Source organism: Novosphingobium sp. HII-3 (genome assembly GCF_002916655.1).
Lineage (GTDB): Bacteria > Pseudomonadota > Alphaproteobacteria > Sphingomonadales > Sphingomonadaceae > Novosphingobium > Novosphingobium panipatense.
In genome coordinates, this window is record NZ_PPSM01000047.1 from 1 (window position 1) to 56,584 (window position 56,584).

The 56,584-nt window shown below is 65.2% G+C and carries 49 protein-coding genes (1 of these 49 cut by a window edge); 25 read left to right on the forward strand and 24 right to left on the reverse strand.

The features are described 5' to 3' along the window. Nucleotides 1–177 precede the first annotated feature (177 nt). The gene (locus C2R25_RS15185; RefSeq protein WP_233204049.1) at nt 178–621 is read left to right on the forward strand and encodes an FCD domain-containing protein; all 444 of its coding nucleotides are present in this window, start codon (nt 178–180) and stop codon (nt 619–621) included. Here the strand turns inward: C2R25_RS15185 and C2R25_RS15190 are convergent. After that, entirely contained in the window at nt 598–1,911 is a 1,314-nt protein-coding gene (locus tag C2R25_RS15190) for a dicarboxylate/amino acid:cation symporter (protein WP_103730015.1), read from the reverse strand. The genes C2R25_RS15185 and C2R25_RS15190 overlap by 24 nt on opposite strands. Nucleotides 1,912–2,341: 430 nt before the next feature. On the opposite strand from C2R25_RS15190, the gene C2R25_RS15195 reads away from it, so the two are divergent. Both C2R25_RS15195 and C2R25_RS15200 read left to right on the forward strand, forming a co-directional pair. After that, entirely contained in the window at nt 2,342–3,511 is a 1,170-nt protein-coding gene (locus C2R25_RS15195; protein WP_103730016.1) for a hybrid sensor histidine kinase/response regulator, read from the forward strand. A 114-nt stretch (nt 3,512–3,625) separates the two neighbouring features. After that, nucleotides 3,626–5,791, forward strand: coding sequence for a hypothetical protein (locus tag C2R25_RS15200; RefSeq protein ID WP_103730017.1), 2,166 nt, complete (start codon nt 3,626–3,628; stop codon nt 5,789–5,791). Between the two features lie 18 nt (nt 5,792–5,809). Here C2R25_RS15200 and C2R25_RS15205 read toward each other — a convergent pair whose 3' ends face one another. The 6 genes from C2R25_RS15205 to C2R25_RS15230 are packed head-to-tail and all read right to left on the reverse strand — an operon-like array spanning nt 5,810 to nt 10,664. Further along, the gene (locus C2R25_RS15205; RefSeq protein WP_103730156.1) at nt 5,810–6,931 is read right to left on the reverse strand and encodes an alpha-hydroxy acid oxidase; all 1,122 of its coding nucleotides are present in this window, start codon (nt 6,929–6,931) and stop codon (nt 5,810–5,812) included. After that, nucleotides 6,928–7,608 carry a Fe2+-dependent dioxygenase gene (locus C2R25_RS15210; protein ID WP_103730018.1) on the reverse strand — a complete coding sequence of 227 codons (681 nt, stop codon included), beginning with the start codon at nt 7,606–7,608 and terminating at the stop codon, nt 6,928–6,930. Before C2R25_RS15210 ends, C2R25_RS15205 begins: the two co-directional genes overlap by 4 nt. Before the next feature lie 57 nt (nt 7,609–7,665). Then, nucleotides 7,666–8,658 (reverse strand): FAD:protein FMN transferase, encoded by a 993-nt coding sequence (locus tag C2R25_RS15215; RefSeq protein WP_199183852.1) that lies wholly within the window; start codon nt 8,656–8,658, stop codon nt 7,666–7,668. 10 nt (nt 8,659–8,668) lie between these two features. After that, entirely contained in the window at nt 8,669–9,493 is an 825-nt protein-coding gene (locus C2R25_RS15220; protein ID WP_103730019.1) for a DUF4198 domain-containing protein, read from the reverse strand. Nucleotides 9,494–9,522: 29 nt separating this feature from the next. Then, complete coding sequence (locus C2R25_RS15225; protein ID WP_103730020.1) at nt 9,523–10,008, reverse strand: DUF2271 domain-containing protein; 486 nt, start codon at nt 10,006–10,008, stop codon at nt 9,523–9,525. 11 nt (nt 10,009–10,019) lie between these two features. After that, the gene (locus C2R25_RS15230; RefSeq protein WP_369825715.1) at nt 10,020–10,664 is read right to left on the reverse strand and encodes a PepSY-associated TM helix domain-containing protein; all 645 of its coding nucleotides are present in this window, start codon (nt 10,662–10,664) and stop codon (nt 10,020–10,022) included. Nucleotides 10,665–10,882: 218 nt separating this feature from the next. Here C2R25_RS15230 and C2R25_RS15235 point away from each other — a divergent pair, with 218 nt between their 5' ends. Next, entirely contained in the window at nt 10,883–11,698 is an 816-nt protein-coding gene (locus tag C2R25_RS15235; RefSeq protein ID WP_233204051.1) for an energy transducer TonB, read from the forward strand. 55 nt (nt 11,699–11,753) lie between these two features. Here the strand turns inward: C2R25_RS15235 and C2R25_RS15240 are convergent, their stop codons facing one another. After that, a complete protein-coding gene (locus C2R25_RS15240; RefSeq protein WP_233204053.1) occupies nt 11,754–12,134 on the reverse strand; it encodes a response regulator in 381 nt (126 codons plus the stop codon). A gap of 84 nt (nt 12,135–12,218) precedes the next feature. Continuing rightward, nucleotides 12,219–15,830 (reverse strand): PAS domain S-box protein, encoded by a 3,612-nt coding sequence (locus tag C2R25_RS15245; protein WP_233204055.1) that lies wholly within the window; start codon nt 15,828–15,830, stop codon nt 12,219–12,221. A 342-nt stretch (nt 15,831–16,172) separates the two neighbouring features. Here C2R25_RS15245 and C2R25_RS15250 point away from each other — a divergent pair, with 342 nt between their 5' ends. From C2R25_RS15250 to C2R25_RS15260, 3 genes are all read left to right on the forward strand, one after another. Further along, entirely contained in the window at nt 16,173–17,288 is a 1,116-nt protein-coding gene (locus C2R25_RS15250) for a BON domain-containing protein (RefSeq protein WP_103730023.1), read from the forward strand. 339 nt (nt 17,289–17,627) lie between these two features. Continuing rightward, nucleotides 17,628–19,007, forward strand: coding sequence for a RimK family alpha-L-glutamate ligase (locus tag C2R25_RS15255; RefSeq protein ID WP_233204056.1), 1,380 nt, complete (start codon nt 17,628–17,630; stop codon nt 19,005–19,007). Continuing rightward, nucleotides 19,004–19,792: a sulfite exporter TauE/SafE family protein gene (locus tag C2R25_RS15260; protein WP_103730024.1), complete on the forward strand. Its 789-nt coding sequence runs from the start codon at nt 19,004–19,006 to the stop codon at nt 19,790–19,792. Before C2R25_RS15255 ends, C2R25_RS15260 begins: the two co-directional genes overlap by 4 nt. On the opposite strand, the gene C2R25_RS15265 is transcribed toward C2R25_RS15260, so the two are convergent. Beyond that, on the reverse strand, nt 19,731–20,855 hold the full coding sequence (locus C2R25_RS15265) for an acyltransferase (RefSeq protein WP_103730161.1): 1,125 nt from the start codon (nt 20,853–20,855) through the stop codon (nt 19,731–19,733). The genes C2R25_RS15260 and C2R25_RS15265 overlap by 62 nt on opposite strands. Before the next feature lie 512 nt (nt 20,856–21,367). Here C2R25_RS15265 and C2R25_RS15270 point away from each other — a divergent pair. After that, nucleotides 21,368–22,093, forward strand: coding sequence for a Crp/Fnr family transcriptional regulator (locus C2R25_RS15270; protein ID WP_199183854.1), 726 nt, complete (start codon nt 21,368–21,370; stop codon nt 22,091–22,093). A 28-nt stretch (nt 22,094–22,121) separates the two neighbouring features. Here C2R25_RS15270 and C2R25_RS15275 read toward each other — a convergent pair whose 3' ends face one another. From C2R25_RS15275 to C2R25_RS15295, 5 genes are read right to left on the reverse strand one after another with little or no spacing between them, the layout of a single operon-like run. Continuing rightward, a complete protein-coding gene (locus C2R25_RS15275) occupies nt 22,122–23,000 on the reverse strand; it encodes an acyl-CoA thioesterase II (protein WP_103730026.1) in 879 nt (292 codons plus the stop codon). Beyond that, nucleotides 22,993–23,379 carry a MerR family DNA-binding transcriptional regulator gene (locus C2R25_RS15280; protein WP_103730162.1) on the reverse strand — a complete coding sequence of 129 codons (387 nt, stop codon included), beginning with the start codon at nt 23,377–23,379 and terminating at the stop codon, nt 22,993–22,995. Before C2R25_RS15280 ends, C2R25_RS15275 begins: the two co-directional genes overlap by 8 nt. 29 nt (nt 23,380–23,408) lie before the next feature. Then, a complete protein-coding gene (locus C2R25_RS15285) occupies nt 23,409–25,103 on the reverse strand; it encodes a long-chain fatty acid--CoA ligase (protein ID WP_103730027.1) in 1,695 nt (564 codons plus the stop codon). Beyond that, entirely contained in the window at nt 25,103–26,401 is a 1,299-nt protein-coding gene (locus tag C2R25_RS15290; RefSeq protein ID WP_103730028.1) for an OmpP1/FadL family transporter, read from the reverse strand. The genes C2R25_RS15285 and C2R25_RS15290 overlap by 1 nt, the downstream gene beginning before the upstream one ends. Before the next feature lie 54 nt (nt 26,402–26,455). Next, complete coding sequence (locus C2R25_RS15295; protein WP_103730163.1) at nt 26,456–26,890, reverse strand: DUF2147 domain-containing protein; 435 nt, start codon at nt 26,888–26,890, stop codon at nt 26,456–26,458. A gap of 230 nt (nt 26,891–27,120) precedes the next feature. On the opposite strand from C2R25_RS15295, the gene C2R25_RS15300 reads away from it, so the two are divergent. From C2R25_RS15300 to C2R25_RS15310, 3 genes are read left to right on the forward strand one after another with little or no spacing between them, the layout of a single operon-like run. Continuing rightward, nucleotides 27,121–28,257, forward strand: a complete 1,137-nt coding sequence (locus C2R25_RS15300) for a thiolase family protein (protein ID WP_103730029.1) — start codon at nt 27,121–27,123, stop codon at nt 28,255–28,257. Next, the gene (locus C2R25_RS15305; protein ID WP_103730030.1) at nt 28,254–30,578 is read left to right on the forward strand and encodes a 3-hydroxyacyl-CoA dehydrogenase/enoyl-CoA hydratase family protein; all 2,325 of its coding nucleotides are present in this window, start codon (nt 28,254–28,256) and stop codon (nt 30,576–30,578) included. Before C2R25_RS15300 ends, C2R25_RS15305 begins: the two co-directional genes overlap by 4 nt. Before the next feature lie 51 nt (nt 30,579–30,629). Further along, complete coding sequence (locus C2R25_RS15310; RefSeq protein ID WP_103730031.1) at nt 30,630–32,435, forward strand: acyl-CoA dehydrogenase C-terminal domain-containing protein; 1,806 nt, start codon at nt 30,630–30,632, stop codon at nt 32,433–32,435. A gap of 100 nt (nt 32,436–32,535) precedes the next feature. Here C2R25_RS15310 and C2R25_RS15315 read toward each other — a convergent pair whose 3' ends face one another. Next, entirely contained in the window at nt 32,536–33,588 is a 1,053-nt protein-coding gene (locus C2R25_RS15315) for a Glu/Leu/Phe/Val dehydrogenase dimerization domain-containing protein (protein ID WP_103730032.1), read from the reverse strand. Between the two features lie 131 nt (nt 33,589–33,719). Here C2R25_RS15315 and C2R25_RS15320 point away from each other — a divergent pair, with 131 nt between their 5' ends. The 6 genes from C2R25_RS15320 to C2R25_RS15345 all read left to right on the forward strand — a co-directional run bounded on the left by C2R25_RS15320 (nt 33,720) and on the right by C2R25_RS15345 (nt 40,611). Continuing rightward, nucleotides 33,720–34,181: an Lrp/AsnC family transcriptional regulator gene (locus C2R25_RS15320; RefSeq protein ID WP_103730033.1), complete on the forward strand. Its 462-nt coding sequence runs from the start codon at nt 33,720–33,722 to the stop codon at nt 34,179–34,181. Between the two features lie 94 nt (nt 34,182–34,275). Further along, nucleotides 34,276–35,595, forward strand: coding sequence for an MFS transporter (locus C2R25_RS15325; protein WP_103730164.1), 1,320 nt, complete (start codon nt 34,276–34,278; stop codon nt 35,593–35,595). 178 nt (nt 35,596–35,773) lie between these two features. Further along, nucleotides 35,774–36,412 carry an aldehyde dehydrogenase iron-sulfur subunit PaoA gene (gene paoA, locus C2R25_RS15330; RefSeq protein WP_103730165.1) on the forward strand — a complete coding sequence of 213 codons (639 nt, stop codon included), beginning with the start codon at nt 35,774–35,776 and terminating at the stop codon, nt 36,410–36,412. Beyond that, nucleotides 36,409–37,359: a xanthine dehydrogenase family protein subunit M gene (locus C2R25_RS15335; RefSeq protein WP_103730034.1), complete on the forward strand. Its 951-nt coding sequence runs from the start codon at nt 36,409–36,411 to the stop codon at nt 37,357–37,359. Before paoA ends, C2R25_RS15335 begins: the two co-directional genes overlap by 4 nt. Continuing rightward, nucleotides 37,356–39,551, forward strand: coding sequence for an aldehyde oxidoreductase molybdenum-binding subunit PaoC (gene paoC, locus C2R25_RS15340; RefSeq protein WP_103730035.1), 2,196 nt, complete (start codon nt 37,356–37,358; stop codon nt 39,549–39,551). The genes C2R25_RS15335 and paoC overlap by 4 nt, the downstream gene beginning before the upstream one ends. A gap of 154 nt (nt 39,552–39,705) precedes the next feature. Beyond that, nucleotides 39,706–40,611, forward strand: a complete 906-nt coding sequence (locus tag C2R25_RS15345) for a LysR family transcriptional regulator (RefSeq protein ID WP_103730036.1) — start codon at nt 39,706–39,708, stop codon at nt 40,609–40,611. Between the two features lie 3 nt (nt 40,612–40,614). Here the strand turns inward: C2R25_RS15345 and C2R25_RS15350 are convergent, their stop codons facing one another. Continuing rightward, the gene (locus C2R25_RS15350; protein WP_103730037.1) at nt 40,615–41,601 is read right to left on the reverse strand and encodes an aldo/keto reductase; all 987 of its coding nucleotides are present in this window, start codon (nt 41,599–41,601) and stop codon (nt 40,615–40,617) included. Between the two features lie 188 nt (nt 41,602–41,789). Between C2R25_RS15350 and fumC the strand changes: the two genes are divergently transcribed. From fumC to C2R25_RS15370, 4 genes are all read left to right on the forward strand, one after another. Beyond that, a complete protein-coding gene (gene fumC / locus C2R25_RS15355) occupies nt 41,790–43,172 on the forward strand; it encodes a class II fumarate hydratase (protein ID WP_103730166.1) in 1,383 nt (460 codons plus the stop codon). A gap of 209 nt (nt 43,173–43,381) precedes the next feature. Further along, nucleotides 43,382–44,749: an NCS2 family permease gene (locus tag C2R25_RS15360; RefSeq protein ID WP_103730038.1), complete on the forward strand. Its 1,368-nt coding sequence runs from the start codon at nt 43,382–43,384 to the stop codon at nt 44,747–44,749. A gap of 22 nt (nt 44,750–44,771) precedes the next feature. Then, nucleotides 44,772–46,022: a guanine deaminase gene (guaD, locus tag C2R25_RS15365; RefSeq protein ID WP_103730039.1), complete on the forward strand. Its 1,251-nt coding sequence runs from the start codon at nt 44,772–44,774 to the stop codon at nt 46,020–46,022. A 32-nt stretch (nt 46,023–46,054) separates the two neighbouring features. After that, on the forward strand, nt 46,055–47,065 hold the full coding sequence (locus tag C2R25_RS15370) for an adenosine deaminase (RefSeq protein WP_103730040.1): 1,011 nt from the start codon (nt 46,055–46,057) through the stop codon (nt 47,063–47,065). Between the two features lie 53 nt (nt 47,066–47,118). Here C2R25_RS15370 and C2R25_RS15375 read toward each other — a convergent pair whose 3' ends face one another. The 5 genes from C2R25_RS15375 to accD all read right to left on the reverse strand — a co-directional run bounded on the left by C2R25_RS15375 (nt 47,119) and on the right by accD (nt 51,557). After that, entirely contained in the window at nt 47,119–47,652 is a 534-nt protein-coding gene (locus C2R25_RS15375) for a phosphoribosyltransferase (RefSeq protein ID WP_103730041.1), read from the reverse strand. 195 nt (nt 47,653–47,847) lie between these two features. Further along, complete coding sequence (locus C2R25_RS15380; protein WP_103730167.1) at nt 47,848–48,795, reverse strand: acetyl-CoA carboxylase carboxyltransferase subunit alpha; 948 nt, start codon at nt 48,793–48,795, stop codon at nt 47,848–47,850. 101 nt (nt 48,796–48,896) lie between these two features. Continuing rightward, complete coding sequence (gene accC, locus C2R25_RS15385) at nt 48,897–50,246, reverse strand: acetyl-CoA carboxylase biotin carboxylase subunit (RefSeq protein ID WP_103730042.1); 1,350 nt, start codon at nt 50,244–50,246, stop codon at nt 48,897–48,899. Between the two features lie 13 nt (nt 50,247–50,259). Next, nucleotides 50,260–50,712 (reverse strand): acetyl-CoA carboxylase biotin carboxyl carrier protein, encoded by a 453-nt coding sequence (gene accB, locus C2R25_RS15390; protein WP_103730043.1) that lies wholly within the window; start codon nt 50,710–50,712, stop codon nt 50,260–50,262. After that, nucleotides 50,709–51,557: an acetyl-CoA carboxylase, carboxyltransferase subunit beta gene (accD, locus tag C2R25_RS15395; protein ID WP_103730168.1), complete on the reverse strand. Its 849-nt coding sequence runs from the start codon at nt 51,555–51,557 to the stop codon at nt 50,709–50,711. The genes accB and accD overlap by 4 nt, the downstream gene beginning before the upstream one ends. Nucleotides 51,558–51,991: 434 nt before the next feature. On the opposite strand from accD, the gene fdhD reads away from it, so the two are divergent. The 4 genes from fdhD (at nt 51,992) to C2R25_RS15415 (ending at nt 55,249) form a co-directional block, all read left to right on the forward strand. After that, nucleotides 51,992–52,807: a formate dehydrogenase accessory sulfurtransferase FdhD gene (fdhD, locus tag C2R25_RS15400; protein ID WP_103730044.1), complete on the forward strand. Its 816-nt coding sequence runs from the start codon at nt 51,992–51,994 to the stop codon at nt 52,805–52,807. A gap of 89 nt (nt 52,808–52,896) precedes the next feature. Then, entirely contained in the window at nt 52,897–54,108 is a 1,212-nt protein-coding gene (locus C2R25_RS15405) for a toxic anion resistance protein (protein WP_103730045.1), read from the forward strand. Nucleotides 54,109–54,114: 6 nt separating this feature from the next. After that, a complete protein-coding gene (locus tag C2R25_RS15410; protein ID WP_103730046.1) occupies nt 54,115–54,813 on the forward strand; it encodes a hypothetical protein in 699 nt (232 codons plus the stop codon). Between the two features lie 76 nt (nt 54,814–54,889). Further along, nucleotides 54,890–55,249 (forward strand): EthD domain-containing protein, encoded by a 360-nt coding sequence (locus tag C2R25_RS15415; RefSeq protein ID WP_103730047.1) that lies wholly within the window; start codon nt 54,890–54,892, stop codon nt 55,247–55,249. An 18-nt stretch (nt 55,250–55,267) separates the two neighbouring features. On the opposite strand, the gene C2R25_RS15420 is transcribed toward C2R25_RS15415, so the two are convergent. Together C2R25_RS15420 and C2R25_RS15425 are read right to left on the reverse strand one after the other, a co-directional pair. Then, the gene (locus C2R25_RS15420) at nt 55,268–55,810 is read right to left on the reverse strand and encodes a nuclear transport factor 2 family protein (protein WP_103730048.1); all 543 of its coding nucleotides are present in this window, start codon (nt 55,808–55,810) and stop codon (nt 55,268–55,270) included. Then, nucleotides 55,807–56,584: the 3' portion of an SDR family NAD(P)-dependent oxidoreductase gene (locus C2R25_RS15425; RefSeq protein ID WP_103730049.1), read on the reverse strand. Its footprint extends 32 nt past the window's final position; the window shows 778 of its 810 coding nt (coding positions 33–810); the start codon falls outside the window, past its right edge; the stop codon is at nt 55,807–55,809. The genes C2R25_RS15420 and C2R25_RS15425 overlap by 4 nt, the downstream gene beginning before the upstream one ends.

A 56,584-nucleotide genomic window follows, 5' to 3' on the forward strand; every position in this document is an offset into this window, starting at 1 on the left:
ACAACCAACATCCCTGTACCCGCCGTCCGGAACCCAAACGGCGGCGCTTCTCATGATGAGATGAAGGGGGTCAATTTTAGACGCCGATCACCCCGCTAAGGGGGTCAATTTTGCACGCCGCTCCACACCCGCCCCGATGCGGCGTCTCTGGAGCGGGGGCTTCACGCCTACATGCGGATGAACCCCGCCTCGTACGAGGAGGCGCTCGACGTCACGTCATTGCTGTTCAACGAACTGGCCACGGCTGCTGCCCGTTGCACGGAACCGCGCCTGCGCGCCCAGTTGTCGGTTCTGGCGGAGCGGTTGCCGGAGTGTTCGACGATGAGCGATTGCGGGCGCTTCGAAGTCGAATTCCAGGAGCTTCTCTTCCGTATGGTGCGCCGCCCGCTGTTCGAGATGCTGACCCGCGTGACGCTTCAGTACTCGACCGGGCACGCCGCACCGCAGATCTCCGTCTTCGACGAAGACGGCCCCTCGTGGCGGGATGGGCGCAAGCGGATCATTGCGGCGATCCTCGCCAATGATGCGGAACTGACGCGCTTCGAGGCGAACCGGCAGAATCGCGCCGTCATTATCGCTTACCTCAACGGGCGCGGTTCAGGTGCTGGCGGCATCGGGTAGCGGATCGCCACGCAAGGCAGCGGCGAGCTTTTCCCGGTCAAGCCTTCCCTCCCACCGCGAAACCACGATTGTCGCCATGGCATTGCCCACGAAGTTGGTGAGGCTGCGGCACTCCGACATGAAGCGATCGACGCCCAGGATCAGCGCCATGCCGGCGACCGGAACGGACGGCACGATCGAAAGGGTCGCCGCCAGCGTGATGAAGCCGGCACCCGTCACGCCGGCCGCGCCCTTGGACGAGAGCATGGCGACGCCGAGAAGCAGCAGTTGCTGCCCGAGTGTCAGTTCCACGTTGCAGGCCTGGGCGATGAACAGGGCGGCCAGGGTCATGTAGATGTTGGTGCCATCGAGGTTGAATGAATATCCCGTCGGTACGACGAGACCCACGACGGCTTTCGCGCAGCCCGCCCGCTCCATCTTTTCGATCAGCGCCGGCAGCGCGCTTTCGGAGGAGGACGTGCCCAGAACCAGCAGCAGTTCGCCCTTGAGGTAGGCGATCAGCTTCAGGATGGAGAAGCCGCACAGTCGGGCCACCGCGCCCAGGATGATGAGAACGAAAAGGAGTGACGTCGCATAGAAAGTGGCGACCAGCTGCAGCAGGTTTGCAAGGCTGCCCACGCCGTACCGACCGATGGTGAAAGCCATGGCGCCGAAGGCTCCGACCGGTGCCAGCCTCATCACGATCGCTACCAGCTTGAAGATGACGACCGATATGTCTTCCAGCAGCGACAGGGCCGGCGCGCCGCGATCGCCGATGGAGGCGAGCGAAATGCCGAACAGGATCGCCACCACCAGAACCTGCAAAATGTTGTCCTGCGCGAGGGAGGATACCAGCGTATCCGGGATCATGGCGTCGACGAAACCGGCGAGTGTGCTCTCGTGCGCCTTTTGGGAATACTGAGCCACCCTGCTGGCATCGAGGGAGGCCGGATCGATGTTCAGCCCGGCCCCCGGCTGAACGAGATTGGCGACGATCAAGCCCAAGATCAGCGCCAGCGTCGAGAAAAAGAGGAAGTAGGCGAACGCCTTGGCGGCCACACGGCCGACGGTGCCGAGGTCGCGCATGCCGGCGATACCGGTGACGATCGTGAGGAAGATGACCGGTGCGATCACCATCTTCACCAGCTTGATGAACATGTCGCCAAGCGGCTTCAGCGCTTCCCCGGTGGCGGGTTGGAAGTGGCCGAGCAACACGCCCGCCGTGATGGCGATGAGCACCTGGACATAGAGATGCGTGTACCAACGCCCCGGTGCGACAGGGGAAGAAGGGGCGGTCGAAACGGAGTGCATGGGTCGGACGTGATCCTGTCTGGCAAACGCAAGGGGCGAGACGCTTACCGGGCAAGGGAGTTCCTGTCTAATTCCACTTTCGAAAAGAAAATTTCTGCTCAAGTGCAAAGACTATCCGGATACGGATGGAGTCCATATCGCCCTGCGTTATTGGTTATAGATCAAGGTGATTCTTAAAAGATGAGCGCAGCGGCGCCCGTTTACATGATGCGGTCGCCACCCGGCATGGTTGTGAAGGAGCGATGAGCCCTTGATCTCTCGCCCGATAAGAAGCACCTTTCGACATGCGGGATCACTGAAGGCAGGAAATCGCTGTCGACACTTGCGGGGTGGCTGTGATGGGCGTGCTGATGATACCGGGCGAATATGGCACAAGACAGTGTGAACGGCCCGCCTCTACCGGGGTCGCGGGCTTGCAGGTGACTTTGCGATGTTGCCGCTGAAGGTGGACCTGGCTTCGAGCAGCCATGAGCTCGTTCGTGTCATGCTCGTGGCTGACAGACCGGCCAGCCTGCGCAGTCTTGAAGGCATATTGTCGCTTGATGACGTGGCGCTCATCACCGCGTCCTCGCCACAAGAGGCGCTGCACCTGCTGAAGGAGCATGAAATCGCCGTGGCTGTGCTGGACGTGGAGGAGCAGGGCACGGGCAGCTTTGAAATAGCCGAGCGGATGCGGGCCGATGACGGCCTTGGCCGCGTACCCATCATCTTCATAACACACGGCGATGCGGACAACTTCCGGCGCTTCCGCGGCTACGAAGCCGGGGCGGTGGATTACATCCAGAAGCCGGTGGTAGCCGATGCCCTGCGCGTAAAAACTGAAGTTTTCTGCGATCTGCATCGCCAACGCTGCCAGATTGAGGCGCAGCGGGCGGAACTTGCCGCCACCGCCAAGGCGCTGCACGAGGCCGACGCGCGCAAGGACCGCTTCCTTGCCGTGCTCGCCCATGAACTGCGCAATCCCGTGGCGGCCCTGATGAGCGGTCTGGATCTGCTGGGCCGCCCTCGGGGCATCGAGAGGGCCGACGAAATCCGCGCCCAGATGAGCCGGTTGCTGTTCCACCTGTCGCGGATGGTGGAAGATCTGCTCGACGTGGCGCGTGTCAGCGAAGGCAAGCTCTCGCTCAGGCTCGAGCGCATGGATCTGCGCCTGATCCTGACTTCGGCGGTAGAAGGAAGTCAGCACAACATTCAGGCCGCCGGACATACCCTTGCCGTCGACTTTCCCGCCGAGCCGATCATGATCGAGGCGGATCATACGCGGCTGGCGCAAGTGGTCGCCAACCTTCTTAACAACGCCGCCAAATACACACCCTCGGGTGGGAAGATCACCCTGTCGACGCAAGTGACCGGCAGGGACGTGGAAATCCGCGTCAGCGACAACGGCGTCGGCATCCCGGAGGCCATGCTGCCTCACATTTTCGGCATGTTCATCCAGGTCGACGGGCATCAGGCGCGGGCACAAGGAGGGTTGGGCATCGGCCTTGCGCTTGTTCGCCAGCTCGTTGCCCTGCATGGCGGCACGATCCGGGTCGAAAGTGAGGGTGAGGGGAAGGGTAGCACCTTTATCGTGACCCTTGCGCTGTCTCGCGTGGTGTAGCCGATCCGGCCGCGAGGGTTGATGCAGCAAAGCCGAAGAGGCTAAGGCCCATTGCGGGGCGTCTTGGTCAGGCAACAACGACAGGATCTCGGTTTGCTGCGGAAGAAATGGTCAATGCGCCGCTCGGCAGGATTGCGCAGGCGAGTGGCGGGAACGCTGACCCTGGGCGCATGGATGGCTGCCGGCACCTCTCTGGCCCAGTCGGCACCGTTCGAGCTTTCCGGCCCCGAACTCAAGGTTCAAGTCACCCGCAAGGGGCAGACTCTGCCTATCGGGAGGGTACCGAGCCTGGCGCCCGGTGACACCATCATCGTAAGGGGGGCGCTGCCCGAGAACCAGAGCACGAACTTCATGCTCATGTCCGCCTTCCTGCGCGGCGCCACCAATCCTCCGCCCGAAGAGTGGATCGACATCGCGCGGATCTGGAAGTCGAAGGAGAAGGACAACACCCTCACGCTTACCGTGCCGCCCGATGCGCGGCAGCTGGTGCTGCTCATGGTGCCTGAGACCGGTGGCGCTGAAGGCGTGCTCGAGGACGCAGTTCGCGGCAAGCCGGGCGAGTTCGTGCGCGCCAGCCAGGATCTCAACCAGGCCTCGCTCGATCACTCCCGGCTGACCGCATTCATGGCGGCCATTCGCGCGCAGGACGACAGCGGACCGGAATACCTGCGCACGGTGGCGCCGGTGCTGGCGCGCAGCCTTTCGATCAAGCTGCAGGAGGATTGTCTTCTCAAGGTGATCGAGCTTCAGGCATCGTGCCTGGTCCAGAACCGCGAGACGCTGGTGCTGAACGATGTTCACACAAGTTCCCTTGCCGATACCCTGACGGGCACGCCCACGGATCTGGCGCTTCGGCTCAGCGCGACCAAGGAGGCCGGCGGCGGGTATTACAGCCCCTACATCGCGGTCGCACGCGACGTGGCGCGCATCTTCGGGGCTTTCAGCAACCCGCAGTTCAATTATCTGGCCAGCCTGACGATGCGGCAGGACGACAGGCTGTCCCTTCTGCTGAACGCCGCGCCCTCGTTCCAGAAGCCCAAGTCCGTCATGGTCGCGGCCATGCCCGCGATCGAGGCTGACATACCGCCTCAACTGCGCAGCGCGGCCAAGGGTCCGATCTGCCTGTCTGCCGGGGCGGTGCTGCCCATCGAAGGCGCGCCGCTCATCTATTCGACGGATTTCGCGCACGCGATGAAGGTCACGCTGACGGCATCCTCCGGGCAGACGGTGGAGGTGCCGGTGACCCCGCGCGCGGACAAGGGCGGCTACGTGCTTTCCGGAGACCCGTTGCCGGAATCTTTCTCGGACGATCTGCGTGCACGGCTGCATGGGTCCTGGGGGTTCATACCCTTCGACGGGCCTGACTTCATCCTGCAGCGCCCCGGGGGCAAGGCCTGGCAGCCGGTGAGCGGTGCAGGCGCTCTTGTCGCCGGACGCAGCAACGAACTGCTGCTTGAAGGTCCCGCTCCGGCCTGTGTCGAAGGGGTGATGCTGCGGCGCGCCGATGGCTCGATGACGCCGCTTACGTGGAAGAACCAGGATGGGCGGCGCCTCAGTGTCACTGTACCGCTCGACGAAACGGCGTCTGGCGAGCTGAGCGTGGAGGTGCGGCAGCGTGGCCGCGCTACGGCGGAAATGGTGCCTGTCCAGGTGCAGAAGCGCAACGCGCCTGCCCGGCCCGAGGCCGAGGTTCTGGCCCGCACGATCTATCCGGGCTCGCCGTCGCAGGGCGCGCGTAGCCTGACGCTTACCGGCAAGGACCTGCTTCCCGACAATGGCGAGGTGGTGTTTTCACTAAGAGGCAAGGCGGGGCTGACGTTCGCGCGCGGCGATGTGGTGGAAATTGCGTCCGCCCAGGAGGAGGGCATCGCCCGGCTCACCCTGGGCAAGGGCTTGAAGCTGGAAAGCGCCGATGTTGCCGTTGCATCGCTGAGAGCAGCGGATCTTCCAGCGGGCACGTTCGGTCCGCTCCGCTTCAGGATCGTCCGCGAAGGCAAGGGTGCACCGGGCGAGTGGCATCCCCTTGTCACGCTCGTCCGCTTGCCGCGTCTTGAGGGCGTAACCTGCGATGCGCAGAAGGGCCAATGCACGGTTGCCGGCCGGGATCTGTTTCTCGTCGCTGCCGTTGCCGCCGACGATGCCTTCGCTCGGGGGATCGTCGTTCAACCAGGCTATACCGGACGGACCCTGACGGTGCCGCATCAGCCAACCGATGGTTCCCTGCGCTTGCGGCTGCGCGATGATCCGGCATCTGTCATCCGCCTGCCCCTCGACCGGTGAGAAACGGGCGGGGCGCTGCTATCGGTTAAGGGCGATCAGCCAATCGGGGCTCAACCCGCCCGGCGTGCGGCATCCCAGTTGGCCGAGAGCGGCTTCGAGTTCGGCGCGCAGAATCTGCAGCATATGCGCGACGCCCGGCAGCCCGGCGACCGCCAGGGCATGCATCTGCGGCCGCCCCACGAGCACGGCCTGTGCGCCCAGCGCCAGCGCCTTGATGATGTCGGTGCCTTGCCGCACGCCGCCGTCAAGCAGCAGCGGCACCTCTCCTCGCGTTGCGTCGATGACATCTGGAAGCATGTCCAGCGCACTGGGAAGACCGTCCAGCACACGCCCGCCATGATTGGAGAGGATGATGCCGTCCACGCCTTCGTCCACCGCCCGCGCGGCGTTCGCCCCCAGCAGCAAGCCCTTCAACAGCAGCGGGAGGCGTGTATTCCGCCGGAGCCACGCAAGATCGTCCCAGCCGGGGGCGGCGTCGGCCAGAGGTGTGCCGAAGAGGACCTGGCCACCGGGGGCCGCGGTATGCCGGGCCTGCGGCAGCCCGGCGAGGTTCACCGCCGACACCCCCTTTGGGAGCGTCATGCCCGTCGGCTTCAGGGCGGCGTCGATGGTCAGGACGATCGCCTCGTACCCTGCGGCTTCGGCACGGCGAACGAGTTGCAGGCTGTGCTCCCGCTCCGGCTGAAGGTACAGCTGGAACCATAGCGGAGCAGCGGCTTTGCCCAGTTCGGCCGCCATGCTCCGCGCCGCGGCTGCGACCTCTTCCAGGGAAATGCTGGCCAGCGTGCTGACGATCATGCCGGTGTCGAGCGCAGTGGCGGCACGGACGCAGGCCAGCTCGCCTTCGGAATGAGCGATCCTCTGGTAGGCCAGGGGTGCGAGGAGCAGGGGCGCCGCGTGCCTGCGCCCGAGCAGGTCCGTCGCCGTGCTGGCGCCCTTCAGCTTGACGAGCGCGCGCGGCAGCAGGCCGAGTCGATCGAACGCTTCCCGGTTCTGGCGCAGCGTGATTTCCCGGCCCGAACCCTGCTGTATGTGACGCCAGGCCTCTGCAGTAAGGTGCGCCTTTGCCCGCGCCTCATAGTCGGCAAGGGTGCGCAGGTCCTGCGGTATGCTTTGTAAAGGAGGCAGCGGCGCCATCATGTCGCTGACCACTGGCGAAGAAGGTTATGATAGACCTGCGTCAACGTGTCGACCGATGCGTGCTCCGGATGGTCCGTGGCAAGCGACTGGATCGCACCGTCCAGTTCGAACATCAGCCGCCGCTTTTCTGCCGAGGCGACGAAGCTCTGGGTCCAGAAGAACGAGGCGAAGCGCACCCCGCGCGTGACCGGCGCCACCCGGTGCAGGCTGGACCCCGGATAGACGATGAGGCTGCCGGCGCGGAGCTTGGCCGTGCGGGTGCCGAACATGTCCTCTATCACCAGTTCGCCGCCGTCGTACTCCTCGGGGTCCGAGAGGAAGAGCGTGCTTGAAACGTCGGAGCGCAGGTGTTCGCCCGTGCCCGGGACGGGGAAGATGGCGTTGTCCACGTGGTTCCCGTAATGCCCGTGGCCGTCGTAGCGCGAGAAGCGCGGCTGCAGCACGCGGGCGGGCAGGGCGGCGGCGATGAACAGCGGCGTCTGCGACAGCCGGTTCAGCACCCGCTCCGACAACTGCCGCGCCACAGGGTGATCGAGGGCAAGCTGTTTGTTGTCCTTCACCCTGGCGGCCCGGTGCCCGGCCGTGATGCGACCGTCGCTCCAATCGGTAGTTTCCAGCGCCTGACGGAACTCGCGAACTTCGGCGGCATCGAAGAGTTCGGGTATCTCTATGACCATGGTGTTCCTATTCCACCGGCGTCGTCCGCTGGCAATCGGAGCCGGCTCTCAACGGGATCAGGCCGCGCCTTGGGAGGCGTCTTCGCGGACCAGCATGTCTTCCAAGGCAGGGCTGATCCATTCCTCCACGGTCGCTCCGCTGCGGGTCAGTGCGCGTACGCGCAGACCTTCCCGGGCAGCCAGCGTCCGCATCGACGCCGGCGCATGGACGCTGAGGGCGGTGGCCCAGGCATCGGCCCACATCGCGGAGGAATGGATGACGCTGACTGCCATGGCGTGCTCGACGGGAGCGCCGCTTCGCGGATCTATCGTGTGATGACCCCGGACGTAGTCGCCGGAGGTGGCGACCGCGAGCTGGTGGAGAGCGACGCGCAGGGGCGCTGCCATGTCCGAAGGTGTCTCAAGGTCCACCCACCAGGGATCTCCGTCGGGCCGGAGCCCGCGACCGACCAGTTCGCCGCCGATCTCCACCAGCGCATGCTCGTAGCCGTGATCCTGCAGGAGAGCGGCGAGCGCATCCACCGCAAAGCCCTTGGCTATGCCCGAAAGGTCGAGGTGCAGGCCACCTGGCTGCCGCAGGCGCCGCGAGGGGGCCTCGAAGGCGAGATGGTGGAAGCCCGATCGTGCCTTCGCCGCTGCTATCCCGGTGGGCGTGGGCGCGCCGGTTGCCCCGACCGGCCCATGGCCCCAGATGTCGACGAGCGCGCCGATCGCCGGATCGAAGGCGCCGCCCGACCGTTCCGCCACGTCAAGCGCGGCCTCCATCACAAGGGCGAAATCGGACGGCAGGCCGACCCACTCTCCGCCAGGCGCCGCGTTGAAGCGGGTGAGCACGGAATCGCAGCGCCAATGGCTCATCTGCGCCAGAATGTCCTCGAGCCGCCCTTCGATCGCCGAGGTCAGGCCCGGAAGGTCAAGGTCAGCGCTGCGGGGAAGCCGCACGCGCCAGGTCGTGCCCATGGTCTCGCCGTCCACAGCGATGACCGGCAGGCCCTGGCGCCAGGTGGCGAAGCAGCCCGGATCAATCTCATGAGGGACGGCGAGGCGCATGGCAGGCTCGTCAGGGAGCCACGACTTCCAGCGTGGTGGTGAAGCTCATGCGGCGGGTGGACGCGCGCTTGTCCTCGGGCTTGGCGTCCTCCGCGCTGGCGCTGAGCCAGTGCCAGCCGGCAACCGGCCATTTCACCGCCACCATGCCGTCCGCGCCGGTCGTCAGTTCCTGCGCCTCCTCGGCGCTGCGATACTTCTTGCCACCCGGGACTACAGTAACCTTCACGCCGGCTGCAGGCTTGCCGTCGATGAGGAAGCGGAAGCGGGCCTCTTCGTCGGCAACCAGTTCGGAAGGGTGCGTGACGGGATCGAACTCAAGGCCCTTGCCGGTCAAAGCGATCTTCGTAGGCGCCCCAGCGGTGACGTAGACGTAGTTGCGGGCGGTATTTTCAGCGAGCTTGATATCCGTGGCGTTGGCCGGGATCTCGGCGGGCGTCGCGACGGCGTTGGTCGCACCGGCGGGGCGACGGCCGCCCACGCGCCACTGGTCGGCGCCCAGCTTGAACGTCCCGGCGATGGACACGCGCTCCGTGCCGATCCTCCAGGTGCCGGGCTTGTTCACGGCCACGTCGAAGGTGCCGCGATAGCGTCCCTTTGCCGCGTTCTCGATCTCGCCCTTGCTGCCGTCGGGGGCCCAGACGGATATCTGCGCAGGGTCCATCGCCACGTGATCGGGGTAGAAGAGGTCGTTGGAGACGGCGGCATCGACCGTCACATACTCCTTGGTGGTCGCCAGGTTGCTCGTCGAGGGCAGAAGCCACATGCGATGAGCGAGAGCGGGCGTGGCGAGCACGGACGAAGCCGCGGCCGCGATCAGGATGGTGCGAAGGCGCATGTGTGTTCCCCTTGAGTGATGCAGATATGTCAGCGAATGGTGATCGAGCCGAGTTCGGTCTTGCCCGAACCGGAACCCTTGCCACCCACCGTGAAGGGCACCGAGACGAGTTCGCGCCCCCCCGTTTCCCGTGCAGCCTCGACCTTGAGCACGTACTGGCCCGAGGGGAGGTTCGCCGGTATAGCTACGGTGTAACGGCCTGGCCCGCGGGTGGCGCCGCTCACGCCGTCGGCAGGCAACTTGAGCGAGCGGCCCCCCTTCCGCCACCAGGTGCGCAGGTCGGCCAACCACTTCGTGCCGGGCTCGTTGCCGCGCTTCTTGACGTCGTACCACACGAACAGCGTCCGCGCGGCGCCCCCGGCAGCCGGCTCCAGCCAGCCGGCGACGTAGGGGCGGTGATACTCGGCCACCTTGATCTGCGGGATCGTGATCGTGACCGACGCCGCCAGCGCAGGCGTGGCGATAGTACCGGCGGCGAGCAGGGGCAGGGCAGGTAGGATCTTCGATCGTGTCATCGCGGTTCTCGTCAGTGAATGAAAAAGAGGGCCAGGAACAAAGGGACAAGCAGGCTCAATCCCACGAGCGGCCAGGTCGTTGGACGGTGCCGGGCGTGCAACTGCAGCAGGAACAGGCCAGTGATCGTGAAGAGGAGGCAGGCGCCTGCGAAGATGTCAATGAACCACGACCACGCGCCGCCCGTGTTGCGGCCCTTGTGAAGATCATTGAGGTAGGAAATCCATCCCCGGTCAGTGCTTTCCGACTGTACGTCGCCGGTCGTCCGGTCGATGCTGACCCAAGCGTCCCGGCCTGGACCCGGCATCGCCACATAGACTTCATCCTCGCCAGACCAGTCCGCCGCGCGCCCGGTCGGATCAAGGTGGACGGCCTGGGCGACGGCCTCCGCGACTTCCGGGGGGAGGGGCGCGGTCGATCCGCCGGCGGCGGGAAGCCTTGCGAGCAGGCTTTGCGGAAGTCTGCCCTCGTTCTGCGTGACCACCGGCTCCGCGCCGATCGACGCAGCGTGATTAAGCGTGATGCCAGTCACGGAAAAGAGAAGCATGCCGATGAGCGAGACTGCGGCGCTTACCCAGTGCCAGGTGTGTAGCTGCTTGAGCCAGAAAGCGCGCCGCTTTTTGCCCTTCTTCACGTCCGCAACCGGTTTCGGGCGCAGTGCATGGCGTTGGTCGCCGATCGCCGATCCGCCAGCCCGAGAGTTCGCGGGGTGTCGTTCAAGGGCATCGGCGGTCTCCAAATTCGATTCCTTCAGCTTCAGCGGACAAGAGGGGCAGGACTACGGGTTTGTTTCCCGCGCGTTACTGTCCCTCTGGACGGCTTCGTGTGTAGTGTATATGCAAATCACTCGCAATAGAGGTTGGCTGGAGGTTACAATTGGCGACAGTTGCCGTGCTTGCCCCGGAGAGGCGTGACCATTCTCCAGCCGTTCCCGAAGCGCGCCTTGCGTACGGGAACACTGCGGCAGCGAGCGATGCCGAACCCGTTCTCGCTGGTCTAGCTACCGAGCGATCGTGCTACAGTCCTGCCCGCCTGAACCTGTCTGCCGTCGTGGCGTCCGCAGCGATGCTCGGCGCTCTGGTCGGGGCGCTGGCGACAGTGAACGTGGTGGGCAAGCACGAGCAGCGACCGCATCTTTCTGTCGTGGAAGTGCGGGAGCTGGACACGACACCGCCGCCCCCGCCCCTGCCCCCGGAGCCAAACCGCCTCGAGAGGCCGAAGCCTGCCATGATCGAAACGGCGGCGACGAAGCCGATGATCGAGCTGCCAAGTTCAGGTCCGACGCAGATCATGACGGATGCACCGCCGCCGCCGACACCGGCGCAGGTCACACCCGTACGCGAAAGCACAATGCCCGTCGCGCAAACACCGTCCGCCCCGTCGTCGAGTCGGGCGGCGAGCACGCTCGAAGGCGGTGACCTCTCCAGCCGGGTGCTCTCGGCGAAGCCGCCGGTCTACCCGGTCGAAGCCCGCCGCGCCCGCGAACAGGGCGTAGTGAAGCTTCTCGTGCTTGTCGGAGTGGACGGGGAGGTGAAGGATATCGCCGTGGCGTCGAGCAGCGGCAGTTCGCGCCTCGACACTGCGGCCCTGAAAGCGGTCCGGCGGTGGCGCTGGGTTCCGATGATGAGCAACGGCCTCGCCACGGCCGTGCGGGGGTATGTCACGATACCGTTCGTGCTGACGAAATCCTGAGAAAGCCGCACCGGCGGTCGGGCCGGGGGCTGCCGGGCAGGGTCTCGGGCGGGGGTCAGCGCTCCTTCAGCGCGGTTTGCAGGCGCTTCATGGCCTCTTCCAGCTGTGCGGAGCTGTACGGTTTATCGAGCCTGGCGGCAGGCTGATGTTCAAGGCCCTGTTCGAACCCGCCACTCGCAATGGCGACAGGCACATTGCGCTCGGCCAGTTCAGCGATAACCGGATGCGCCTTCTCGCCCGCAAGGTTGAGGTCGATCACGGCCACGTCGTAATTGCCGGCGGTCGCCCCTTCGAGCGCGGCGGAAAGCGTGGCGTAGGGTCCGACCACCTCGCAGCCGAGATCCGCGAGCATTTCTTCCAACAGCATCGAGACGAGGAATTCATCCTCGGCCACCAGCACTCGCATGCCTTCAAAATCGGGTACTTCGTTCGGCACTGTGCTGTCCTTCAACTTGCGTCTGCGACAACGCCCTGCGCCGTGCCGCTATAGGCATCGCATGATGCCTTGAGCAAGCGACATTCAGCCTTCGATGATCTCCCGGATACGCGCGGCGAGGGTGTCCATCGCGAACGGCTTGGTGATCATGGCCATCCCCGGCTCGAGAAAGCCCGAGGCGACGGCCGCATTTTCGGCATAGCCGGTCATGAAGAGAACCTTGAGATCCGGGCGTGAAATACGCCCGCCATCGGCGACCTGCCGCCCGTTGAGCCCCGGCAGGCCGATATCGGTCATCAGCAGGTCAATGCGCTGGTCCGACTGCAGGATCTCCAGCCCCGCCGGGCCGTCGGCGGCTTCGAGGGCGTGGTAACCGAGGCTGTCGAGCACTTCGAGGATGAGGCCGCGAACCACCGCTTCATCCTCGACGACCAAGACGACTTCGCCGGACTTGGCAGGTGGAGGTGCCTTTATCTCGTGGGTCGCTTCGCCTGGCAGTTCGGCACCGTGATACCGTGGAAGATAGAGCTTGATCGTCGTGCCGATGCCTTCTTCGGAATAGATCCGTGCGTACCCTTCGGACTGGCGCGCGAAGCCGTAGATCATCGACAGCCCGAGGCCAGTTCCTTGTCCGATCGGCTTCGTCGTGAAGAAGGGTTCGAAGGCACGCCCCGCCACGTCGCGGCTCATGCCGACACCTGTATCCGTGATCGCGACACACACATATTCACCCGGCTTCACGTCCCGTTCGTGGGCGGGGTGGAAATGATCGAGCCGCGCGTTGCATGTCTCGATGGTCAGCTTTCCGCCATCCGGCATCGCATCACGCGCGTTGATGACGAGATTGAGGATAGCGCTTTCCAGCTGATTGGGATCGCAGCGCGTAAGCCACAGATCGTCCGGCAGCACGAAAGCCAGGTCGATGTTCTCCCCAAGGGTTCGCCGCAGCATATCTTCCATCGAACCAATGAGCGGATTCGTTTGCACCGGACGGGGATCGAGCGGTTGCCGACGCGAGAAAGCCAGAAGGCGGTGCGTTAGGGCTGCCGCCCGCTCCGCCGAGGTCCTTGCGCCGGTCAGCCAGCGCTCGAGATCCTGCGTCTGTCCTTTCTGCAGACGGCTCTGCATGACATCAAGACTGCCGCTTATGCCCTGCAACAGGTTATTAAAATCGTGAGCAATGCCGCCAGTGAGCTGGCCGACAGCTTCCATTTTCTGGCTCTGCCGCAAGGCTTCTTCTACCGCCCGCTGCTCGGTGATATCGCGGCCTACAGCGTGGATGCGGCGCTCATCGGGCACGGCAGTCCAGGCGAGAAGACGGTAATCGCCATCCTTGGTCCGATAGCGGTTCTCGAATGCCACCGTTCGCCGCCCGATGGACAGCCGCGCTACTTCCCTCGACGTGGCTTCGACGTCGTCCGGATGAATGAAGCTGCTGATACGATGTCCGATCATCTCGCCTTCGTTCCAGCCCAGCAGGCGCTCGGCCGAAGGATTGACGGCCGTAATCACCCCGTCGAAGTCGCAGACCAGCATGAGATCGCGGCTGATCGACCAGAGCCGGTTCCGGTCCTGAGCGTAAGCGGCCTCGGCCTGCTTCTGCGCCTCGATCTCGGTGTGAGTGCCGACCCACGCCGAGATGCTGCCGTCCGTATGCGTCAACGGTACGGCGCGGGCGAGGTGCCATCGGTACTGCCCGTTGCTGTCGCGCAGCCGCAGTTCCGTGTCGTAGATGGCACCCGTCGCAACCGCGTGGGACCAGCGCTCCTCTACCACGGCGCGATCATCGGGGTGAACGAGCCGCAGCCACCCATTGCCGTCGAGGGCCCCGTGCGCTTCGCCCGAGTAGAGGTAGACGCGATCGTTGAACCAATCGAGCCAGCCGTCGGCATGTGCCGTCCAGACTTGCGTCGGCATGTTCTGCGCGAGCGCACTGAACTGCGCTTCGCTCTTTTCAAGGGCCTGACGGGTGCGCCGGCGTTCGGTTACGTCCCGAACGGCGCCAACCATGCGGATGGGCCGACCAGCGGCGTCGTACTCGAACTCGGCCTTGCGTTCGATGACCCGCTCATCCCCGGTGTCGGCGCGGCGGATGCGATATTCGACATCGCGAGGCGACACGCCTGTGCTGCGGCGCAGGTGGTCGGACGACAGGTGGCGATCTTCAGGGACGATGATCTGCTCGAACTGTTCGGCGGCGATCGGGCCTTGCTGAGGCAGGCCGAAGATGCGGCAGAACTCGTCCGTGCCGCTCACTGTGTTCTGGATGATATCGACGGAGAACAGACCCACGCCGCCGGCGACCTGCGCCCGCCTGAGGTGTTCTTCACTGAGCCGCAGCGCTTCCTTGGCCCTGTGTTCGAACGTATGGTCCTGCATGAGCTTGACGAAACCGATCGCGTTGCCGGCCTCGTCGCGCAGCGGGGTCATCTCGCTCAGGCCCCAGAGCCGCTCTCCGGTCTTGCTCAGGTGCCAGCGGGCATCGTGGGCACGTCCGAATTCCAGCGCCTCCCGGCGTTTGGCGGCCGGGCGACCTGCGGCCCGGTCTTCCGGCGTGAAGAATACGTCGATGGGACGCCCGAGCATCTCCTGCTCCGTCCACCCGAGCATCGCGACGGCGCCTGCGTTCCACAGTGTGATGCATCCGTCGAGATCCGCAGCGACGATCCCGTAGTTCGTCGCACCGTCAAAAATCTGCCGGTGATACTCGTCCCGCTCCCGCAGTTGTTCTTCTGCCCGCACGCGTTGGATATGCGCCCAGGATCGGTCGGTCACTTCCCTCATGACGCTGAGTTCATAAGGCGTCCAGCGATGCGGTTCGCTGCGGTGTGCGGCCATCAGCGCGATGAGCCGCCCCTCCTTCACCAAGGGAAGGCAGATGGTTGCGGTTATGCCGATGTCCTGGAAGGTCTGCGCCTCTTCAGGGGCGATTTCGATCGTGTTGTCGTTGATGATGAGGGGGCGCCCGGCGGACAGTTCGCCGACGGCACGCTTTCCGAAGCTTGTCAGGCTGTAGTGCCCCACGATCGAGGGCGCGTCGGGTGCGTGCCAGTTGTCCCGGATCGTGAAGCCATCGCCATCAGGGTCCATGTCGGCATAGGCGCAGTTCGACAGGCCAAGGTGGTGGGCGGTGAGCCGGGTCGTGGTGCTGAGGATCTCGGTCGCGCTGCGGGAGGACGCCACGGCCATGCTTAGTTCGTCAAGGAAGCGTAGTCTTCCCTCGCTCTCCTCAAGCGCGGCCCGCGCCTTGTAGGCCTCCGTCGTTTCCACCACGAAGGCGAGGACGCCGGCCGGTTTCCCATCGTCGCCGGGGACCGGGGAATAATCCAGATTGAGCCAGACCTGCTCCGGCCTGCCGTTGCGGTGAAGCGTGAGTTCGTGATCGCGATAGCTGAGCGTCTTGCCCGCCAGGCCGACCTTCATCACGTTCGCGTTGAACTCTGCGACCTCTTCCCAGCCATCAAGAACTCTGCAGCCGAGAAGGCGATTGTCGCGTTCGCCGGCGAACTGGGCATAGGCGTCGTTGTAGATCATGACGCCTTCGGGACCCCAGAGGAGGACCAACGGCACCTGGCACGGCAGCATCATGGCGATCGTGTGCCTCAGGCTCACCGGCCATGTCTCGATCGGGCCAACCGGAGTACTGGCCCAGTCAAAGGCGGCAATACGGCGCGCGAGATCACCTTCGAGTTTCATGAACCCGGCTTCGTTGCTCTCGCTTTGCGCCATTACCCCTGTTCAGTCCCTTTGCGTCGCCGGCGGAGCGTACCCGTGCCCCGGCATCGGAGCGCAAACCTCAGCGCGCCTAACTGTTCCCTCTTCCCATGAAGTGAAGGGTATTGCCAGCAGGAACCATGTCCGGCCACGCCCGAAATGACCACGCGATGTGCCGTCTTGCGACGGATGCCCTCGCTCCCGGGGCGGACAGTGGATCAAACCGCCTTACCTGCCGTTGAAGTAGCATGCGCATGAGAGAGGGCCCCTGCTTCAGGCGGCTTTGTCGGATGTGCCCTGTACTTGTCTTCAAGGAGAGATTCGATGAATCGACGTGACACCAGCACAGGCGACCGCCAGACCGGAGGTTACCACAGTGAGGACCACGACTGGAGTTCGTCGCGGCAGGCCAATCAGTGGCAAGGGGACATGGGTCGCCAGGCCGGCGGCGGCTGGGAGAGTAACGACTGGCAGGATAACCGTTACCGCAGCGATGAAGGGTCCCGCGATGACTCGCGCGACTTCGGCCGCCGGTATCGTGGGGGACGCAGCCATGGCGAGAACCGTTTCCGCGGCGAGGATCGCTGGTCCGACCGCGAACCGCGCAGCCGTCGCCCCGGGTACGGCGCGAGGTCCGATCACGAGGAAAGCCGCGGCGGCAGGAACGAAAGCTATCGCTTCTCGGGTGACCGCGACACCGGCTCGCGCTACCCTGCGCGTGACTACGACGCGAGCGGTGGCAACGATTTCTCCAGCTTCACCAGCGAGGATTACGGCGGCCGGGACTTCTCATCCGGCCGGGCCGGGCTGTCAGGCGGCATGCGCTCCAGCGGCTCCTACCGGCCCAGCTACGGCCCGGGAAGCTGGGGCGGCAGCAACGATTATGGCGGCTGGCGCGAGTACGGGGAGAGCCGCGGCTTCCTTGAACGCGCGGGCGACGAGATCGCGAGCTGGTTCGGCAACGAAGATGCGCAGCGCCGCCGCGAGGAAGACCATCGCGGGCGCGGGCCTTCCGACTACACCCGTTCGGATGAGCGCATCAAGGAGGACGTGAACGACGTGCTCACGCACGACTGGCGCCTCGACGCGAGCCACATCCGCGTCAATGTGAAGGACGGCGAGGTCACGCTGGAAGGCACGGTGGACAGCCGGCAGGCCAAGCGCCGCGCAGAGGACCTGAGCGACGACATCTCCGGTGTTCGCCACGTGCAGAACAACCTGCGGGTTCATGCCACCGGGACCACCGCCACGGGCAGTGGAAGCGGCTGGAGCAGCAGCAGCACCGGCAGCACGGGACGTTCGGATTATTCGGCGGGTCAGACCAGCGGCACGTCATCCGCCTCGTCCGCCCTCGGCGGGGCCGGTTCAGCCACCGGTGCGACCACCGGCACGGCGACGGGCTCGGGTACTTCCGGCTCCGGTGGGAAAACCGGAGGCTGAGCGCCTTCGCCGGATGCGAAAAAGGGGAGCCGATGGCTCCCCTTTTTTTATGCCGCGCACATGATGCACTGAAGGCCGATATGTGACTTCGAAGTGTCCACCATCTCGGGCGGGTGAGCGGCCGGCGATAGTGGTGGAGTGGTCCGCCGTTCAGTTGCAGGCGTCATTCTCCGTCTCCGCGCGATCGCCCCTGTTTGCACGTTTGATGACGAATGGATGGTGCGAAGCGGCTGGACAACCGGCGGCGACTCCATAGGCTCGCAACCAACATCCGTGGGCGTCATTCCTTACGGACAGTGGCTTGCACATGCGCGCGGGGTGCGCGCTTTCGGGGGAAGTATGGCTCTGCGCGGCTGGATTCTGTTTCAGCATGAACTCGATCCTTCGATACCCGAGGTGCCGGAGGTCTTCCGCTTCCAGCAGGCCGCTGCGGCGCTGGGCATCGAAATGCACGTTCTGCAGCCTCACAGCTTCGAACTGGTCGTCGGAGCGGTGGGCGACTGGGGGATTAAGTATCAGGGCCGTGCGATCGACAAGCCCGATTTCGTGATCTGCCGTACCGGCGCCGAAACCGATTACTTCACTCTCGCTCTGCTGCGTCACTTCGAACGGCGCGGTGTCCGGCTCGTCAATGGCCCTGCCACGATCGAGACAGTTTCTGACAAGCTGCACACGCTGCAGACACTTAACCGCGCTGGCTTGCCCATTCCGCGCACGATGCTGGGGGCGTTTCCCATCGACGTCGACCTTGTCGAACGCGAACTGGGCTTTCCCGTCATCGTCAAGACGCTGAAGGGCACCCGTGGCGCAGGCGTCCTCAAATGCGAGGATCGCAGCCAGTTCGAGGATCTGGCGGGCCTGCTGGAAAGCGCCGAGGCCAAGGCGGATTTCATCCTCCAGCGGTATGTACGCGCAAGCCACGGACGCGACGTGCGGGTGCTCGTCGTCGGCGGCCGTGTAATAGCGGCGATGGAGCGGCGGTCGCTGACGGGCGGGTTCAAGTCCAACGTATCGCTCGGCGGCGTCGGCGTCGCCTACAACCCTCCGCCCGACATGGCCGAACTGGCGGTCCAGGCGGCCGACGTACTGGAACTCGACATCACGGGCATCGACATCCTGTTTGACGAGGATGGCTACCGCATTTGTGAAGCCAATTCGGCACCGGGCTTCCAGGGGCTGGAGCGCGCTACCGGGCTCGACGTGCCGACCGCCATCCTGAACTGGGTACTCTCGACGCCGAGCTTGGCCAGCGAACGCACGCAGACGCCTGCGGAGCACACGGCGCTGGCAGACATGGTGTTCGGGGGGCGCGCCGGGCTGCGCACACTGATCGACCGCAACACCGAGTTTCGCAGCTTCGCGTCCGCCGTTGGGCTTCGGATGCTGGCGGCGGGGGCGGGGTGCCTCGCCCAAGGTGCGTTCCCGCGACCGCTGGTGGATCGGCGCAGCCCGACCGGGATCGGACTGCGCAGCCTTTTCACGGGACGGGCTAAAGTGGACCTGACCGGCACCAACGATCGTGCGCAGGAGCGGACGCTGCTCGTGGTTCTCGCCGCTGCGATCTGGGCTGCGGTGCTCCCTTGGCTCGCCGGGGTGGAACCCTCGCTGAGCGGGGTGCTCTCGGCCTTGTCGCTGGCCTTTCCCGTGCTCTTCCTGCTCACCACACCGGCAGGGCGGCTCAGTGGCCGGGCATCCCGGGGACGCAGGAGCAAGGGATGATCGATCTTTCCGCAGTGCCATGGGACGTGCTCGCGCCCTTCATACTGGCCGGGTTCCTGTCCCAGCTCGTGGATAGCGCAACCGGCATGGGCTTCGGCGTCCTGGCGAACTCGCTCCTGGTCCTGCTCGGCCTGCCTCCGGCGACCGCGTCTTCGGTGACGCATACCGTGGAAGGCTTCACGAGCGGCGTGTCGGGCCTGTCGCACGCGGTGCAGAGCAACGTGGACTGGTCACTGTTCGCCCGCCTCGTCCTCCCGGGCATCGCAGGCGGGCTTGTGGGGGTCTGGGCACTGTCCCACCTGAACCTGAGTATTCTGAAGCCGGTCCTGCTCGTCTATCTCGCCGCGGTGGGAATCTACCTCATCTGGCGCGGGCGGCGGCGCGCACAAGGCTATCGTCGGATGCGGGCGGTGGGACCGCTTGGCTTCGTCGCTGGCTTTTTCGATGCCTACGGCGGCGCATGGGGGCCGGTTACGACCGGTAGCCTCATCGCGCAGGGAATGACGCCGCGCATGGCTGTGGGGACCGTCAATGCGGCCGAGTTCTTCGTGACTGTGACGGTTCTTTCGGCCTTCATCGGCACGGTCGGCCTTCAGTCGTTCGTACTTCCCGCGGCGGGGTTACTGATCGGCGGCATCGTGGCGGCGCCCGTCGGCGCGGTGGTCACGCGCCGCGCGGAGCCCCGCGATCTGACCCAGTGGATCGGCGGGGTGATGCTGGCGCTCAGCCTCTGGGCGCTGGCCTCCCTTGCATTCGAGCCGACCCCGCTCTTCGATCGACTTTGATCCCATAGGAAGCTTTGAGACGTCCTCCGCTAAGGACGCCGGCCGCACCGGGCGCAACCTTCAGCAGCAGCGTCGCCAGTGCGATCACGGCACCCAGGATCAGGAAGGGCTGCGCGATCAGGAACAGCGGATAGAGCGGCGATCCCAGCTTGCCCGTCAGCTTTCCCAGCAGCGGACCGAACAGCCACAACAAGATAAGGTGCGCGCAGAAATAGAAGAACATGTACGGCTCAATACGCCGGAATAGAGGAAGCGCCCGGGTTGCGACAAGCCGCCAGGCGAGCCACCACACCGCCAGCGAAGCCGAGACCCGCGCCACCAGATCGGCGGCGGCGATCTCCACGGGGCGGGAGCCGCCGGCTTCTCCGATGGACAGAAAGAGATGCAGCGGCATCAGAACGGCGAACGGCAGAAGCGCGCACAAGGCCGGCCAGCCGGCAAGACGCTCGGCCAGGCTGGTGCGGCGCACCAGGATCCCGATCGTGAAAAACATGAGGATGGAGGGTCGCAGGAGGATGGGCGGCCCCAGCCCCAGCACGTGGCAGGCCCCTGCGGCCAATACCACAGAAAGCAGCATGGCCGAGGGCAGGCGCACCAGCAGCGGTGCAGCCACCATGCACAGGAACAGGTCCCTCAAGAAGGGCATTTGCACGTCGATGTCGGGCGGTCGGGTGAGGATGAAGATTTCTTCCGCCAGCCACCGCACGGACTGAGGGACAGGAGCGGCCATCCCGAACAGCCAGGCGGTGCCTGACACCAGGGCGATGGCGAGCACGTTCCAGAGGATCATCGGCAAGGCTATGGTCCGCGCCTTTCGCGCGACATGAGCCCTCCAGTTGCACGTCTGCGTCGATCCCGCGACGAGCCAGCCCGATATCAGGCCGAGCAGAGGCACGGCACTTCGGCCGAATACCTCCATAAGCATCCAGCGCAGCAGTTCCTGAGGCGTGCCGCGTGCCAATTCCAGATCGTGCCCTGACAGACCCGTCCAGGCGTGGACATAGACGATGCCGGTGATGCAGATGACGCGGGCGATGCGGATCGCATCGGAACGCCGCGCCATGATATCGCTGTTCGTGTCAGCCAAGCACCACCTTGCCCATCGTCATCCATGCTCCATCTACATTCCCGGCATCATAAAGCCTGCGCGGGGAAGTGGTTGCTGCACAGCCGCCTTGTCAAGCTCGCGCGCCGCCGTATCGGGGATGTGCCACCGCCGAAGACCTGCTGCGCGAGCACGGCGGTATGGAGGCTGGAAGTCGGAGAAGGCATCTGTGGCCGCGCCGGCACGTACTTGCGGGTCGGGCAGCCGGTCCGCGACGTACAAGGGACGGCAGTCCTGGCGGGAAGAGTGGCACGCGTCCGAATGGAGGAGGTTTCGGCGCAGAGCCGGCAGTCTGCGGCGTCAACGCCCGGGCCGGGGTCCCGAGCCCTGTGGGGACACTGCGGGACGCCATCAGCGGCGGCACCGGAGGGGTAAATCAGTCTGCCCAAAAGGGGATTAACGCATGTAAATGCTGCAAGCTGCGGGACCGCGCAATGACGGCGTATTGCTCTTTTGGGAACCGGTCACACTTGTCGTTACACCTCCCCGCGTTCGCCAATCTCACGGAAGCCGATCGCGAAATTCTGGATACCGTGCTCAACAGACGCGTACGAGTATTGCCCCCGCGCCACGACATCATCCGTGAGGGGGACAGGCCAGGTCACGTCTGCTTCATCCTTGATGGCTGGGCGCAGCGCTACAAGCAGCTTGCGGATGGTCGCCGGCAGATACTGTCCTTCTTTGTGGCGGGTGACCTGTGTGACGCGAACGTCTTCATCCCTTGCGCCATGGACCATTCGCTTTCCACGATAACCCAGGTGCAGCTGGCAGAAGTAGCGAAGCCGGATCTTCGTGAGTTAGCCGAGGCCATCCCGCGTGTCGGCGAGGCCTTGCGGCGGACGGAGCAGGTTGCAATTGCCATCCAGCGGGAGTGGACCACCAGCATCGGCCAGCGGACCGCTTACGAGCGCATCGCCCACCTTTTCTGCGAAATGTTCATGCGACTGCGCGACGGTGGAGCGACGCAGGGAGACACCTGCGACTTCCCGCTTACGCAGAGCGATATCGCGGACGCCACCGGGCTCACCCAGGTGCATGTGAACCGGACCATCCAGGAGATGCGGCGGGATGGCCTGATCGAGTTGCGCAACCGCCAGCTGACCATGCACGATCTGGACAGGCTGATGGCCGTGGCCCTGTTCAACCCCCATTACCTCCACCTCGATCCGGCGGAGAGCCAGCACCAGCCGGTGTGAGCGCGCGCGTCGCGTGTCGAAGCGGCGCCTAGGCTTTCCGGTCGGAAGGAGGAGCCAATCGACAAAGCCCTTCTTGCGCTACACTTGCCACGAGGCGGCCCGAGCGGTCGTAGATCGACCCGCGCGCGAAGCCCCGCGCATGGCCGGCCCAGGGGCTGTCCATCACGTAGAGCAGCCAGTCTTCCACCGGAGGCGTGGAATGGAACCACACCGCGTGATCGAGACTGGCGACCTGCAGGCCGGGTGTGAAGAACGTCGTGTGCGGCAGTACCGCAGTCGACACGAGCGCGAAATCGCTCGCGTAGGCGACCACCACCCGCTTCAGCGCGTCATCGCCTCCCAGCGGAGCGGCAAGCCTGAACCAGAGGAACTGGCGCGGGGTCTCGGTGTCGCTGGTTGCCTGCGGGCCAGGGCGCACCTCGAAAGGCGCCAGCCTTTCGTACATCGCCTGCGGCAGCTTCTGGCCTGCCGCAGTGAGAGCGGCCACCATCTCGGGGCATTGCTCCGGCTCGGGCACGGCGGGCATCGGCGCTGCGTGCGCGAAGCCTTCTTCGCGGCGGTGAAAGGACGCCGCCAGGTTCAGGATCGGTTTGCCGCCCTGCATGGCGACGACCCGGCGGTTGGCGAAGCTGCCGCCGTCAAAGTCCCGCAGCACGCGGTAGATGATCGGCCTGGTGGTGTCTCCCGCGCGCAGGAAGTAGGCGTGAAGGGAGTGGGCGTCGCGCTCTTCCCCTCCCGCGTCGCGAATACCGCGCGCGGCCGCAGCAAGAGCCTGTGCCACGACCTGACCGCCGAATACACGCCCGGGGCCTTCGGCGGCGGCAGCTCCGCGGTACAGATCGGTGTCGATTTCCTCGACTTCGAGCAGTGTACGCAGCTCAGCGACGGCTGCTGCGGGATCAGTCATGAACGGGCCTCACAGGTGAGCCTTCGAGCCGGGCGGACGCCTGTCGCTCGATGGAAAGAAGTTCGTCCAGCGTCTGCTCAATGGCGAGCTTCTGCTTGCGCAAGTCGGAAATGCGTTCGCGGATGCGGGCACGGAGCGCCCGTACCTGCTCCAGATGTTCGGGGTCCACGTCGTAGAGGTCGAGGAACTCCTTGATCTCGCGGATGGAAAACCCAAGGCGCTTGCCGCGCAGGATCAACTGCATACGGCCTATCTCGCGCTTTGAATAAATGCGGGTCGTTCCCGCGCGCTGGGGGGCGATGAGCCCTTTATCCTCGTAGAACCGCAGCGTTCGCATTGTCACGCCGAGCAGGGTGGCAGCTTCCTGAATACCCAGCATCGGCTGGCCCTCCGAAGCGGGAAGGGCGGTCAAGACCTGGTCCCACCCTCTCGCCTGGCAGCCTCTTCCGCCACTAGCTCCTTCTTCGACAGCTTGCCGACCATCGTCTTGGGCAGCGAATCTCGGAACTCGATCGAGGCAGGCATCTCTATCTTGTTCAGTCTGTCACGCAGGAAGGCCGTCAGCTCATTCTCGACGAGGATGTCGCCGCTGTGAAGGACGACGAAAGCCTTGGGTGCCTGTCCGCGGTATTCGTCAGGGATGCCGATCACCACGGCTTCGGCCACCATAGGGTGCTCGTAGAGCGCTTCCTCGATGATGCGGGGATAGACGTTGTAGCCGCCGCACAGGATCACGTCCTTGATACGGTCTACAAGGAACAGATAGCCGTCCTCGTCGAGATAACCGATGTCACCGGTGCGCAGCGCGCCGTCGGTGAAGGTCTTGTCGGTGTCCTCCGGCCGGTTCCAGTACCCCTCCATCACCTGAGGGCCGCGGGCGCAGACCTCGCCCTTCTCACCCTGGGCGCAGAGTCGCGCAGGATCGGCGGGATCGCGGATTTCCAGCACAGTGCCAGGGAAGGCGGGACCGCAGGAGTTGTCCTTCACAAGGCCGTCCAACGGGTTGCAGGCGATGATGGGACTGGCTTCGGACAGGCCGTAGCCTTCCACCACGCGTACCCCGGTACGCTGCTCGAATTCACGCCGCACTTCGAGCGGCAGCGGTGCGCCACCGGAAATGCAGACGCGCACACAGTCGAATTCTCCGTGGAGCTGCTGATGATTCAGCGCGGTGTAGAGCGTGGGCACACCGAAGAACTGGGTGGGCTTCGTCCGCTTGGCCGTGGCGAGGAACGACTTCATTTCGAAACGGGGCAGCAGAATCATCTCCGCTGCCGTATCGACCGAGTAGTTCAGCACCGTCGTCAGCGCGAAGACATGGAAGAGAGGCAGGACGCCCAGCGTGCGTTCCTGCTTCTCGGGCATGCTGCCTACGTGGGCGATCATCTGTGCCGAGTTCGCCGCGAGATTGGCGTGGCTGAGCATCGCCCCCTTCGGCACTCCGGTGGTGCCGCCGGTGTACTGCAGCACCGCAAGATCGTCAGGCACGCGGTCAACCGGGTCCGGCTCGGCGTCACGGGCGATCAGGGTGGACCAGCGGACGTAGCGCACATCATGGGGTTCGTGCGCGATGTCGCTGCGCTTGAAGAGGAGAAAGGCGTGACGCTTCATCGCGGGCAGGGCATCGGCGAACGGGCATACCACGATCCGCTTCAGGGTGCCGGTTCCGACGAGCGGCTCCAGCTTGGGAAGGCTGATCGCAAGGTCCGTGGCGATCATCACTTCGCAGCCGGAGTCGTTCACCTGGTGCGCTATCTCGCGCTCGGTGTACAGCGGGTTGAAGTTGACGACGATGCCGCCGATCCGCAGCACCGCGAAGTAGGCGATCACGTAGTAAGGTGTATTCGGAAGGCACAGGCCCACCCGGGTGCCCTTTTCGACACCAAGGTCCTGAAGGCCGCGAGCGGCCCGCTTCACAAGATTGCCGATCTCTTCGTAGGACCACTTGCGGCCCATAAAGTCGACGGCGGGCCATGAGCCGTGCTCCTGCACGGCATGGTCGAGCAGGTCCGTCAGAAGCCGCGGCGCGATCGGCGGCATCTCGTCCGTCGTGAAGGTTTCGCGGGCGGACTGCCCTCCGCCGATCGTCGCCGCGTCATTCATCAGAAGGCCATCCTTGCACCGAGGGAGAGGACGAGTGCCGAAGCATCGCGCAGTTCGCCGTTCACCAGGATCGGCGTCTGAACCGGCGTGCCGGCGTAAGCGGCCGTGGTGCGATCGATCGGAGCGTCTTCGAACGTGATGTACGATGCCGCCGCGTCGATGGTGAACCTGGAGTTCATGGCGTAGCTGGTGCCAGCCGAGAAGTTCCAGCGGTTCGCGTCCGGCACGCGTGCGTCACGGTCGCCGTTGCGGGTCGGCGTGATGCCGCGCTGGAAGCCGGTGCGGATGGTCCACTGCGGGTTCAACTCGTAGTCGGCACCAATCGCCCAGGTCCAGCTGTTGCGGTAGTTCTCCGGGATCGACTGGTTCAGCGGAGCGCCGAGATCGATCGAATCGAATTCGCTCCAGCCCATCCGGACGACTTGCGCGTTGAGCGTGAAGCGGTCGCTCATCTTGGCGCGCGCGCTGCCGATGAGCATCCACGGGGTGCTGAACTCCGCCTTCGCGTCAACGACACGGTTCTGGCCTGCCAGCGGCCCAACGAGGCCTTCAATGGTCACGCTGCCGTCGAGCTTGTGCTTGATCGACGACTTGTATGCGAGGCCGAGCGAGACAGGGCCGTCATGGAACTGCACGCCGGCCGACCAGCCCACATCCCAGCCCTTGCCCTTCAGGTTCTGGTGACCGTCGGGAAGAAGCGGCGAGAGGTTGGGGAGGTAATTGCCGAGGGCGGCGTCGACATGCTCGATGTTCGCTGCCGCGCCGATGTACAGGCCGTCCGTGATGGCGACGGCGATGCTGGGCTGGATGTCGAAGGTGCGCAGCTTGGTCTTGTCGGCCGAATAGCGCGCCCAGCTGTCCGCATCGTAGTCGGTCGTGAACGAATACGGTGCCGCAACGCTGAGGCCGACGGCTACGCGGCCGAAGCCGTAGGCAACCGCGCCCGAGGGCAGCACGCCGTTGTTGATCGGGTTCTTCGACACGTTCTCACCGCCCACAGGGGCCGCTGCCTGGCCGGGGCGGACGATGAGCGTGTTCTCGTTCACGACTTCGCCGCGCGGGCGGATGAAGCTGGCGCGGATGGAGGCTTCGCCGCCCTGGAGACCACCGATGGACGCAGGGTTCCACCACAGCGAATCCACGCCGGTGTCGGCCGCTTCACCCGAAAAGGCGCGGCCTTGGCCGCGGACGGACTGTTCCTGAAGGTAAAACGCCTGCGCACTTGCCGATCCGGCCCAAGCGAAGGCGACGATGCTAGCCGCGCTCGCGAGGAGGATACGGCCGGTCTTGATTTGCATTGGGGACTCTCCCTTGAAGATAAATTTTTGCTGCAGCTTGAACTGTTTGTCGCGTTATTTGATGCGCGTCCACGTCTGAGTTTTGCACAGGGGCCACACGATGCAGCCCTTCAGCTTCAGCGTGTCGGCGCCAGCCGGGGTGATGGTCGCCTTGTAGGTTCCGCCATCCTCGGGGTTGTAGATGGTGCCACCCGTCCACTGCCCCTTTTCGTGCTTGAAGCCGCCCAGGATCTGCAGGCCCTTGAGACGGCGGTCGCGCTTGGCCGCGTCCTTGTTGTTGACGTCCTTGAGGTCCGGGTTCTTCTGGATATTGGCTGAATTGGCCAACTTTCCGCAGATCGACGCGCCGCAGCGCTCGATCTGGACGACGCCGTGCTTTGCCGGCGTCTGCCATGAACCCACGAGTGAACCGGCATCTGCGGCAAACGCCGGCGAAGCGGCGCCTACGGCGGAAACCAACGCCAAAGTCGCAAGTTTAACGATGTGCATCAGCGGCCTCTCCATCTCTCTCGCCCTGGTTCTTGTTGATGGAACGTGCCCCTGACTTGGCAGGCGGCGATCGCTTCCGAACCGGATAGACTCGGCATAACCCAAAAATATCTTGACGTATAGGGAAAGAATCGCACCTTAAGGGAAGACGTTCGAGAGGACGAGGATCGTACGGATTCGGCCCGGCCTGTGTGCTGGCGCAAGGTCGGTCCGCTCATGGAGAGGTATACATGCAAAGCGTCGTGATCGCGGGATATGCCCGTTCGCCGTTCCACCTTGCCAACAAGGGTGCGCTTGCCCGCGTCCGCCCGGATGACCTGACCGCACAGGTGATCCGGGGGCTTATTTCCAAGACGGGCGTTGAGCCCGCCGATATCGAGGACATCATCGTCGGCTGCGCCTTCCCGGAAGGTGAGCAGGGCCTCAACGTCGCCCGTCTGATCGGCCTCCTGGCCGACCTGCCGTTGTCGGTCGGCGGCATGACGGTGAACCGCTTCTGCGGCTCCTCGATGAGCGCCATCCACACCGCAATGGGGCAGATCGCGATTGGTGCGGGCGAAGTCTTCATCTGCGCCGGTGTCGAATCCATGAGCCGCGTGCCCATGATGGGCTTCAACCCGCTGCCGAACCCGACGCTCGCGAAGAAGAGCGCGGCTTACATGGGCATGGGTGAAACGGCCGAGAACGTCGCCACCAAGTACCAGATCGGCCGGGCGGAACAGGAAGCTCTGGCGGTCGAAAGCCAGAAGCGCGCGGCTGCCGCACGCGAAGCCGGCAAGCTGTCGGACGAGATCGTGCCGATCGAAACGAAGAACGGCATCGTCAGCGAAGACGGCGCCATTCGTGCGGAAACGACCGCGGAGGGTCTTTCCGCGCTGAAGCCTGCCTTTGATGCGCAGGGCTCCGTCACCGCGGGCACCTCCTCGCCGCTCACCGACGGTGCCAGCGCCGTGCTCGTCACGACCGAGGAGTATGCGCGCGCTCACGGCCTGCCGATCCTCGCCCGCGTGAAGTCGGTGGCGATCTCCGGTTGCGCGCCTGAAACGATGGGGCTGGGACCGATCCTTTCCAGCCAGAAGGCCATGGAACGGGCCGGCATCTCCGCCGCCGATCTCGACGTCGTTGAGCTGAACGAAGCCTTCGCCTCGCAGGCGCTGGCCTGCATCAAGGACCTCAACCTCGATCTCGCCAAGGTGAACATCGACGGCGGCGCCATCGCCATCGGTCACCCGCTTGGCGCCACCGGCGCACGCATCGTCGGCAAGGCGGCCGCGCTGCTCAAGCGCGAAGGCGGCAAGTACGCTCTCGCAAGCCAGTGCATCGGTGGCGGGCAGGGCATCGCCACCGTACTGGAGGCCGTGGAATGAGCGACGCCATCAAGAAAGTCTGCGTGATCGGCGCCGGCACCATGGGTGCCGGTATCGCCGCCCAGGTTGCGAACGCCGGCGTGCCGGTTCTGCTGCTCGACATCGTTCCCAAGGAAGGCACGAACCGCAACGCCATCGCCGAAGGCGCGGTGGCCAAGATGCTCAAGACCGATCCGGCCCCCTTCATGAGCAAGTCTGCCGCCAAGCTGGTGGAGACGGGCAACATCGAGGACCATCTCGACAAAGTCGCCGAGTGCGACTGGGTCATCGAGGCAGTCATCGAACGGCTGGACATCAAGCAGGGCCTTTACGCCAAGCTCGAAGCCATCAAGCGCGAAGGTACGGCGGTCTCGTCGAACACCTCGACGATCCCGCTGGCGCAGCTGGTCGAGGGGCGCTCGGATGCGTTCAAGCGCGACTTCCTCATCACGCACTTCTTCAACCCGCCCCGCTACATGCGGCTGATGGAGATCGTGACCGGCAAGGACACGGACGCAGCGGTCGCCGCCAAGGTCGAACGCTTCGCCGACGTCGCCATGGGCAAGACCGTGGTGAAGGCCAACGACACCCCCGGCTTCATCGCCAATCGCATCGGCACGTACTGGATCCAGCTGGGCCTGAACGCAGCGTTTGACATGGGCCTGACGGTCGAGTTGGCGGATGCTGTCGCGGGCAAGCCGATGGGCGTTCCCAAGACCGGTATTTTCGGGCTGGTCGACCTCGTGGGTATCGATCTCATGCCTCACCTGCAGGCAAGCCTGACTTCCACTCTTCCCAAGGATGATCCGTACCAGGGCATCGCCCGCTCACACCCCCTCATCGAAAAGATGATCGGTGAGGGCTATACGGGCCGCAAGGGCAAGGGCGGGTTCTATCGCCTCAACAAGGAGATGGGACGCCGCAAGGAATCCGTCGACCTGAAGACCGGCGAATACCGCGAAAGCATCCGTGCGGCGGGGCCTTCGGGCGCGGCTGCCAAGGGCGATCTGCGCAAGCTGGTGGAAACCAAGGGGCCGGTCGGTGAATACGCCTGGGCCATTCTCGGCGGTACGCTCGCCTATGCGGCATCGCTGATCCCATCGGCCGCAGCCGACGTGGTCGCGATCGACGACGCCATGAAGCTGGGCTACAACTGGAAGGCTGGCCCCTTCGAGATGATCGACAAGCTGGGCGCTGCCTGGCTGGCGCAGCGTCTCGAAGCCGACGGCACGCCGGTGCCGGAGATCCTGCGCATCGCCGGTGATCGCACGTTCTATCGCGTCGAAGGCGGCAAGCGGCAGTTCCTGGGCCTGGACGGCGTGTACCACGACGTGGTCCGTGCCGAGGGCGTCTTGCGCCTTGCCGATATCAAGCTCGCTTCCAAGCCGCTGCTGAAGAATTCCTCGGCCGCGCTTTGGGACATCGGCGACGGCGTCGTCGCGCTCGAATTCACCGGCAAGATGAACGCGCTTGACGGTGAGGTCATGAAGCTGATCATCGAGGCGCTGCCTCTCGTCGCCTCCAAGTACAAGGCGCTCGTCGTGTACAACGATGCGGACAGCTTTTCCGCAGGGGCCAACCTCGGCCTTGCCCTCTTCGCGGTGAACATCGCGGCGTGGAGTGAGATCGAGAAGCTCGTGGCCGGTGGCCAGATGGCGTACAAGGGCCTCAAGTATGCGCCGTTCCCGGTCGTCGGTGCACCTGCCGGGCTGGCCGTGGGTGGCGGCTGCGAGATCCTGCTGCACTGTGACGCGGTACAGGCGCATGCCGAGCTTTACACCGGACTGGTCGAGTGCGGCGTCGGCCTCATCCCCGGCTGGGGCGGTAACGGCGAGATGCTGGACCGCTGGCAGAAGAACAAGATGATGCCCAAGGGGCCGATGCCTCCTGTGGCCAAGGTCTTCGAGACGGTGTCGACGGCAACGGTGTCCAAGTCCGCCGCGCAGGCCAAGGAACTGCTGTTCCTGCGGGCTGACGACGGCATCACCATGAACCGGGACCGGCTGCTGTACGATGCCAAGCAGAAGGCCCTTGCGCTGGTGGACGGCTACACGCCGCCCGAAGCGCCGGAGTACCGCCTGCCAGGCGAAAGCGGGCGCGTCGCACTTTCCATGGCGGCGGAGGGTTTTCGCAAGCAGGGCAAGGCCACCGATTACGACATGGTCGTCTCGGATGCGCTCGCCACGGTCCTGTCGGGCGGCGATGCCGATCTGGTCGACACGGTGACGGAGCAGGAACTCCTCAAGCTGGAGCGCGAGGCCTTCATGCGGCTCGTGCGCGAGCCCCGCTCCATCGCCCGCGTCGAGCACATGCTCGAAACCGGCAAGCCCCTGCGCAACTGACGGCGCGACTGAGTTGGAGGGCGGCCGTGCGCCGCCCCAGGAGAGAGACAAATGCAGGTCTATGAAGCGCCACTGCGCGACATGCGGTTCGTGATCCACGAACTCTTTAACAACGAGAAGTACGGGCAGGACGGCTTCGGCAAGCTGGAGGCGCTGGAAGAGTTCAGCCCAGACCTGGTCGACGCCATCCTGGAGGAAGCGGCTAAGGTGGCGCAGGAAGTCCTGCTGCCGCTGAACCGGTCAGGCGACATCGAGGGGTGTACCCTCGAGAACGGCGTCGTGCGCACACCCAAGGGCTTCAAGGAAGCCTACGACATGTTCCGCGAGGGTGGCTGGTGCGCGCTGGCGTCCGACCCGCAGTGGGGCGGCCAGGGCTTGCCGGAGGCCGTGAACAAGATGACCGAGGAGATGATCTGCTCGGCCAACCTCTCGTTCAGCCTCTATCCCGGCTTGACGCACGGCGGCACTACCGCGATCGAGGCTTACGCCAGTGACGAGTTGAAGCAGTTCTATCTGCCCCGGATGGTTTCTGGCGACTGGTCGGGCACGATGTGTCTCACCGAGCCACATTGCGGCACCGATCTCGGCATGCTGCGCACCAAGGTGGTGCCGCAGGACGACGGTTCGTACAAGGTGAGCGGCGCGAAGATCTTCATTTCGGCCGGCGAGCATGACCTGACCGAGAACATCGTGCATCTCGTCCTTGCCCGCCTGCCGGACGCGCCCGCCGGGGTGAAGGGGATCAGTCTCTTCCTCGTGCCCAAGTACCTGCCCAAGGACGACGGAACGCCGGGGCCGGCGAACGGCGTTTCGGTCGCCGCGATCGAGCACAAGATGGGCCTCAAGGCTTCGGCAACTTGCCAGCTCAATTTCGACGATTCGATCGGTTGGCTGGTCGGCAGGCCCAACAAGGGCATGGAAGCGATGTTCAAGATGATGAACACCGAGCGTGTCTCGGTTGGCATCCAGGGTCTTGGCATCGGCGAAGCGGCTTACCAGTCGGCCGTGTACTACGCGAAGGAGCGCCTGCAGGGCCGTTCGCTGTCGGGCGTGAAGAACCCCAGCGGTCCGGCCGATCCGATCATCGTTCATCCCGACGTGCGCCGCATGCTGATGACGATGCGCGCCTACAACGAAGGCTGCCGCGCCCTCGGCGCCTGGGTCAGCCGTGCGCTCGATGCCGAAAAGCACGCGACCGACCCCGAGGTGAAGCAGGGTGCCGAGGACTTCATCGCGCTTATGACCCCGGTGGTGAAAGCGCTGTTCACGGACCTCGGGCATGAGAGCGCCAATCTGGCGGTCCAGGTCTACGGTGGCCACGGTTACATTGCCGAGAGCGGCGTGGAGCAGTACGCCCGTGACGCCCGCATCGCGATGATCTACGAGGGCACCAACGGCATCCAGGCCCTCGACCTTGTGGGGCGCAAGATGCCCGCGCACATGGGCCGCTACCTGCGCAGCTTCTTCCACCCGGTCTCGCAGTTCATCGAGGCGACAAAGGGTGATGCGCAGTTCGGCCGTATGGTCGAGGCGCTGGAGAAGGCCTTCGGTGCGCTTCAGCTCTCCACGGGCACGATCGCGCAGAAGGGCATGAAGGACCCTGAGGAAGCGGCGGCTGCCGCGACCGATTACCTGCGCCTGATGGGGCTGGTCGCGATGGCATACTGCTTCGCCAAGTCCGCCATGATCGCCCGGGACGAGCTTGGCAGCGGGACCGAAGACGCCGCGTTCTACAAGGCGAAGCTGGCCACGGCGCAGTTCTACTTCGATCGCATCCTCCCGCAGGCGACCGCCGCGTTCCTGGCGATCAAGGCTGGCAAGGGCTCGATGATGGCGCTGGACGAGGCAGCGTTCTGATCCGCTGAGCGAAGTCACGCTCCCGAAAACAGAACAACCCAAGGCGGCCATGCCACCTTGGGTTGTTTCGTACCTGCCGTTCCGATCCGAAGAAGAAGGATCAGGCGGGAAGGGGTTCCGGCGCCTGCATCAGGTCTTCGGCCATGCGATCGGCGACGGCATTGGGTGAAAGACCTTCATCGGCGGCGATGGCGAGGACTTCGTGCGTGCGCGGCCCGATTTCGAGAACGCGGTTGCGCACCTCCTGCTCGCTCTCGCCGAGGTATTCCGCTGAAACGTTGATGATGCCGCCGGCGTTCACCACGTAGTCGGGCGCATAGGAGATCCCGCGCGCCATAAGCGCCTGCGCGATGTCCGGCTCCGCCAGCTGGTTGTTCGCGGCGCCGCACACGATCCCGGCCTTGAGCACGGCGACGGTGCCTGCGTTGAGAGCACCGCCGAGCGCACAGGGCGCGAAGACGTCCGCCTGGCTCTCTGCGATCTCCTCCACCGATACCACCGCGGCGCCAAGCTCATCGGCCAAGCGGGCACAGCGCGCCGCGTCGATGTCCGCGACGACCAGATTGGCGCCCGCTTCGCGCAGGAGCCGCGCCAGTCCAGCGCCGACGTTGCCGACGCCGGAAATGGCGACCGTCATGCCTGACAGGGTGCCGCCATGGCGGAACGCCACGGCCGCCTTCATCGCCTCGAACACGCCAAGGGCGGTCCATGGCGACGGATCACCGCCGGCAAGCCCCGGAAGAGCGGTGCGGCCGGCCACGTGGCGGGTGTGACGTGCCACGCACTCCATGTCGCCGACGTTCGTACCCACGTCCTCAGCCGTGACATAGCGGCCGTCGAGCTTCTCGACCGCCTCGCCGAACGCTTCGAACAGGGCGCGCCGGTCGAACTCGCCTGCGGGGCGGCGCAGTACGGCCTTGCCGCCGCCGAACGGCAGGCGGGCCATCGCGTTCTTGTAGCTCATCCCCTCGGCAAGGCGGAAGGCGTCGGCCATGGCGAGGCTGGTGTCCTCATAGGTCCAGAAACGACAGCCGCCGGCGGCCGGTCCGCGCGCGGTCGAGTGAATGGCGATGACGCCATCGAGACCGGCGGCTTCGTCGGACAGGCGAACATATTCCATCGGCGGCATCATGCGCCGGTGTTGGGCAACCATTGCTAGGCTCCTGCGTGTTGGGACAGCGCGACCATTATGGCAGGCACTGCGAACGAAATCTGACCTCATTTCCGGCTCTGCGCTGCAAACTGAGCGAGACACAACCCTGCAAAGGCCGTAATGAGAATGAAATGACCGACCTTGACCCTTATGAGAGAAAAATTCTCCGCGAGTTGCAGCGGGACGCGAATCAGACCACGGCGCAGATCGCCGAGCGCGTCGGCCTCTCGGCATCGCCCTGCTGGCGGCGTATCGATCGGCTCGAGCGCGAGGGCTTCATCCAGCGCCGGGTCGCGATCGTGGACCGGCACAAGGTGGGTCTCAATGCCCATGTCTTCGCACAGGTCAAGCTGAACGCCCACGGCCGCGCCAATCTGGACGAATTCGCCGCCAAGATCCGCGAATATCCCGAGGTGCTCGACTGTTACGTTCTGATGGGTTCGGTCGACTTCATGATCCGGGTAGTGGCTGAGGACATCAACGCCTACGAGCGCTTCTTCTTCGAAAAACTTTCCCAGCTTCCCGGGATTCAGGAAATCACTTCAACCGTCGCGCTCTCCGAGATCAAGGCGACGACAGCCTTGCCGATCTGAACAACCAGCGGCGACGGGCTTGATCCGCGACGGGTGCCCGCCTTAGGTGCGCAGAAGGTTTGCCGGAGGGGGGCAGGGTATGGCATCGGGGAACATGGCTGCAGGAATACCGATCGGTTCGGGCATCGGCCAACCCGCCTTGACCGACGCGATGCGGTTGCGCGCCATTCTGGCCGGATCGGCGGGCAATCTCATCGAATGGTATGACTTCTACGTCTATGCCTTCACCGCCCTGTACTTCTCCTCGGAGTTTTTCCCGAAGAGCGACCCGCTGGTGCAGGTCATGGCCACCAGCGGCATCTTTGCGGTTGGCTTCCTGATGCGACCGATCGGGGGGTGGTTCTTCGGCCGCTATGCTGACCGGCGCGGTCGGCAGCAGGCCATGGTGCTGTCGGTGCTGATGATGGGGGCCGGTGCCCTGCTGATCGCCGTGCTGCCGACCTACGCGACCCTGGGCGCTGCGGCTCCGGCCCTGCTGCTGGCAGGGCGTATGCTGCAAGGCTTCTCCACCGGCGGCCAGTACGGCACCGCGGCGACATACCTTAGCGAAGTTGCCGGGGCGCGGCGGCGCGGCTTCTGGTCCTCTTTCCAGTATGTCACCCTCATCGGCGGGCAACTGGCGGCCACGCTCGTGATCCTGATCCTCCAGCAGATCTTCGGAGACGCGGGCATGAGGGCGTGGGGATGGCGCATCGCCTTTCTCATCGGTGCGGTGGCCGCAGGCACGATCCTTCTCCTGCGCGACCACATGCATGAGACAGCGAGCGAGCAGAACCGGTCGGCATCCGAGGCGGGCAGCCTTGCCGAGCTCTTCCGCCACTCCACCCGGCCGTTCCTCATCGTGGCCGCGCTCACCGCGGGTGGTAGCCTGATGTTTTATTCGTTCACCACTTACATGCAGAAGTTCCTCGTGCTCACCGTCGGCATGACCAAGGAAACGGCGACGCTGTTGATGACGGGCGTGCTTGTCGTGTTCATGGTGCAGCAGCCGCTGATGGGGCTGCTCTCGGATCGGATTGGCCGGCGCACCAACATGATCCTCTTCGCCGCCCTGGGTGTTCTGTGCACCATCCCGTTGTTCAGTGCACTGGCTGTGACGCGCAGCCCGGCCGCGGCCTTCGTGCTGATCGCTGCGGGCCTGACGATCTGCAGCTTCTACACATCGGTGAGCGGCCTGTTCAAGGCGGAGCTGTTTCCGATCCACGTGCGCGCCCTTGGTGTGGGCCTCGCGTATGGCATCGCGAACGCCATTTTCGGCGGAACGGCGGAGAACGTCGCGCTTGCGTTCAAGAGCGGCGGAATGGAGCACGGCTTCTACTGGTACGTGACGGCGTTGTGCCTGGTGTCGCTCGGCGCGGCGCTGATGCTGCCGGACACACGGCGGAACAACCCGCTGGACCTCGAACGGACCTGAATGCGGCACTGGCTGCAGGCTTATGCGCGATGAGCCATGCTCAACACAGCATGAAGCAATGAGGCATAGCGTATTCGTCTGACAGAAGGCACAATGTCTGCAAGGGCACACAGGCTCACGTCTCGGCAAGGATGGCGTGCGCCACACGAGCGCCGTTCCCGGCAAGGATGTTTCAGACATGACGGAAGGATACGGAGCGATCTCTCGACGCGACGTTCTCAAGACCGGTGCGGCCGGAGCCGCCATCGCCGGCTCGATCGGGCCGGGCCAGGCGGCCTTAGCGCAACCTGATCCGGCGGCGCCACCTCGCGCGGCGGTCGGGCTGAAGGTAAACGGCCAGGCGGTACGCCTCGATCTCGACACCCGCACAACCCTGCTCGATGCCCTGCGTGAGCATGTGAAGCTGACGGGGACGAAAAAAGGCTGCGATCACGGGCAGTGCGGGGCCTGCACGGTCATCGTCAACGGTCGGCGCATCAACTCCTGCCTCACGCTCGCCGTGATGCACGAAGGGGATGAGGTAACAACCATCGAGGGCCTTGGAACGCCGGAAAGCCTGCACCCGATGCAGGCTGCGTTTGTCGAGCACGATGGATACCAGTGCGGCTATTGCACGCCGGGCCAGATCTGCTCGGCCGTGGCCGTGCTTGAGGAGATCCGTGCCGGCATACCCAGCCATGTCACGGCGGACGTGTCGAAGCCTGCTCCGATGACGACGGTGGAGATGCGCGAGCGCATGAGCGGCAACATTTGCCGCTGCGGTGCCTACTCGAACATCGCAGAAGCCATGGCCGATGTGGCGGGAGTGAAGGCATGAGACCGTTCACTTACGAAAAAGCCACCAGCGCACAGGATGCCGCCGCGAAAGCCGCAGCCATGCCGGGAGCGCGGTTCATCGCCGGGGGGACCAACCTGCTGGACCTCATGAAGCTGGAGATCGAGACGCCCAGCCACCTCATCGACGTGAACGGCCTGGGCCTTGACCGGATCGAGGAGATCGACGGCGGCGGCCTGCGCATCGGAGCGCTCGTCCGCAACACCGATCTTGCCGCCGACCAGCGCGTGCGCAAGGATTACGCGGTGCTCACGCGCGCGCTCGTGGCGGGGGCGTCGGGTCAGTTGCGCAACAAGGCGACGACAGCGGGCAACCTCCTTCAGCGCACCCGCTGTCCCTACTTCTACGATACCAACATGCCCTGCAACAAGCGCAAGCCGGGGTCCGGCTGCGCCGCGCTGGGAGGGTTCTCGCGCCAACTCGGCGTCATTGGCACGAGCGATGCGTGCATCGCCACTCATCCGAGCGACATGGCCGTCGCCATGCGGGTGCTGGATGCGTCGGTGGAGACCATCCGGCCGGACGGCACTACCCGCGCCATCCCCATCGCCGAGTTCCATACGCTGCCGGGTGAAACGCCTCACATCGAAACGGCGCTGGAAAAGGGCGAGATGATCATATCCGTCGCACTGCCACGTCCCCGGGGCGGCACGCACATCTACCGCAAGGTGCGGGACCGTGCGTCCTACGCCTTCGCGCTCGTCTCCGTCGCGGCCGTGATCCAGCGCGACGGCAAGGGAGCAGTCGCCCTGGGCGGCGTGGCCCCGAAGCCGTGGCGGGTGGAGGAGGCGGAGGCGCTTCTTCCGCAAGGCCCGAAGGCGGTGGCGGACCGGCTGTTTGCCGGCGCCCGGCCGCGTGAGGACAACGCGTTCAAGCTCACTCTTGCCCAGCGCACCATCGCGTCGGTCATGGCGGAGGCCAAGGCATGAAGTTCGACAAGCCCGCAGGGACAAACCCGATCGACCGCATGGCGGTGGTCGGCAGGCCGACGCCGCGCATCGACGGACCTCTGAAGGTGTCCGGCAAGGCGCCCTATGCCTACGAGCAGCAGGATGTGCCCGGAAAGCCGGCTTACGGTTACATCCTGGGCTCGGCGGTAGCCAAGGGCACGATCAGCGCCATCGACACCACGCGGGCCGAGCGCGCGCCTGGGGTGCTTTCCGTCGTGACGCATCGCAATGCGGGGAAGCTCGGCAAGGGGCGGATGAACACGGCGCACCTGCTGGCTGGGCCCAAGGTTGAGCACTACCATCAGGCCGTCGCGGTCGTCGTCGCCGAAACCTTCGAACAGGCCCGCGCTGCCGCATCGCTCATCAATGTCGATTACGCGCGCGAGAGCGGCGCCTTTGACCTGGCCGCAGCCCGCGCCGGTGCGAAGGACGCGACGGGTTCCGACGCGCCCACGTCGGTGGGTGATTTCGCGGGAGCCTTCGCGTCAGCGGGCGTGCAACTGGACCAGACCTATACCACGCCGGACCAAAGCCACGCGATGATGGAGCCGCACGCCACCATCGCCGCCTGGGAGGGTGACAGCCTGACGATCTGGACGTCGAACCAGATGATCAACTGGGGCGTCAAGGAACTGGCCGCCACGCTGCAGATGCCGCCGGAAAAGGTTCGGCTGATCTCGCCCTATATCGGTGGCGGCTTCGGTGGAAAGCTGTTCCTGCGCACGGACGCGGTCATGGCCGCGCTTTCCGCTCGTGCCGTGAAGCGACCGGTCAAGGTCGCTCTGCAGCGCCCCCTGATCCCCAACAACACGACGCACCGGCCGGCAACGATCCAGCGCATCCGCATCGGCTGCGGCAGCGACGGCAGGATCACCGCCATCGGCCATGAGAGCTGGTCGGGCGATCTGGAAGGGGGCGGTCCCGAAGCGGCGACCCAGCAGACCAAACTGCTCTATGCCGGGGCCAACCGGATGACGGCGCTGCGCCTTGCAGTGCTCGATCTTCCCGAGGGCAATGCGATGCGGGCGCCTGGTGAAGCTCCGGGACTGATGGCGCTGGAAGTCGCCATGGACGAGATGGCGGAGAAGCTGGGCATGGACCCGGTCGCCTTCCGTGTGGTTAACGATACGCAAGTGGACCCGGAAGATCCATCGCGGCCATTCTCGCAGCGCAATCTCGTGCGCTGCCTGGAGGAGGGTGCCCGGCGCTTTGGCTGGAACCGTCGCAAGGCGCCGGGGCAGGGTCGCGAAGGCCGCTGGCTTGTCGGCATGGGCGTTGCCGCGGCCTTCCGGAACAACATCAACGGCAAGTCCGGCGCTCGGGTGCGCCTCGACCGCGCGGGAGGTGTCACAGTCGAAACGGACATGACCGATATCGGCACTGGCACGTACACGATCATCGCCCAGACAGCGGCTGAAATGCTTGGCGTGCCGCTCGCGAAGGTTACGGTAAAGCTGGGGGATAGCGCGTTCCCGGTTTCGGCAGGGTCCGGCGGGCAGTGGGGCGCCAACAGTTCGACGTCGGGCGTCTATGCGGCCTGCGTCAAGCTGCGCGACATGGTTGTCGGAAAGCTCGGCTTTGGCCCTGGAGATGCGCAGTTCGAGGGCGGGCAGGTCCGCGTCGGCAACCGTGTCGCCGACATCGCCGATGCCGCCAAGGGCGGTGAACTCGTGGCTGAGGACACCATGGAGTACGGCGACCTTGCCAAGACGTTCCAGCAGTCCACCTTCGGCGCTCACTTCGTCGAGGCGGCGGTGGATCGCTATACCGGCGAAACGCGCATCCGGCGCATGCTGGCGGTCTGCGCGGCGGGACGCATCCTCAATCCGATCTCGGCACGCAGCCAGGTCATCGGTGCGATGACGATGGGCGTCGGCGGCGCCCTGATGGAGGAACTCGCGGTCGACAAGCGCTTCGGCTTCTTCGTCAACCACGACCTCGCGGGCTACGAAGTGCCGGTCCATATGGATATCCCGCATCAGGACGTCGTCTTCCTTGACGAGGCGGACGACAAAGTATCCCCGATGAAGGCGAAGGGCGTGGGCGAACTTGGCCTGTGCGGCGTCGGCGCGGCGGTGGCCAACGCCGTGTACAACGCCACCGGCATCCGCGTGCGCGAATACCCCCTGACGCTCGACAAGTATCTCGACCGGCTGGGCGAAGTGGCCTGAATTCCCGGTCCCTCCCCGCCGGCATGGTCGGTGGGGAGGGCTGCCATCTTCTCCGCCACGTGAGCGGTGCCGGAATGCCGTGCGTTTTGGCGTTGCACAAGGGCATTGTCGCTTTCTACAAGCGAGCCTCATTCCAGCGACGGGAAACGCGCAGATGCCGTTCAGGCGTTCCGATCTTGCGGACCTCAGCTACTTCCTTGCCATCGCGCGGCACCGAAACTTCAGGAAGGCCGCAACCGAACTTGGCGTAAGCGCCTCGGCGCTCAGTCACTCACTGCGCGGACTGGAGGAGCGGCTGAAGGTGCGGTTGCTGAACCGTACGAACCGGTCGGTGACGCTTACGGCGGCGGGCGAGGAGTTGCAGGGCGCCATCCGGGAACCCTTCGCCGCCATCCACGAGGCGGAAAACCTCCTCAATCTCCATCGCGATGCGCCGACGGGGCGGGTCCGGATCAATGTCCCGGACGAGGCGGCGATGCGGCTGCTCGTGCCGGTCCTTCCGGAGTTCGTTTCGCGCTATCCGGACGTGGAGGTCGACATTTCCGTCGACAACACCATGGTGGACGTCATCGAAGCGGGGTTCGATGCCGGCATTCGCTTCGGCGGCACGGTACCGGAGGATATGATCGCCCAGCGGCTGTCGTCGGACTTTCGCTGGGTCGTCGCAGGGGCGCCCGGCTACTTCGAGCGGCACGGCGAGCCGAAGCACCCCGAGGACCTGATGCACCATCGCTGCATCAGGCTGAGGCTGGGCAATGGCCGTATGTACCATTGGGACTTCGAGCAGGGCGATGATGTTCTCGCGCTGGATGTGCCGGGAACGGTGATCGTGGACAACGCCAGTGCATCACGCGCGCTGGGGTTGAGCGGGATGGGGCTCATGTATGCGGCCGAACCCGCCATCGCGCCTCTCGTCGCGCAGGGCAGGCTGCGGCTTACGCTGGAGGACTGGGCCTCCCCCGGCCCAGGCTATTTCATCTACTATTCCAGCCGTCGGCAGGTGCCGCATGGCCTGCGGCTTCTGGTGGATCTCATCCGGGAGCTCCGGCCGCTGGGATAACGATCAGAAATCCTCCGTGTCGATGCTGGCATTCATCGCCGGGGAATAGCGATGGCCGCTGACGGTTTCCTGATTGATGAGCGCGCCCGCGCGTGAAAGCACCTCGGCAGTGACTGGAAGGTTGTTGGCGGCGTGGTTCTCGTCGAAGTGTACGACGGACCCTGTGCCCGGTATGGCATGGAGGTGCGGACCTTGCGCGAGCACCCAGGCGAGCGCAAGCTGCACGGCCGTCATCCCCGCCTCGGCCGCCAGCGCCGCCAGCTGGCGCACCAGTTCCAGATTGTCGGGCCAATTTTCGGGCAGGAAGCGGGGCATCGACCGGCGGATGTCGTTTGCCGGGAAGGCGTCGGGAGATGCTATGGCACCGGTCAGCGCGCCCCGGCCGACCGGGGAGAACGCCACCAGCGCAATGCTCAGTTCGCGGGTCGTCTCCAGCACGCCCAACTCCACGTTGCGCGTCCACAGCGAGTACTCGGTCTGTACGGCGGCCATGGGATGGACGGCATGCGCCTCGCGAATGTGCGCGCTCGACCATTCGGAGACGCCGTAGTGGCGTATCTTGCCGGCCTCTATCGCGCGCACCATGGCGCCCACGGAATCCGCGACGGGCGTGTCCGGATCGAACCGATGCATGTAGAACAGGTCGACGTGGTCGGTCCCCAGGCGCTTGAGGCTGGCGTCGAGCGAAGCGGTAATGGACTGCGGTGTGCAGTCGATCCCGCGGCGCTCCCCATCAAGGAGGATGCCGGTCTTCGTAGCCAGCAGGAAATCATCGCGGCGGGACATGATGGCCTCGCCCAGGATTTCCTCGCTCACGCCCATTCCGTAGATGTTGGCGGTATCAAAATGATCGCAGCCTGCGTCGAGGGCGTGGCGGAACAGCGCTACCGCCTCATCCCGCGAGGGGGCTGTCCCATATGCCCAGGCGACGTTCATGCATCCGAGGCCTACCGGTGCGACATCGCGGCCGGCAAGGGGGCGTTTGGTCATGCGCAGATCCTGTCCTTCAAGGTCGGTTACGCGAGGTCGACCATAAAGGGCGACCCGTCAAGACAGCCGGCCACACCACCCGCTTCGTCTTTGGCTTTGACCAACCTGCGTATAGCCGGAGTGGTAATGCCGTGCTGGAGGCCTATCTACCGCTTACCAACGCGATCAAGCGAAAGAGGTCCCGCTACATGGATACCCGCCGCGAATCCGACAGTATCGGCGAAATCGACGTCCCGGCCGACGCTTACTGGGGCGCGCAGACGCAGCGCAGCATTGAGAACTTTCCCTTCGGCGCGTCCGAACGCATGCCCCTCGCCATCGTGCACGCCCTTGCCCTCGTGAAGCAGGCCGCCGCCCGCGTGAACCGCAGGCACGGCCTTGATGGAGCCTTTGCCGACGCCATCGAGGTGGCCGCACGGGAAATCGTCAACGGGAAGCTGGACGACCAGTTTCCGCTCGTCATCTGGCAGACCGGCTCCGGCACCCAGTCAAACATGAACGTGAACGAGGTGATCGCCGGCCGGGCGAACGAGATCCTCACCGGAAAGCGGGGCGGCAAGGCGCCGGTCCACCCCAACGACCATGTGAACATGGGGCAGTCCTCCAACGACAGCTTCCCGACCGCGCTGCATGTCGCGGCGGCGCGTGCGGTGACCGACACGCTGCTTCCCGCGCTCGATCGGCTTCAGTTCTCGCTGGAGGCGAAGGTCGCCGCGTGGCAGGACATCGTGAAGATCGGGCGGACTCATCTGCAGGACGCCACCCCCGTCACGCTGGGGCAGGAGTTTTCCGGCTATGTCCAGCAGCTGCGTCTCGGTCGGGAGCGGATCGAGGCGGCGGTGTCTCATGGCATCTTGGCGCTGGCGCAGGGCGGCACGGCAGTCGGCACGGGCCTGAACGCCGCGCCCGGGTTCGACGTCGACATCGCGCGCGAGCTTGCGGATCTTACCGGGCTTCCGTTTCGCACGGCTGAGAACAAGTTCGAGGCGCTCGCGTCCAACGATCCCCTGGTCCATCTGTCGTCGACTCTCTCTACGCTGGCGGTGGCCCTCACGAAGATTGCGAACGACGTGCGCTGGCTGGGCTCCGGCCCCCGCTCCGGCCTGGGCGAGCTCGATCTCCCCGCCAACGAGCCGGGCAGCTCGATCATGCCGGGCAAGGTCAACCCGACTCAGAGCGAGATGCTGACCATGGTTTCGGCACAAGTCATTGGTAACCATCAGGCGGCGACCATCGGTGGACTTCAGGGCGCGTTCGAGCTCAACGTGTTCAAGCCGCTGATCGGGGCTGCGGTGATCCGCTCGACCGACCTCCTCGCGACCGGAATGGTCAGTTTCGCCGAACGCTGCGTGGACGGCATCGAGCCGAACCGCTCGCGCATAGCCGAACTGCTCGATCGCTCCCTGATGCTGGTGACCGCGCTTGCTCCCGAGATCGGCTACGACAACGCCGCGAAGATCGCCAAGCACGCGCACGCAGAGGGCCTGACCCTGAAGCAGGCCGCGCTCGCGCTCGATCTGGTGGACGAAACGACGTTTGACCGGCTGGTCCGCCCCGAAACCATGGTCTGAGGCGTCTTTCAAGACGCCTCTGCGGGAGCGTCGCGCCGGACACTCTGGTGTTCCCGCACGTTGACCCTGTTGCCGAAGTTCGCTCTACGCTGCGGCAGGCGTGCCGTCGCCAGTCTCGGAGGAAGGCAGGTCTGCGCCGCCTGCCACTTTCCCTTCAGGGGCGATGAGGGCAGGAGGAACTGGATCTCCACGCTGCAGGGGGCGAACACGTGACGGACGGTTTAACCAGGGGTTATGCACCAGCAACGGCGGCGAACGGCTGGCTCGATCGCCGCTTCGCCTTGACGGAGCGGGGGACGAGCGCGCGCACCGAAGTCCTGGCCGGGGTGACGACATTCCTGACCATGGCCTATATCGTTCTGGTCAATCCCGCGATCCTTGGGAGTGCGGGGATGCCCGTGGCAGCGGTAGCGGCGGCGACGTGTTTCGCGGCCGCCTTCGCCTCGATCCTCATGGGCCTTGTCGCCAACACGCCGCTCGCCCTGGCGCCCGGCATGGGGCTCAACGCCTACTTCAGTTTTACGGTCGTCCAGCAGATGGGCGTGCCATGGCAGGTCGCACTCGGCTGCGTGTTCATCTCCGGCGTGGCCTTCCTGGTGCTGACCCTGACCGGGGTACGGCAGCTGATCGTCAACTCCATTCCGCAATACCTCTTTGCAGCGGTGGCAGGGGGCATAGGACTGTTCATCGGTTTCATCGGCTTCAAGGACGCAGGGATAGTCGTTTCCAACCCCGCAACCTTCGTGGCGCTCGGCGATCTCAGGTCGCCAGGGGCGGCGCTTGCGATCCTGGGGCTTGTGGTCATCGGCGCGCTCAGCGTGTGGAACGTGCGCGGCGCGATGCTGATTGGCATCGTCACGACCACGGTGGTTGGATGGCTCGCCGGAATGGTCACCATCAATCCTGAACCCTATTCGCTGGAAGCCATGACGGGAACGGCGTTCCAGCTGGATATCGGCGGTGTCCTTGGCCTTTCCGGCAGGCACGGTCTGGGGCTGCTGGAGATCCTCTTCGTCTTCCTGTTCGTGGACCTGTTCGACAACATCGGTACGCTCGTTGCCGTCACCAAGAGGGCGGGTCTGATCGACGCGGAAGGGCGGATCCCGCGCCTCAACCGCATTCTCGTCACCGATGCGACCGCAACGATCGTCGGTTCGATGGCCGGTACGAGCACGGTGACCAGCTATGTGGAAAGCGCTGCGGGCGTGCAGGCGGGCGGGCGTACGGGCCTAACCGCAGTGGTGACCGGCGCGCTCTTCCTGGCGATGATGTTCGTGGCACCCTATGCGCAGGTGATCCCGCTTTCGGCGACCGCCCCGGCGCTGATCATCGTGGGCGGCCTCATGCTTTTGCCGCTCACCGAAGTGAAGTGGGAGGATCCCCTCGCGGCGATCCCTGCATACCTCACGGTGGCGATGATCCCCTTGACCTTCTCGATCGCCAACGGCCTCGCGTTCGGCATCACGGCGCACGCGGCGCTGAAGATCGCGCGCGGCACGATCACGCGCAAGGACGGGTTCCTGCTGTTGCTGGCGCTGCTTTTCATCTTCCGCTTCGTCTGGATGGGCAGCGCCTGATGCTCAGATGCGGTAGCCATCGATGACCTTGCGGGCGTTTCGAGGCGAGTTGCTATCCGTGCCGCAGGATCCTCGCGATGCACCCGACGCGGTGTGTCACGAACCTGACGGGTTGCTGGTGGTGGAAGATGGCCGCGTCGTGGCGCGGGGAGCCTACGAGACAACCCTGCGATCGTTTCCCGGCGTTGCCGTGGAGAAGCTGCCGGGTCTTGTGGTGCCCGGCTTCATAGACGCACACGTTCATTACCCGCAGACGGACTGTATCGCCTCCTACGGCGAGCAGCTCCTGGACTGGCTCGACACGCACATCTTTCCGGCGGAAAAAGCGTTCGCCGACAAGGACCATGCCGCCGAAGTGGCGGCGTTCTTCCTGGACGAACTGCTGCGCAACGGCACAACAAGCGCGCTGGTCTATCCCACGGTTCACGAGGCCTCGGTTGACGCGCTGTTCGAGGCGGCGCTTGAGCGGGACATGCGTATCGTCTCGGGCAAGGTGCTCATGGATCGTGGCCCGGAGGGGCTTGCCGACACGCTTGCCAGCGGGCGTGTTGCCACGGCGGCGCTGATCCGACGCTGGCGGGGACGGGGGCGCCTCGGCTACGCGGTGACGCCCCGCTTCGCGCTCGCCTCGAGCGATGCGCAGCTGGCCGATGCGGGCGCGCTTCTTTCCGAGTATCCCGAGGTGCTGATGCATACGCACCTGTCGGAGAACATCCACGAGATCGCGGCGGTGGCCGCTCGCTTCCCTGACAGCACGGATTATCTGGATGTCTATGACCGGTTCGGCCTGGTCACGGCGCGTTCGGTGTTCGCGCACGGTGTCCACCTGTCCGACAGGGCCTGCTCGCGGCTGCGATCGAGCGGCGCCGGCGTGGCGGTGTGCCCGTCGTCCAATCTGTTCCTTGGCTCAGGGCATTTCGATTTCGGACAGGCCGATCGGCATGGCCTGCGGCTGGGGCTGGGAACGGATATCGGAGCGGGGACGTCGTTCTCCATGCTGCAAACGGCAGGGCTGGCTTACCAGGCGGCTCTGGCGCGGGAGGACCGGCTCGACCCGTTCCGCGCGCTTTACCTCGCCACCGCCGGTAGCGCGGGTCTGCTGCGGATCGGCGACAGGGTCGGGAGTCTGCAGCCCGGGCAGGAGGCGGACTTCGTTGTGCTGGATTGCGCCGCGACGCCTCTGCTCGCACGCCGGACGGCCAACGCAGACCTTGCCACAAGGCTCTTTGCGCTCCAGATCCTCGGCGATGAACGCGCCATCGCCCGAACGTAAGTCATGGGCCGCTGTGCGTGGAAAAGGACACCATGACCGATTTTGACACCTTCATAGAAGGCCTGCCCAAGGCCGAACTTCATCTCCACATCGAAGGCAGCCTGGAGCCCGAGCTGATGTTCGAGCTGGCCCGGCGCAACGCCGTGGCCATACCCTTCGCTTCAGTGGAGGAAGTCCGGGCGGCTTACGCTTTCTCGAACCTGCAGGACTTCCTCGACATCTACTACGCCGGGGCCGATGTCCTGCGCACGCGAGCCGACTTCCACGACCTTGCCATGGCCTACTTCACACGGGCGGCGCGGGACGGCGTGGTTCATGCCGAACTCATGTTCGATCCGCAGACGCACACCGATCGCGGGATCCCCTTTGCGGAGGTGATCGAAGGTCTGCTGTCGGGAATGCGCGCCGCCGAGGCCCAGTTTGGCATCACGTCCAGCCTGATCCTCTCGTTCCTGCGCCACCTGAGCGAAGAGGCCGCCTTTGCCACGCTGGAGATGGCTGAGCCCTGGCTGGACCGTATAGCCGCTGTCGGCCTCGACAGCTCCGAGGTTGGGCATCCGCCCTCCAAGTTCGCCCGCGTCTTCGCGGCAGCTCGAGAGAAGGGCTTGCGCATCACGGCTCATGCCGGAGAGGAAGGCCCGCCGGAATACGTTCAGGAGGCGCTTGATCTTTTGAAGGTGGAACGGCTCGATCACGGCAACCGCGCGCTGGAAGACGAGGCGCTGGTCGCACGCCTCCTGTCCGAAGGCATGACGCTGACGGTGTGCCCTCTGTCCAATCTAAAGCTCTGCGTCGTGGAGGATCTGGCGGACCACCCGCTCGACCGGATGCTGGCGCTGGGCCTCAGGGCAACGGTCAATTCGGACGATCCGGCGTACTTCGGTGGCTATGTCGCGGACAATTATCGGGCCATCGCGAAGGCGCGAGGGCTGTCGAGGGAGGATCTGGTGACGCTGGCGCGCAACAGCTTCACCGGCTCATTCCTGCCGCGTGAGGCAGTAGCTCGCCATGTGGCGCGGCTTGAGGCCTACGCGGCAGGGTAGGTCAGCAATCGTGCATCCCCGGGCCAGCTGCGCTGGCCAGGGATGTATGACGTTCACCCCAGGCGTTCGGGGACCGAGCGCGCCTCGTCGACGATGGCATCTTTGGTGCCAACCGCTTCCCACGGGAAGACGAACCAGCGCTTGTCCTGATCGCGGTCGATCTCGTCCACATAGAGTTCGGCGACGGCTTTGGAGCGCGTGTTGTTGATCAGCACGGCGAAGCGCAGGTTGCCGGGCTCGCACCCGCTGTTGCCGAGCAGGTTGCGGATATATTCGATGGTGCCGCCGCTGTCGTTGATGTCATCGACGAAGAGCAGGCGCCGTCCTTCCGCGCTCATTCCCGCGACCTTGCGCAGCAGTTCGTCGGCAAAGCCCGGGACCTTGGCCGAGTGGTCGATCGAAAGCATCGGAAGTTCAAGCTGGTGCGAGATGAAGACCGCTGGAACGAGGCCGCCACGGCCCACGCCGATGATGAACTCGGGCTGCCAGTCACCGCCGCTGATCTTTCGTGAAAGCAGGCGCACCTTCGCAAGGAAGTCTTCGTAGAACTCGAGGTAGTGCAGTTCGGGCTCGGCTGTCTGGCTCATGCGGCGCGAATCCTGTCCGTCGATTTAGGGAAAGCGGGGCGGATATCCGCAGTCCGGTTCAAGAGCAATCGCAGGAAGGGCATCTTCGGTTCCTGCAAGCGCAAAGGGCGGAGCCGTTAAACGCAGCCGGCAGGCCGGAGGGGCTGTCGCTCTGCCGGCACAAGCCCCGGGAGTATCTCCCGGGGGCCGCGCCGGTCAGAGGGAGCCGATCGCCAGGAACCGCTCTTCGCGCTGGCGAACGAGCTCGGCTGCGGACCGTCCGGACAGCGCATCCAGCTCCCGGCCGATGGCTTCCGCAAGGGTGCGCGCGGTTGCGGCCGGATCGCGGTGCGCGCCGCCGTTGGGTTCGGGTACGATGCTCTCGATGACGTTGAGGGCGAGGAGATCCTGCGCCGTTACCTTCATCGCCGTCGCCGCGTCCGCGGCCTTGTCGGCCGTGCGCCAGAGGATCGACGAGGCGCCTTCCGGCGAGATCACCGAATAGACCGAATGTTCGAGCATCAGGACCGTGTTGGCGGCAGCAATGGCGATCGCGCCGCCCGAACCGCCTTCGCCGACGATCGCGGACACCATCGGTACGCCGAGGGCGAGGCACGCCTCGGTGGAACGGGCTATGGCTTCGGCCTGGCCGCGCTCCTCGGCTTCGACGCCCGGGAACGCGCCTGCGGTATCGACCAGCGTCACCACGGGCAGGCCGAACTTGCTGGCCATCTCCATGAGGCGGATGGCCTTGCGATACCCTTCGGGCTTAGCGGAGCCGAAGTTGTGCTTGATGCGGCTCGGCGTATCGTGGCCCTTCTCATGGCCCATGACCATGACCTTGCGGCCGTCCAGCGTGGCGAAGCCGCCGATGATCGCGGCGTCCTCGCCATAGGTGCGGTCGCCCGCAAGGGGTACGAAGTCCGTAAAAGCCAGGCGGATGTAGTCCAGGAAGTGCGGGCGCTGCGGATGACGGGCCACCTGCGTCTTCTGCCAGGGCGTCAGCTTGGCATAAGTGGCGGCCAGCATGGCAGCGCTCTTCTTTTCGAGCCGGCCAATCTCGCCATCGATGTCGAGATCGCTGCCGTCGGCGGTGGCGCGCAGTTCAGCGATGCGCGCTTCCAGCTCGGCGATCGGCTTTTCGAAATCCAGGAACGAAATCATGCTCATCCAGTCCGTGTCGTCGGCGCACCCGCCGATACCACTATGCCTTTATTCCACAGGTGCCGCGAGGGCGGACCTGGGTCCGCCTTCGCGCCGTCTCGTCAGCTCACGCGCTTGGCGAGCCACTCCTCCAGCCACTTGATCGTGTAGTCCCCGCTCTTGAACTCGGGGTCTTCGAGCAGCGCCTGGTGCAGCGGGATCGAGGTCTTAACGCCGTCGATCACCATCTCCTCCAGGGCGCGCTTCAGGCGCATGATGGCGCCGTTGCGGCTGCGGCCCGAGACGATCAGCTTGCCGATCATCGAATCGTAGTACGGCGGAATGCGGTAGCCCGCGTACAGGCCGCTATCGACGCGCACGTTCATGCCGCCCGCCGCGTGGTAGCCCTTCACTTCGCCGGGAGACGGTGCGAAAGTCCAGGGATCCTCCGCGTTGATGCGGCACTCGATGGCATGGCCCTTGAACTCGATCTGGTCCTGCGTGAACGCCAGATCCTGCCCGTCCGCGATGCGGATCTGTTCGCGCACCAGGTCGACGCCGGTGATCGCTTCCGTCACCGGATGTTCCACCTGAAGGCGGGTGTTCATCTCGATGAAGTAGAACTCGCCGTTTTCCCAAAGGAACTCGATAGTGCCGGCGCCGCGATAGCCCATGTCCGCCATGGCCTTCGAAACGATGCCGCCCATCCGGTCGCGCTCTTCAGGCGTGATGACTGGCGAAGGGGCTTCCTCAAGCACCTTCTGGTGCCGGCGCTGCAGCGAGCAGTCGCGCTCACCGAGGTGGACGGCGTTGCCCTTGCCGTCGCCGAACACCTGGAATTCGATGTGCCGGGGGTTGCCGAGGTACTTTTCCATGTAGACCGTGGCGTCGCCGAAAGCCGCCTTGGCTTCCGAGCGGGCCTGGCCCATCTGGCTTTCCAGTTCCTCGGCGTTGTTCACGACCTTCATGCCGCGCCCACCGCCGCCCGAAGCCGCCTTGATGATGACGGGGTAGCCGATCGTCTCCGCCAGGGCCCGTGCCTCGTCGAAGTCCTCGATGGCACCGTCCGAGCCGGGGACGAGCGGGAGGCCGAGGGCACCGGCGGTGCGCTTGGCCTCAACCTTGTCCCCCATGGTGCGGATGTGCTCGGGCTTGGGCCCGACCCACTTCAGGCCATGCGCCTCGACGATCTCCGCAAAGCGGGCGTTCTCCGAGAGGAAGCCGTAGCCGGGATGGATCGCGTCGGCGTGCGTGATTTCGGCGGCCGAGATGATGGCGGCTACGTTGAGGTAGCTGTCCTTCGCTGCCGGCGGCCCGATGCAGACGGCATGGTCGGCAAGGCGCACGTGCATGGCGTCCGCGTCAGCGGTCGAGTGGACGGCGACGGTCTCGATGCCCATCTCGCGCGCGGCGCGGTGGATGCGCAGCGCGATCTCGCCGCGGTTGGCAATCAGGAGGCGCTTGATGGCCATGAACGTACCGACCTCAGGCGATCACGACGAGCGGCTGGTCGAATTCGACCGGCTGCTGGTTGTCGACGAGGATCTGGGTGATCGTGCCGGCCTTGGGCGCGACGATCTGGTTCATGACCTTCATGGCCTCGACGATGAGGAGCACGTCGCCGGCCTTGACGGTCTTGCCGACCGAGATGAAGTCGGCGGCGCCGGGCTCGGGGGCGAGGTAGACGGTGCCGACCATCGGCGACTTCACGGCATCGACCGGCGCTGCGGCGGGTGCCGCTTCGACCGGAGCTGCTGCGGCGACCGGAGCCGGTGCGGCCGCAGGCGCATAGGCCGGGGCGACGGTTGCCGCCATCTGCTGCACCAGCTGGCGCGATACGCGGATCTTGGTGTCGCCTTCCTCGACCTCGATCTCGGACAGGCCGGTCTCGGCCAGCAGTTCGGCGAGTTCGCGAACCAGGGCGCTATCGATATTCACGCGACTTCCTTTCGTTCAAGGTATCCGAGCAGCGTTGCCAGCGTGCCTTTGAGGTCCTTGCGATGGACCACCATGTCCACCATGCCGTGCGCATGGAGGTACTCGGCGCGCTGGAAGCCGTCGGGGAGTTTTTCTCGGATCGTGTCCTGGATCACGCGCTGGCCGGCGAAGCCGATGAGCGCGCCGGGTTCGGCGATCTGGACGTCGCCCAGCATGGCGTAGCTGGCCGTGACGCCGCCGGTGGTCGGGTCAGTCAGGACGACGATGTAAGGCAGCCCCGCGGCAGCGAGACGGCGCGTGGCGACTGTCGTCTTGGGCATCTGCATCAGAGAGAGGATGCCCTCCTGCATGCGGGCGCCGCCGGCTGCGGTGCAGATGATGTAGGCGCAGTTGTCCGCGACCGCCTTCTCGACACCGGCCACGAAGGCTTCGCCGACCGCCATGCCCATCGAGCCGCCCATGAAGGCGAAGTCCTGCACGCCCAGCACGGCCTTGCGGCCGTCGATCGTGCCCGCCGCATTGGTCAGCGCGTCGGGATAGGGGTTGGCGGCGCGAGCGGCCTTGAGACGGTCGGGGTATTTCTTGGTGTCGCGGAAATTCAGCGGATTTTCCGGCACCTTGGGCGTAGGCAGCACCGAGTAACCGTCATCCAGCAACAGGTCGAAGCGGGTCTTCGTCCGGATGCGACCGTGATGCTGGCAGTTCGGGCACACCGAGAGATTGGCCTCGAAGTCCTTGGCGAACAGCATCTCGCCACAGCTCGGGCACTTCATCCAGAGGTTATCGGGCGTATCGCGCTTTGCGAGGCTCGATATGGAATTGCGGACCTTGCTGAGCCAACTCATTTCGGTTTCGTACCAATCCTGCAGAAAAAGAGCTTTCGAGACGGCCTTCTGCCCTGTTCGGCGCATCCCGATCACGTCCGGCCGCGACCCGGATCGCTCGTTTTAAAAGCGCCGGAGCCGGTACGAAGGGCGCCCATTAGAGGAATCCGCTACGAGGTCGCAAGCCAATTCGGGTTGCGCGCTTGGCATTTGGCTTGCGGCGCCATCGCCGGGGCGTAACGGGAGGGCGATGCGCGGGGTGATGTTGGATACTAAAATCGCGGGTTTGTGCCTCTACTGCAATGTTGTCGGGCGTTTTGTATCCATGCGACAGGATGCGCCCATTTCGGTCTCCCGACCGTTTCAAGGGTTGTCGAACGGGTCCGGCACCGAGTTTCCGGATTGGGCAACCGCCGCGCACGAAAACCAGCCGACAGGAGCGTCGAACCTTGGAAATGCCTGGAGCCATCGCGATCAACACGTGGCGCGATACGTACGACGGCCGACCGGCCGAAGCCGGATCCGTCGCCATCCCGGCCGAGGCGCCGATCGCGATCGAAACGAACGGCATCGCCTACGCCGTCATGATGGCGACCCCGATCGAGATTGAGGATTTCGTCACGGGTTTCCTCATGGCGGAAGGCCTCGCTCTGCCGGACGAGGTTGGGGACGTGGCGGTCCACGCGACATCGGGGGAGCAGTGGGGAACCGGCTACGTGGCACGCGTGAACCTGCCGGGAGAGCGTCTTGGGCCGATTCTGGAGCGGGCACGCCGGCGGGTGGGGGACAGTTCCTGCGGCATCTGCGGGATCGAGGGGGTGGAAGCGGCGCTGCGTCCGTTGCCGCCGGTGGTGCGTGCCTCCTCCGCGACGCCGCAGGCGATCCGCCGCGGCCTTGAAGCGATGCGTGAAGGACAGGTGCTGGGCCAGCGGACACGGGCGACTCACGCGGCAGCCTTCTGCGACGAGCAAGGGCGGGTGCTTGCCCTGCGGGAGGACGTGGGGCGTCACAACGCGCTGGACAAGCTGGTCGGCGCGCTGGCGCGGCAGGGCATTTCGCCGACCACCGGTTTCATCGTGATGACCTCGCGCTGTTCCTACGAGCTGGTGGAGAAGACGGTGCGTGCGGGCTGTCCGCTGCTGGTGACGATCTCGGCGCCCAGCGATCTCGCGGTGCGCCGGGCTGCCGCCGCCGGGCTGGCGCTGGGGGTGGTGGCCCGCGACGATTCGATGCTCATGGTCGATCCCGATCGGCCGTTCGTCGAGGACTGAGGGGCAGTCGCCTCCGGTTATCCTTGCAGTCGGGCAGGCCCGACCATAGGTTTGCACGCAACCGGGTTTTCACGAGGATTTCGCGCACAATGGCAACCACTGCCACCGACACTGCAGGGGAACTGAAGCTCACGCCGCCGGACCCTGTTCCCACCATCCAGCCGGAGCGGGCCGCCGGGCTGGTCGCCATCGGGGATGAGGCAAAGTCGAAGCTGCAGGTTCGGGTCGACGAGTTCGTGGATGATCTCGTCTCGCAGGACGCCGCCTCGCCCGAGTTCGGGCGCCGCGTGGACCAGATCACCAACATGGGTCGCAAGGAGATCTCCGACGCGTCCAGCCACTCCAACCGCTTCCTGGACCGCCCGGTGCGCGCGATGGACAAAGAGGCTGGCGTCGGGGCCGATCTGGCCGAACTGCGCCGCACGGTGGAGGATCTCGATCCCAGCCGGAAGGGCAACCTGCTTGCCCCGCGCAAGCTGTTTGGCGTGATCCCGTTCGGCTCCAAGCTGCGCAACTATTTCGACGGCTACCAGAGCGCGCAGGGCCACATCAGCGCCATTCTCGCCCGCCTGCAGGGCGGCAAGGACGAACTGCTGATGGACAACGCCGCCATCGACGTGGAACGTCAGAAGCTATGGGCGGCCATGGGCAAGCTCGAGCAGATGATCTACATGGCGCGCACGCTGGACGAGGCGCTGGAGCAGAAGGCGAACGATCTCGATCATACCGATCCGGCGAAAGCCAAGGCGCTGCGGGAATCGGCGCTTTTCTACGTTCGCCAGCGCACGCAGGACCTGCTGACCCAGATGGCAGTGTCGGTCCAGGGCTACCTCGCGCTCGACCTCGTCAAGAAGAACAACGTCGAACTGGTGAAGGGCGTCGACCGCGCCTCGACCACGACGGTCGGCGCACTGCGCACGGCGGTCACGGTGGCGCAGGCCATGGCGAACCAGAAGCTCGTGCTCGACCAGATCACCGCGCTGAACACGACCACGGCCAACATCATCGACGGTACGGGCCAGATGCTCAAGGACAACACCGCCCGCATCCATGAACAGGCGGCGAACTCCACGATCCCCCTCGAAACGCTGAGCCGCGCGTTCCAGAACATCTACGACACGATGGATTCGATCGACACCTTCAAGCTGAAGGCGCTGGATTCCATGAAGCAGACCGTGACCTCGCTGGAGAGCGAGATCGGCAAGTCCAAGGCCTATATCGCTCGCGCTCAGGGGCAGTCGGAAGGGCTGGCTGCCGGGGACGATGCGGCGGCGCGGACCCTGCTGGAGGCGCTGGACTAAGCGACGATGGCTCAGGTTCCCGCACGCGTATCACAGGAAATCGTGCGTGCTGCCCGAAGGCAGCGTGCCGCCCGGCTCTACAACGCCCGCAAGGAGCAGTGGCGCTTTCGCATGCGCCGGTTGCGCCGTGCGTTCCTGGCGATGGCCGGCATCTACATCGCCGGCCTCGTTGTCGCGCTGGCTCTGGGCGGCGTGTCCTTCATGGCCTCGTTGCTGACGGTGCTGCTGGGGTTGGGCGTATTCCTGGTCCTCTCCATCTACCCGGCCACACCGCGCACGCACGTCGAGGACCTGAGCTCCGCCAGTCTGGCGGAACTCGCCGGTTCGACCGAGCTTTGGCTCGAAGGCAAGCGCAAGGCGCTGCCGAACGCGGCGGTCGACGCGATCGACATGATCGGCGTCCGACTGGAACAGATGGCGCCGCAGCTCGCCGTGCTGGACGAACGCGGGCCCGCAGCCCGCGAAGTGCGCAAGCTTCTGGCGGAGCATCTGCCTGAGATGGTCAACAGCTACACCCGCATTCCGCCGCAGCTGCGCAGCAAGGCCGGACCGGGGGGGAGCAGCCCGTCGGAGCAGCTTGTAGACGGCCTTTGCGTCATCTCCGACCAGATCGAGGCGATGAGCGAGGATCTGTCCCGGAACGACATCGACGCACTGGCCACGCGGGGCCGCTTCCTTGAGGTCAAGTACCTCGATCGCGAGTGATGGATCGCCGGGGCGGCGGGCGACGGCGGCTCTGCCGTGATACGTGCCTTTTCCGATAACAAGGAGAGGCAAGGCAATGGCATACAAGATCCTGCTGTTCATGAAGCGCCGGCCCGACCTGACGGTCGAAGCGTTCCGCGATTACTACGAGACACGGCACGCGCCCCTTGCGGAGAAGTATTCCCAGGGCGTCACCCGGTACATCCGCCGCTACGTGGATCCGCAGCCGCACCCGGAGACCGGCACCTTTACGGACGGACCGGACGTGATCACCGAATTGTGGTTCGATGACGAGGCGATCTACCGCGCCACGCTGGGGTACATGACCAAGAGCCTGATGCCGGACGACATTGTCGCGGACGAGGCGAACCTGTTCGACCGATCATCCTTCCGCATCGCCACTGTGGTCGAGCATGAGACGGACTTCGGCCGTTAGACCGGCACCCGGTGTCGCCTACCAGCGCAGACCCTCTTCCCTTGGCTTCCAGGTGATCGGGCGTTCGTAGGACGGATCTTCGCGGCTCCACTGGTGCTTGAGGAAGCCCTTGATGGCGTCGGAGAAGACCCAGCCTGGATCGGCATCGGCGGTCATCTCGATGGTGCAGCGACGGACCACGATGCGCCATTCGCCGCCGCGCTTCTCCAGCCGGTCGAGATAGCGGCCAAAGGCGATCGAGGTCTTCTGCGAATCTTTCCAAAACAGACCACCCACCACGTAGGTCTCGCAGTTGGCGACAGTGCCGTCGATCTCGCACAAGTGGTTCGTTATGTTGTGGCTGGTAGCCTGGAAGGCCCCGCGATGTCCGGCGTTGGCGCGCTCCGGATAGTCCGGGGCGACAGTGACCACGGCGCCGTGTTCGTCGACGCCGTCTTCCCACCAGCAGGAGGCGATCTGCGCGGCGTCCTGCCGATCACGCGCCCGGCACTCGCGCACGATGCAGTCGAGGATGTCCTGCCGGTCCTTGAGGTAAGCGACGGTCGCTTCGAGGTCAGTCATGCCTGCGCTCCATGGGTTGAGAGCAGGCCGATGATGCCGCCATCGACGCGGATGTCGCAACCGCTGATGTACGAGGCCGCCGGTGAACAGAGGAACTCGGCGACCGAGGCGATTTCGTCCCCGTGCCCCATGCGCTGCTGCGGAACCTTGCCGATCATCGTGCGCAGTTGCTCGTTCGCTTCGGCTTCGGCGCGGCCCATGGCCGTGTCGATGAAGCCGGGCGCGATGGAGACGATGCGCAGCCCCTGCGCGCCATACGCCGGCGCTTCGCGTTCGACGATGCCGATGACGGCGCGCTTGGATACCGCGTAGGCCATGCCGGGGTGGTCCATGAAGGAGGCGATCCCCTCCCGTTCGCCGGTCATCACGAAAGTTCGGATCGCGCCGAGGAGAGCAGGGTCGCCCAGCATGTATGCCGACACGGAGGAGATCAGCACGGCGCAGCCACCGTTCGCGAAGTGAGGGAGCACGGCGGCGACGAGGCGGTTCGTCGCCTCGTAATTGACCGCAAAGATCCGTGGTCCGTCGCTCATCGTCGGCGAAAGCCCGGCGGTGTGAATCAGCGCCGCGATCGGTTCCCCCGTCAACGCGCCGATCAGATCCTGCGGGAAGTCCGGAGACGCGATGTCGGCGGCAAGGATTCGAACTTTGCCCGCGTGGGGCCGCAGTTCCTCCGCCAGGGCTTCGAGCCGCGCCGCGTCAAGGTCGCAAAGCAGGAGAGGGCGGCCCTGGGCTGCGAAACGCTGCGCGGCGGGACGGCCCATCCCCCCCGCG

What these genes read in the sequence shown, in the direction of transcription:
- C2R25_RS15285 (WP_103730027.1), bottom strand. Translation starts at nt 25,103, where the DNA reads ATGAATGACGCGGCGACGATCGGCGGAGGGCAGTCCGCCCGCGAAACC.
- C2R25_RS15300 (WP_103730029.1), top strand. Translation starts at nt 27,121, where the DNA reads ATGCAAAGCGTCGTGATCGCGGGATATGCCCGTTCGCCGTTCCACCTT.
- C2R25_RS15315 (WP_103730032.1), bottom strand. Translation starts at nt 33,588, where the DNA reads ATGGTTGCCCAACACCGGCGCATGATGCCGCCGATGGAATATGTTCGC.
- C2R25_RS15305 (WP_103730030.1), top strand. Translation starts at nt 28,254, where the DNA reads ATGAGCGACGCCATCAAGAAAGTCTGCGTGATCGGCGCCGGCACCATG.
- C2R25_RS15275 (WP_103730026.1), bottom strand. Translation starts at nt 23,000, where the DNA reads ATGACTGATCCCGCAGCAGCCGTCGCTGAGCTGCGTACACTGCTCGAA.
- C2R25_RS15255 (WP_233204056.1), top strand. Translation starts at nt 17,628, where the DNA reads ATGGCTCTGCGCGGCTGGATTCTGTTTCAGCATGAACTCGATCCTTCG.
- C2R25_RS15265 (WP_103730161.1), bottom strand. Translation starts at nt 20,855, where the DNA reads ATGGCGCGGCGTTCCGATGCGATCCGCATCGCCCGCGTCATCTGCATC.
- C2R25_RS15415 (WP_103730047.1), top strand. Translation starts at nt 54,890, where the DNA reads ATGGCATACAAGATCCTGCTGTTCATGAAGCGCCGGCCCGACCTGACG.
- C2R25_RS15290 (WP_103730028.1), bottom strand. Translation starts at nt 26,401, where the DNA reads ATGCAAATCAAGACCGGCCGTATCCTCCTCGCGAGCGCGGCTAGCATC.
- C2R25_RS15405 (WP_103730045.1), top strand. Translation starts at nt 52,897, where the DNA reads ATGGCAACCACTGCCACCGACACTGCAGGGGAACTGAAGCTCACGCCG.
- C2R25_RS15195 (WP_103730016.1), top strand. Translation starts at nt 2,342, where the DNA reads ATGTTGCCGCTGAAGGTGGACCTGGCTTCGAGCAGCCATGAGCTCGTT.
- C2R25_RS15420 (WP_103730048.1), bottom strand. Translation starts at nt 55,810, where the DNA reads ATGACTGACCTCGAAGCGACCGTCGCTTACCTCAAGGACCGGCAGGAC.
- accC (WP_103730042.1), bottom strand. Translation starts at nt 50,246, where the DNA reads ATGGCCATCAAGCGCCTCCTGATTGCCAACCGCGGCGAGATCGCGCTG.
- C2R25_RS15245 (WP_233204055.1), bottom strand. Translation starts at nt 15,830, where the DNA reads ATGAAACTCGAAGGTGATCTCGCGCGCCGTATTGCCGCCTTTGACTGG.
- C2R25_RS15220 (WP_103730019.1), bottom strand. Translation starts at nt 9,493, where the DNA reads ATGCGCCTTCGCACCATCCTGATCGCGGCCGCGGCTTCGTCCGTGCTC.
- C2R25_RS15370 (WP_103730040.1), top strand. Translation starts at nt 46,055, where the DNA reads ATGACCGATTTTGACACCTTCATAGAAGGCCTGCCCAAGGCCGAACTT.
- fumC (WP_103730166.1), top strand. Translation starts at nt 41,790, where the DNA reads ATGGATACCCGCCGCGAATCCGACAGTATCGGCGAAATCGACGTCCCG.
- C2R25_RS15190 (WP_103730015.1), bottom strand. Translation starts at nt 1,911, where the DNA reads ATGCACTCCGTTTCGACCGCCCCTTCTTCCCCTGTCGCACCGGGGCGT.
- fdhD (WP_103730044.1), top strand. Translation starts at nt 51,992, where the DNA reads ATGCCTGGAGCCATCGCGATCAACACGTGGCGCGATACGTACGACGGC.
- C2R25_RS15280 (WP_103730162.1), bottom strand. Translation starts at nt 23,379, where the DNA reads ATGCTGGGTATTCAGGAAGCTGCCACCCTGCTCGGCGTGACAATGCGA.
- C2R25_RS15350 (WP_103730037.1), bottom strand. Translation starts at nt 41,601, where the DNA reads ATGACCAAACGCCCCCTTGCCGGCCGCGATGTCGCACCGGTAGGCCTC.
- accD (WP_103730168.1), bottom strand. Translation starts at nt 51,557, where the DNA reads ATGAGTTGGCTCAGCAAGGTCCGCAATTCCATATCGAGCCTCGCAAAG.
- C2R25_RS15335 (WP_103730034.1), top strand. Translation starts at nt 36,409, where the DNA reads ATGAGACCGTTCACTTACGAAAAAGCCACCAGCGCACAGGATGCCGCC.
- C2R25_RS15375 (WP_103730041.1), bottom strand. Translation starts at nt 47,652, where the DNA reads ATGAGCCAGACAGCCGAGCCCGAACTGCACTACCTCGAGTTCTACGAA.
- C2R25_RS15185 (WP_233204049.1), top strand. Translation starts at nt 178, where the DNA reads ATGAACCCCGCCTCGTACGAGGAGGCGCTCGACGTCACGTCATTGCTG.
- C2R25_RS15325 (WP_103730164.1), top strand. Translation starts at nt 34,276, where the DNA reads ATGGCTGCAGGAATACCGATCGGTTCGGGCATCGGCCAACCCGCCTTG.
- C2R25_RS15200 (WP_103730017.1), top strand. Translation starts at nt 3,626, where the DNA reads ATGCGCCGCTCGGCAGGATTGCGCAGGCGAGTGGCGGGAACGCTGACC.
- C2R25_RS15320 (WP_103730033.1), top strand. Translation starts at nt 33,720, where the DNA reads ATGACCGACCTTGACCCTTATGAGAGAAAAATTCTCCGCGAGTTGCAG.
- C2R25_RS15260 (WP_103730024.1), top strand. Translation starts at nt 19,004, where the DNA reads ATGATCGATCTTTCCGCAGTGCCATGGGACGTGCTCGCGCCCTTCATA.
- guaD (WP_103730039.1), top strand. Translation starts at nt 44,772, where the DNA reads ATGACCTTGCGGGCGTTTCGAGGCGAGTTGCTATCCGTGCCGCAGGAT.
- paoC (WP_103730035.1), top strand. Translation starts at nt 37,356, where the DNA reads ATGAAGTTCGACAAGCCCGCAGGGACAAACCCGATCGACCGCATGGCG.
- C2R25_RS15410 (WP_103730046.1), top strand. Translation starts at nt 54,115, where the DNA reads ATGGCTCAGGTTCCCGCACGCGTATCACAGGAAATCGTGCGTGCTGCC.
- paoA (WP_103730165.1), top strand. Translation starts at nt 35,774, where the DNA reads ATGACGGAAGGATACGGAGCGATCTCTCGACGCGACGTTCTCAAGACC.
- C2R25_RS15205 (WP_103730156.1), bottom strand. Translation starts at nt 6,931, where the DNA reads ATGATGGCGCCGCTGCCTCCTTTACAAAGCATACCGCAGGACCTGCGC.
- C2R25_RS15295 (WP_103730163.1), bottom strand. Translation starts at nt 26,890, where the DNA reads ATGCACATCGTTAAACTTGCGACTTTGGCGTTGGTTTCCGCCGTAGGC.
- C2R25_RS15250 (WP_103730023.1), top strand. Translation starts at nt 16,173, where the DNA reads ATGAATCGACGTGACACCAGCACAGGCGACCGCCAGACCGGAGGTTAC.
- C2R25_RS15210 (WP_103730018.1), bottom strand. Translation starts at nt 7,608, where the DNA reads ATGGTCATAGAGATACCCGAACTCTTCGATGCCGCCGAAGTTCGCGAG.
- C2R25_RS15345 (WP_103730036.1), top strand. Translation starts at nt 39,706, where the DNA reads ATGCCGTTCAGGCGTTCCGATCTTGCGGACCTCAGCTACTTCCTTGCC.
- C2R25_RS15225 (WP_103730020.1), bottom strand. Translation starts at nt 10,008, where the DNA reads ATGACACGATCGAAGATCCTACCTGCCCTGCCCCTGCTCGCCGCCGGT.
- C2R25_RS15310 (WP_103730031.1), top strand. Translation starts at nt 30,630, where the DNA reads ATGCAGGTCTATGAAGCGCCACTGCGCGACATGCGGTTCGTGATCCAC.
- C2R25_RS15215 (WP_199183852.1), bottom strand. Translation starts at nt 8,658, where the DNA reads ATGCGCCTCGCCGTCCCTCATGAGATTGATCCGGGCTGCTTCGCCACC.
- C2R25_RS15380 (WP_103730167.1), bottom strand. Translation starts at nt 48,795, where the DNA reads ATGATTTCGTTCCTGGATTTCGAAAAGCCGATCGCCGAGCTGGAAGCG.